This window comes from Lentzea xinjiangensis (assembly GCF_900110955.1).
In the GTDB taxonomy this organism is placed as follows: Bacteria; Actinomycetota; Actinomycetes; order Mycobacteriales; family Pseudonocardiaceae; genus Lentzea; species Lentzea xinjiangensis.
Genome location: NZ_FOFR01000013.1, coordinates 114,284 through 169,328, shown reverse-complemented (window position 1 = coordinate 169,328; position 55,045 = coordinate 114,284). Strand labels below are relative to the sequence as shown.

Here is a 55,045-nt window from a genome sequence, read left to right as displayed (position 1 = left end):
GGCGTTAAACAAGTTTCGGGATCACCTCGGCGCCGAACAGGCGGATCGTCTCGATGACCGACTCGTGGGGCATGCCGCCGATGTCCACCATCACCAGGTGCGTGTCGATGGACAGGTGCGCGGCCAGCTCGTTGAGCCGGTGCGCGACCTCGTCCGGCGTTCCGCACACCGCCGCGCCGTCCATGATCGCGTCGACGTCGATGTCGCCGTCACCGCGCCACGGGTCGGCGAACCGCGCGTACTCGGCGAGGTGCGGCCGCCACCGTTCGCGCGCGTTCTCCGGTGCCACGAACACGTGGCTCGGCACGCCGACGCGCCCGCCGGGGAACCGCTCGCGGTACCGCCGGACGACGTCCGCGTAGATCGACGGGTCCCGCAGCGTGGAGGGCAGCATCAGCGGCATCTCCAGCTCGGCGCCCAGGTCCGCCGACACCGCGGACCCGGAACCGATCCACACCGCCGGCCGTGGCGTCTGCACCGGCCGCGGTGTCGTCGTCACCCCGCTCAGCTGGCCGCGGAACCGGCCGTCCCAGCTCACCGACGGCTCCTCCAGCAGCTTCAGCAGCAACCGCAGGTGCTCCTCGAACCGCGCCCGCAGCTCGCCCGGCTGCACGCCGAACGCCGCGTCGGTCTGCTGGTCGACGCCGCGCGCCACGATCAGCTCGGCACGGCCGTTCGACAGCACGTCCAGCGTCGCGAGCGCCTCGGCCACGAGCACCGGGTCGCGGTGGGCGAGCAGGGTCACGCCGGTGGAGAGCTTCAACGTGGACGTGCGGGCCGCCACGGCCGCGAGCAGCAGCTCGGGGGCGGACACGATGTAGCGGGTGAAGTGGTGCTCGCCGATCGCGACCCCGGCGAACCCCGCCTCCTCGGCCACCACCGCCTGCTCGACCATCGCCCGCAGCCGGTCCGCCTGGGGCACCTCCTCGCCCGTGCACGGGTTGGGCAGGTGGTCGCCCAGGATCAGCAGGTAGACGTCCATGGCCGCCATTTTCCATCCGTCCGGTGCAAGATGGTTGACATGGTCACCAACAACGAGGCGCAGAGCCGCTACGAGGTCCACGTCGACGGCGCGCTCGCCGGGTTCCTGGAGTACCGGACCGTCGGTGACGTCGTCGCCCTCGTGCACACCGAGGTCGACGACGCCTACGCCGGCCAAGGCCTCGGTGGGCGGCTCGCGAAGTTCGCGCTCGACGACGCCCAGGCGCGTGGGGTGAAGGTGTCACCGACTTGCCCGTTCGTGGCGAAGTACGTCGACAAGCATCCGGAGTACCGGGTTACCATCCGGTAGCCAGTTGCGGACGCGAACAAACGAGGTGAGCGGGCGTTGTGGAGTGAACCGGGCGCGTTCGAGGTGGCACCGGGTGTGCACCGGATCCCGCTGCCGCTGCCGAACGACGGGCTGCGCGCGGTCAACGTCTACGCCATCTCCGACGGCGACGGCCTCGTCATGGTCGACTCGGGCTGGGCGCTCGACGAGGCCCGCGACCAGCTCGAAGCCGCCCTCGGCACGCTGGGCAAGGACTTCGGCGACATCCGCAGGTTCCTCGTCACGCACGTCCACCGCGACCACTTCACGATGGCCGTGTCGCTGCGCCGGACGTTCGGCAGCAAGATCGGGCTCGGGCTCGGCGAACAGCCCTCGCTGACGCACCTGCTGCACGGGAAGGACGACCAGCACGTCGCCGACCTGCGCAAGTGGGGCGCGGCGGAGCTGGCGGAGACGTGGATCAAGATCATGCACCACGTCAACCGCGACGACGCCCTGCGCGACTACGAGGAGCCGGACGAGTGGCTCACCGCGACCACGATCGACCTGGAGCACCGCAGGCTGGAGGTCGTCCCCACGCCCGGCCACACCCGCGGCCACGTGGTCTTCGTCGACCACACCGCGAAGGTGCTCTTCTCCGGTGACCACGTGCTCCCGCACATCACCCCGTCGATCGGCTTCGAGCCGTTGCGCCCGGAGCTGCCGCTGGGCGACTACATGACCTCGCTCAGGCTCACGCGCGAACTCCCGGACCTCAAGCTCCTGCCCGCGCACGGGCCCGTGACCGACAGCTCCCACGCCCGCGTCGACGAGCTGCTCGGGCACCACGAACAGCGCCTGGAGGAGATCCTCGAGGCCGTGGCCGGCAGCGCGTTCGAGACCGCCCGCAAGATCGGCTGGACCCGCCGCCAGCGCCGGTTCGACGACCTCGACATGTTCAACCAGGTGCTGGCCGTCGGTGAGACCGCCGCTCACCTCGACGTTCTCGTCGAACGTGGCGAACTGACCCGGACGGACAACGCCGGCGTGCTCGAATACCAGACGTGAACTCGCTGCAACTGGCCGCCTGGACCTGGAAGATGCCCCGCCGAGGCAGGGGGTTCTGGTTCTCGCTGGTGATCGACCTGCTGTGGCCGTTCGTCGTGCTGTTCGTCAGGCTGCGCGTGCGCGGCCGGCACCACGTTCCCGGCGACGGCGGCGTGATCCTCGCGTTCAACCACCTGTCGAACGCGGACTCCGTCGCGGCCGTCGTGTTCGCGCTCATGTCGAACCGCGTGCCGCGGGTGCTCGCGAAAGCCGCTCTGTGGCGCACGCCCGTCTTCGGCTGGGCCATGCGCTCCGGAGGGCACATCCCGGTGGAACGCGGCACGGTGAAGGCCTCGGAGGCGCTCCGGCCCGCCGTGGAGGCGCTGCGGGCGGGGGAGTGCGTGATGGTGTTCCCCGAGGGCACCTTCACCGACGACCCCGGCAACTGGCCGATGAAGGGCAAGTCCGGCGTGGCGCGGATGGCGCTGGAGAGCCGCGTTCCCGTGGTGCCCGTGGCCGAGTGGGGGACCCAGGACCTGCTGCCCAGGGGCGCGGTCCTGCCGAGGTTGCTGCCGCGCAAGAGGGTCGAGGTGGTCGCGGGCGCGCCCGTGGACCTGTCCGACCTCTACGACCTGGAGATGACGGCGGAGGTGCTGGAGGAGGCCACCTCGCGCGTCATGGACGCCATTACGACGATGCTGTCCGGTATACGTTCGGCGCGAACGGGTAGCCAGAGGGCATGACTGCGCCGAACGGAACCATCCGGCCGGGTGGGGATGGGCTCTGGGCGCCCGTTCTCCCGGACCCCAGAGAGTCCCAGGAATGGGTCGTGCAGGCCGACGACGACCCGTTGATCGTGCGAAGCCTGGACTGATGCCCGCACGCTGTCCCCACCGGAGTGTCTAGTCACCCTAGACGCGTCTAGTTAGCCTAGACGCCATGACCCTCGACGAGGAACTGCTGGCGGCGGCCCGCAAGGCGGGGACCGCCGCGGCCACCGCCCAGAGCCAGGCCGACATCGCCAAGGCCGTCTACCATCACACCGTGCTGCGGCTGCACCGCGCGGGCGGGTCGATGCGCGAGATCGCCGAGGCGCTGAAGATGAGCCATCAGCGCGTGCACCAGATCGTCGAGCAGTCCAAGCGGACCGAGCGCTGCTGGTTCTGCGGACGCGCGGCCGACGAGACCGGCAAGCTGATGGCCGGGCCCGCCGCGCTGATCTGCGACACCTGCGTGACCCAGGCCGGGGTCGGCGAGGTCGGCGACTGCTCGTTCTGCGGCGAGACGAAGCCGGTGCACCGGGGCGCCGAAGCGGAGATCTGCCGGTCGTGCCTGGACTTCAGCGCGGCCGTCATCGCCGCGGCCGGTCCTACCGGGGCAGCTTCACCACGGTGACGAAGAAGTCGTCGATCTGGCGAACCACCTCGATGAACCGGTCGAAGTCGACGGGCTTCGTGACGTACGCGTTGGCGTGCAGGCTGTAGCTGCGCAGGATGTCCTCCTCCGCCTCCGACGTCGTCAGCACCACCACGGGGATCGACCGCAGCTCGGGGTCGTTCTTGACCTCACTGAGCACCTCGCGGCCGTCCTTGCGGGGCAGGTTGAGGTCCAGCAGGATCAGCCCCGGCCTCGGCGCGTTCTCGTACTGACCCTCGCGGCGCAGGAACTCGATCGCTTCCACCCCGTCCTTCACCACGTGCAGGGTGTTACGGATCTTGTGGTGCTCGAACGCCTCCTGCGTCATCAGGGCATCGCCCGGATCGTCCTCGACGAGCAGGACGTCGATCACGCTCAGCGGTGACTCAGACATGTACTTCCTCAGCTTGTGCGACGCTCTCAGGTACCACGGGGAGGGTGAACTCGAAACTCGTGCCGGAGTCCACATCGGTCTTCAGCCAGATGGTGCCGCCGTGGTACTCGACGATCTTCCGGCACATCGCCAGTCCGATGCCCGTGCCCGGATAGGCGTCCTTCGGGTGCAGGCGCTGGAAGATGACGAAGATCCGGTCAGCGTACTCCGGCTCGATCCCGATGCCGTTGTCGTGCACCGCGAACTTCCACATGTCGCCGTCGCGGACCGCGTCGATGGTGACGACGGGGTCGTCCGGGCCCCTGAACTTGAGCGCGTTGCTGATCAGGTTCTGGAACACCGCGCTGAGCAGGGACGCCTCACCCAGCACGGAGGGCAGCTCGCCGACGACGACGCTCGCGCCGGTCTCCTCGATCCGCTCGGAGAAGCTGTCCAGCACCTGGCGCACGAGTTCGTCCAGGTCGACGACGGTCTGCTCGCGGGTGATGCGGCCGACCCTGGAGAACGCCAGGAGGTCGTTGATCAGGACCTGCATGCGCTTCGAGCCGTCCACGGCGAAGCTGATGTACTGGTCGGCGCGCTCGTCGAGCTGCCCGCCGTAGCGGCGTTGCAGGAGCTGGCAGAACGAGGCGACCTTGCGCAGCGGCTCCTGCAGGTCGTGCGAGGCGACGTAGGCGAACTGCTCCAGCTCGGAGTTGGACCGCTGCAGGTCCGTCTTCGCCGCGTCGAGCGTCGCGAGCTCGTGCACGATGCGGCGGCGCATCGCGTTCACGTCCTCGCCGAGCATGACCGTCTCGAGCGGCCCGTGGGCGTCGATCTCCCGCTCGAACTCGCCGTTCGCGACCTGCCTGACCTGCTCGGCGAGGTTCGACAGGGGGCCGATCAGCAGCCGGTGCAGCAGCAGCGAGAGTCCGCCGATCACCGTCACCAGCATCACGCCCATGCCGATGACCAGCCACAGCACGATGCTCGCCGCGTGGTCCAGCTCCGCGCGCGCGGTCGTGCTCAGCTGGCCGATGTCGGTCTGCAACGCCGCGACCTCGGCGCGGAGCTGGTCGAACAGCACCTTGCCGCGGTCGATGTCCCGGGTGGGGGAGATGACGGGCCCGGACAGGCGGATGCCCACGATCGTCGGCTCCGCGTACTGGGAGCGCCACTGCCGCGCCAGGTCCTCGATCCGGCTCACCCGGCCGTTGACGTCGCCGACGAGGTCCCGCACGCGCTCCGCGGACTCCACCTCGGCCGCCCGCCCGTCCAGGTACGGCTTGAGGAACTCGTCCTCGCCGGTCAGGACGAAGCCGCGCAGGCCGGTCTCCTCGTCCAGCAGGGCGCGGTTCAGGTCCTTCGCGAGGCGCCCTGCCGGTTCGACCTGCTCGATGGACCGCGCACGGGCGTTGCCCAGCCCGTCCAGCGCGACGACGGTCGACGCGATGGCCACCGCCGTCATGGCCAGCAGGATCACCACGATGGCGGCGAGCAGGCGGCTCGCCGGCAGCCTTTGCGGCAGCGTCACTTTCCGTCCTTCAGCAACAGGAGGGCCACGTCGTCGTCGAGCGCCCCGCCGTTGAGCTCGGTCACCTCCGCGATGACGGCGTCCATCCAGTCCGGGCCGTTCCTCAGGTGCTTGTGCAGGATCTCGGACAGGCGTTCCACCCCGAGCCGGTCGGTGTCGTCGGGCACCCTGCCCTCGATCAGCCCGTCCGTGTAGCAGGCGAGCGACCAGCCGGACGGAAGCTGCACGTCCACGCCGGTCCACCCGTAGTCGGGCAGCACGCCGAGCGGCACCCCGACCTTCGACGGGGGCAGGTCCACGAGCCTGCCGCCGGCGATCAGCAGCGGCTCGGGGTGCCCGGCCAGGAAGTAGCGCGCGGACCTGCGGTCCGGTGCCACAGTGACCATGCACGCCGTGGTGAAGATGCCGGCGCCGTGCCGTTCGGCGACCAGCACCTGGTCGAGCGTCCGCAGCACCTTGTCGGGCGGCTCGCCGGCGAGGACCAGCGCGCGCCACGCGATCCGCAGGCAGACGCCCAGCGCGGCCTCGTCCGGGCCGTGGCCGCAGACGTCGCCGATGATCGCGTGCACGGTGCCGTCCGGCATGCCGACCGCGTCGTAGAAGTCGCCGCCGAGCAGCATCCGCTGGCCGCCCGGCTGGTAGCGGACCTCGAGGTTCACGTCCGAGTTCTGCAGCAGCGGGGGAGGCAGCAGGCCGCGTTCGAGGCGGGCCCGTTCGGCGGCGATCAGCTCGGCCTCGCGCAACAGCCGCTGGGCGTCCTCGGCGCGGCGGCGTTCGACCGCGTACCGGACGCCGCGCAGCAGCAGCTCGCCGTCCACCTGGCCCTTGATCAGGTAGTCCTCCGCGCCGGTCGCGACGGCGTCTATGCCCTCGCGCTCGTCGTCGAGGCCGGTCAGCACCAGGATCGCGGGCGCGTTCGGCTTCTTCAGCAGCCGGTGCAGGCCGTCGAGGCCCTGGGAGTCGGGCAGGCCGAGGTCGAGCAGCACGCACTCGGCGTCGGCGAGCTTCTCCTCCGCCTCCGCGAGCGTGTGCGCGCGCGACAGGATGAAGGGCGCGTTCGCCTCTTCGAGCAGTGCCTCGACGAGCACTGCGTCTCCATCGTCGTCCTCGACCAGGAGGACGCGCACGGTCTTCGTTCGCATCAGCTCGGACTTTAACGTCATCAGGCTGCGCCGCTCGCTTTCGACCTACCAGGATGGTGGGCGTGTTGATCCGTCTCGCCCAACCAGCCGAACTGCCGTACCTCCAGGAGATCGAAGTCGCGTCCGGTGAACCGTTCCGCGACGCCGGCCTGCCGGAGATCGCCGACGACGCCCCGATGTCCCTGGAAGACCTCGCTGACCACGAGGTTTGGGTCGCCATAGGCGCCGAAGGCGTTCCTGTCGCCTTCATCGCCGTCGGTGATGTCGACGGCGCCACGCACATCCACCAGGTCAGCGTCCATCCGTCCAGTGCCCGCCGGGGGATCGGCGCGGCGTTGATCGAGCACGTCGCCCGGACCGGGCGAGCTGTGACGTTGACGACGTTCCGGGACGTGCCCTGGAACGCGCCGTACTACGAACGTCTCGGGTTCCGGGTCGTCACCGACGTCTCGCCGGGCCTCGCCGGGATCATCCGCGAGGAGGCCTCACGGGGACTCGATCCCGCGACCAGGGTCGCGATGGTCCTTCTCCCAGCGCAGGTAGGAGCCTGAAGCCAGGGAGAGGCTGCTGAGCAGCCACACCACGACACCGGCGTCGTCGGTCACCCCGATCACCGGCAGCAGCTCCGGCACGAGGTCGATCGGCGACACCAGGTACACCAGCGCGACCGCCCACAGTGCCACCCGGCTGCGCGGCAGCTCCGGGTACCGGCCGCCCCGCCAGGCCTTGAACAGCCGCGGCAGGGCCTTCGCCCGCTGGATCGGGTTGCCGACCGGGCCGGGGCCCTGCTGCGCGCGCTTGCGGCGGTTGCGCAGGACGCCCAGCACCGCGAACACCAGGCCGAGCGGGATCATCACCCACCCGACGACGGCCGGGCTGAGCCCGCCCAGCGACGCGGTGCGCAGCAACAGGATCAGCAGACCGGACAGGGAGATGAGCGATCCGAAGACGACCATCTAACTCGGCTCCTGGAAGAGCATCGTCGGGGCGGGCTTGTGCGCCTGCTTCGGCTGCGGTTCGGGCTGCCTGAGCTCGATGACGGGCTCTGGTTCCTCGGCCTCCTTCACCACGGGCCTGCGCGCGGTCTTCACCGGAGCCGGCGTGGCCTGGTCCAGCGCGGCGCGCGCGGTGGAGATCCAGACCTTCTGCATGGCCTCGTCCTTGCTCCCGGCCGCGGTCGCCGCGAGTCCGGAGAGGACACCGCGGATGCGCGGGACCAGCGCGGGATGACGCCGGATCGCCTGCCACACCGCGTGATCACCCGGTAGCCGGGCGGACACGAGCTGCTTGACCTGAGCACGCAGCTCCTCTGTGGACAGATCGAGCCAGCGCTCGACCGCGGACGGGCCTATCGCCACGTGGACAGCCTCCCCGGAAAACGACAACTGCCCCCACAGGATCTCACGGATCCGGCGGGGGCAGTGGTCAGGTGTCCGGGAGAGGTCAGGAAGCCACGACTTCGAGCAGGGTCTTGCCGTTCTCGTCGACGATCCGGAACGTCGCGATCTCGTGCCAGCGCATGGCCACGTTCGCCGCGAGGCGGATCGTCTTCGAGTCCCCCGCCACCGGTTCGGGCGCGTACCAGGAGGTGACCTGGGCGACGCGGCCCGCGCGCCCGACGGCGACGAGCGCGCCCCTGCTGGGGCCGGCCATGCCGCTGACCTCGATGTCCATCGAGGTCCCCCACGGCTCGTCGGAGGCGGTGATCTTCGTCGAGACACCGCTGTTCGGGTCCTGCCGCTGCACCTTCATCGACGCGTCGGGGGAGTTGTTCGCCACCCGCGTCTGCGACGTCGTCGTGGTGGTGCCACCGGCCTGGTTCGAGCTGTCGTCGCCGCCGCGCACGACCAGCGACGTGACGACGGCCGTCACCGCCACGATGCCGGCGGCGGCGGCCGCGACACCCTGGGCGACGAACCAGCGCCTGCGCTTCCTGCGGGCCGCGACGGCGTCGAGCATCACGCGCACCGACTTGCCGTCCGGGCGTTCCGGAGCCGTTCCGCGCAGCATCCCGCCCGCGTCGGCCTCGTCGATGAGGTCCGGCACCACCGCGAAGTCGCGCAGGTCAAGAGCGCACCGCCGACATTCGGTCAGGTGGTTCTCGAACGCCTCCACCTCATCGGCATCGAGGATGCCGAGCACGTAGGCGGCGACGTCGAGGTGATCTGGTGCCGTTGTCACCGCGTCTCTCCCCGATCGTGCAACGCACGCCGCAGCGCACGGAGCGCGTAGTACACCCTGGACTTGACCGTTCCCGGTGGCACACCGAGTGCCGCCGCGGCCTCACCGACGGTGCGATCCCGCAGGTACGTCTCGAGAATAGCCTCCCTGTGCTCCTCCGAGAGACCGTTCATCGCCTCCGCCACGACGATCGCCGCGAGGGTGCGGTCCTCTTCACTGCCGGAGGGCGACTCGTCCGAAGGGGTCAGTTCGAACTCCTGCGGACGGACGCTCTTCTTGCGCCTGTCGTCGATGACCAACCGCCTTGCCACCGTGAACAACCACGACCGCAGGAGCACGGGGTCACGCTCGAGCTTCTCGGCGTTGCGCCATGCCCTGACCAGGGTCTCCTGCACGATGTCCTCGGCCCACTGTCGATCGTGGCCCGTCAACCTCATGCAGTGTCCCAGCAGGGCACTCCCGAATTCCTCGTACAGCCGACGGATCAACTCTTCCTCGAGAGATCCCGGTCTTGGTGATTGCTCGTCTAACTCACGTTGACGTCTATGCCGCGCCACGGGGGACATCCTTGCCCTATCAACCGTCTCAAGTCGAGAGGCAAATATTCCTCATGAAGTTCGTGAACCGTTGCCGGATCGTGTCCGTACTCCTCGGTACCCAAGCCGAGAAAGGAACTGCCGATGCGACGTGGTCACGCCATCACCGCCCTGGCGGCACTGGCTGTCAGCCTCACCGCGTGTGGCAGCGCCCCGACCCCTCCCGGAGGGGCCGCGACGGGCGGCTTGCAGGCGGATCCCGCCGATCTGAGCGGCGCGAACATGATCTTCATCGCGAACACCGACCAGATGGGCTGGTTCGTCACCGACGCCGACGGGCTCCCGCTCTACCGCTACGACAAGGACGTGCAGAAGCCGTCGAAGTCCAATTGCGAGGGTGAGTGCGCGAAGGCCTGGAAGCCGGTGATCGCGGACAAGGCGCCGATGGCGACCGGGGTGGACCCGATCAGCATCGGAACCCTGACCAGGCCGGACGGCACCAAGCAGCTCACCATCGCCGGCTGGCCGCAGTACACCTACGCCGAGGACAAGACGGCAGGTGACATGAAGGGGCAGGGAAAGGGCGGCGTGTGGTTCGTCACCGCCCCCAACGGAGCCAAGATCACCGGCGGGAAAGCCCAGAACAACAGCAAGAGCAGCAGCGCGCCGAGCACGTCCCCCGGCTCGGGCGCGAGCCAGGCACCGCCGTCGGCGCCCGCTTCCGGCACCCCGGGCTACTGAGCCCGCCGCCGGAACCGACGGCCCTGCCCGACCGACCCCCGACCTCCACTGGACAACTGAGGACATCAAGACGATGACCAGAGCCCTCGCCACCGTCTTGGCGATGTTGTTCCTCTTCGCCGGATCCACCCCCGCTGCCCAGGCGCAGCCCGCGGACACCGGTGGAGTGCAGGACACCCCTTCCGGCCCGCTGACCGCGAACGACCGCGAGCTGCTGGTCAAGGTTCGCCAGGCGGGCCTGTGGGAGATGCCGATGGGCGAGCTGACGGCCACCAAGGCGTCGAACGCCAGGGTCAAGCAGATCGGCAAGATGATCATGCTTGACCACATGATGCTGGACGCGGCGACGAAGAAGGCCGCCGCCCAGCTGGGTGTGACCATCCCGGACGTGCCGAGCCCGGCGCAGCAGTCCTGGATGGAGGAGATCAACGCGCTCGAGGGAGACGCCTTCGACCAGGCCTTCGTCGCCCGGCTGCGCGCCGCGCACGGCCAGGTCTTCCTGTTCGTGTCGAAGGTCCGCTCGCAGACCCGCAACGACGTCATCCGGCCGTTCGCCCAGGCCGGCGTCGACGTGGTGATGAAGCACATGACGTTGCTGGAGAGCACCGGGCTGGCCGGGGACTCCGCCTTCGCCGAGCCCGTGCCCGCCGGCGGCATCGTCAACGCGACCCTGGCCTCCGGTGAGGGGCCGAACATGTGGGTGATCCTCACGGTCACCGCGGCGGGAGCCGTTCTCACGGTCCTCCTGCTCCGAGTGCTCCGCCCGCGACGAGCGGTGCGGTGATGTGCGCAAGACCCCTTCTGCGCAACGGGAAACGGAGGTGGTGTTCCAGGTCGGAGGCACTCCAACGCGGACCTGTTCCCACCCGCCCGGCCCTGATGTGTCCACTCCTGCACCGCAGGGCCGGGCGGGTTCCCGCGAGATAGTTCTTGACCGGAGGAAGAGTTGTTGTCGAGCCAGATTCCGCTCCTGGTGGCCCAGGCGTCCGAGTTCGACTCGGGTGTCAAGAAGATGGCCCAGATCTCCGCCAGGCTGGCTTACGTCCTGATGTGCGCCACCCTGTCCTGGGGTGTGCTGATCGCGACCGGGTGGGCCGAGAAGCTCACCGGCCGTGAGGGCCTGAAGAACGGGCACATGGTGCTCGCCTCGCTGGCGATCGCGTTCGGCTCCATCCACGCGTTCGCCTTCACGCTGATCCAGAACGGCACCTTCAGCTTCATCAAGCTCGTCCTGCCGTTCGTCGACGGCGGTCTGTTCCGGCACGCGCTGGGCATCCTCGGCCTGGAGGTCATGCTCGCGATCGCCGCATTGGCCTCCATGCGGCACAAAGTCTTCTACCGCAAGTGGCTGCGGTTCCACCAAACCGCCTACATCGCGGTGGCCATCACCGTGGTCCACTCCTGGTTCGGCGCCATCGCGAACGGCAACCTGTCCGTCCTCTGGCTGGCCGGCCTCACCGTCCTCGTCCCGACCGCGACCCTGGCCCTGGCCCGCTTCCTGCCGCCGGAGGTGCTGGTCCGCATCGGCATGCTCGACCCGGAACGCGGCCAGGAACCCGGCGTCGGCGAGGGCGACGCGATGGACGTGAGCGTCAACAACGAGAAATGCCACCGCTACGGCACCTGCCAGGCGGAGGCACCGGATGTCTTCAAGCTGATCGAGGACAACCGCCTGACCTACAACCGCCGGCCGCCGGAGGAGCACTTCGCCCAGGCTCGGCAGGCAGCCCGCGCGTGCCCCATGCGCGCGATCGAGATCAGGGAGCGAGTGAAGTGAGCGAACGGATCGTGGTCGTCGGCGGCGGACTCGGAGGAGTCCGTTCCGCGGAACGGCTGCGGGAGATGGGTTTCGACGGGCAGATCACGATCCTGTCGGCCGAACGCCACCTGCCGTACCACCGCCCGTGCCTGTCGAAGCAGATCATCACGGGTGAGTGGACCCCGGACGACTCGCTGCTGTCGTTCTCCGGCGACCTCGACGCCGAGTGGCGGCTGAACTCCCCGGCCCTGCACCTGGACCCGAAGACGCAGTCCGTCTGGGTGCCCGGCGGCGAGGAGATCAAGTACGACGGCATGATCATCGCCACCGGCGTCGACGCCAGGGCGATGGGGGGCGCCCCGCGCCACGACCCGCGGGTGCACGTGCTGCGGACGCTGGACGACGCGATCGCGATCCGCAAGAACATCCGGCAGTCGCAGGGCCTCGTCGCCGTCATCGGCGGTGGGTTCATCGGCTGCGAGCTGGCCTGCTCGGTCCGGCACATGGGCCGCGACGTGGCCCTGATCGTCCGCTCGCCCGCACTGCTGGGCGGCGTCGTCGGCGACGCCATCGGCAAGAAGATCACCGAGGCGCACATCGAGCACGGCGTGCGGCTCGCCACCGGCGTCGGCATCAAGCACTGGGTGCGCCAGCCCGGAGGCATCGGCATCCACCTGTCCGACGGCCAGGTCTTCTTCGCCTCCTGCGTGGTCCTGGCCGTCGGCGCCTCGCCGGCCGTCGACTGGCTGCGCGGCTCCGGCCTCGTCATCGAGGACGGCGTGCTGTGCGACGCCACCAACCACGTGGTCGGCGCCGAGAACATCGTGGCCTGCGGCGACGTGGCCCGCTGGCCCAACCTGCGCTTCAACGGCGTCGTGCGCCGGGTCGAGCACTGGCTCAACGCCGTCGAGGGAGGCCGGGCCGCCGCCGAGAACCTGCTGGTGGGCCGGTCGCACGCCAAGCCGTACACGCCGGTGCCGCGGTTCTGGACCGAGCAGTACGGCATGCGCGTCCAAGGCGCCGGCCTGCCCGTCCTGGGTACCGACACGACGGACGTGAACGGCCTGACCGGCTTCATCGCCGACGGCAAGCTCGTCGGCATCGTGGGCCTCGAATCACCCGGCAAGATCATCACCGAGACCCCGGAGCTCTTCCGCCAGAACGTGGTGGACCCGAACCGTCCGGTGTGGACGCAACCGGAGCCCGTCGCCGCCGAGGTGCCGGAGGTGCGGCCCACCACCCAGATCCCGACGCCGGAACCGGTCGCCGCCCGCGCATCATCCGTTCCCCCGTCCGTCTCGTCGTCGATGTCCCCGCCATTGCAGCGGCGGCGGCACTCGCGGTCGAGGCCGGAGATGGTGCGAGTGGGCGGAGGACGCGCGAGGCCCTAACCAGGTCGAGGAGGTTGTGCCTGCCGGCACAGGGCAAGCGGGGACGGCGAACTCCGACGTCGCTCGCGTGGCCAGGTGGCGGACCTATGACGTCACGCGGCGATGCGCTCGTTCCCGCGCCGGCAGGACGAACCTCCTTCTCGCGCGTCACCAGCGGTGTGGCGGCTCGGTGGGCTCCCGAGCCGCCACACCGGTCTGCCGGGAGGTGTGCCGAGGTGCGCAAGCGCGTGCGTCCGGCCGTCGGAGAGCTACGACCTTGTGGCGCAGCCGGGGACGGAGGCCGCGCGACCGTCAGGGGCAGGTGACGACCTGGCCCGCCCACGAGAGCCCGCCGCCGAAGGCGAACAGCAGCACGGGCCGCCCGGACGGCAGCTCCCCGCGCTCCGCCATCTTCGACAGCGCGAGCGGCACCGAAGCCGCGGAGGTGTTGCCGGACTCCACGACGTCGCGCGCGATCACGATGTCGTCGCGCAGGTCGAGCCGGCGGGTCAAGGCCTCGATGATGCGCAGGTTCGCCTGGTGCGTGACCACTCCGGCGAGGTCCGTGGTGGCGATGCCCGCGCGTTCGCAGGCCTGTGCCGCGATGGCGGGCAGTTCGCTGGTGGCCCACCGGAACACCGACTGGCCCTCCTGGCTGAACCGCGGCTGCCACTCGTCCACCAGCCGCACGGCGTTGCTCCGCGACGGGTCTGAGCCCCAGGCCACGGGGCCGACCAGGGCGTTGTCGTCGGCGCTGAGCACCGCGGCGCCGGCGCCGTCGCCGAGCAGGATGCAGGTCGAGCGGTCGGTCCAGTCGGTGAGGTCCGACATCTTCTCGGCGGCGATGACCAGCGCGTGCCGGGTGGCGCCGGCCCGGATGGCGTGGTCGGCGGTGGCGAGGGCGGTGCAGAAGCCGGCGCAGGCGTTGTTGAGGTCGAAGCACACCGCGGCCGGGATCGACAGGCGGGCCGCGACCTGGGCCGCGATCGACGGGCAGCGGTCCACGGCCGAGCAGGTGGCGACGATGACCTGGCCGATGTCGGCCGGGGCCAGGCCGGAGGAGGCGAGGGCCTTGGCGGCGGCCTCGGCGGCCATGTCGGTGACGGACTCGGTGGGGGAGGCGATGCGGCGGGTCGAGATGCCGGTGCGCTGGCGGATCCACTCGTCGTCGGTGTCGACCACCTTCTCCAGGTCGGCGTTGCTCAGCACGCGTTCGGGCTGGTGGTGGCCCAGCGCTGCGAGACGGGATCCGGACACGGTGTGCTCCTTCGGCCAGGCGACGACGCGGCGAATATAGCAACCGATCGGTCGGTAGTTAAAGGAGTCGTACACTGCGTCCGTGAGTCCCCGCCGATCTGCCGCCGATGCCCGTGAGACGCGGCAGCGCATCCTCGACCTCAGCCTCGGGATCGCTTCGGCGGAGGGGCTGGAGGGGCTGACGATCGGCCGGCTCGCGGCCGAGCTGGGGATGAGCAAGGCCGGGCTGCTCGGGCACTTCGGCACCAAGGAGGCGCTCCAGCTCGCGGTGGTCGACGAGGCGGCCGCGGTCTTCCAGCGCGAGGTGCCGGGGCGGGTCAGGCAGGCACCGTCCGGGCTGCGGCACCTGCGGGCGGTCTGCGAGGCGTGGGTGTCGTACCTCGAACGCAACGTGCTGCCCGGCGGGTGCTTCTTCACCGCGGCGACGGCCGAGTTCGACGGGCGGAGGGGGCCGGTGCGGGACGCGCTTGCCGGCATGAACGCGTTGTGGCGCCGGGATCTGCGCATCCACATCCGGCGCGCGGTCAGCTTCGGCGAGCTGCCGCCGGACACCGACGTCGACCAGCTGATCTACGACCTGCTCGGGGTCATGCTGGCGCTCAACCACTTCCTGCAGCTCGAACGGGACCCCGCCGCGCCGCACCGCGCCAGGAGGTCGCTGGACCGGCTGCTCGGCGGGCGCTGAACCCGGCTCCGGGGCGCGAGCGGGAACGGTACCCGTGCGGTGGTTACGATCCGCGGCTGTGGAGTTCCGGGTGCTCGGGCCGGTGGAGTGCCACGCCGACGACGGCGGGCGGCTGGGCCTCGGACCGCCCCAGCAACGGGCCGTGCTCGCGCTGCTGCTCACCCGGCCCGGCCGGGTGGTGCCGGTCGAGCGGCTGATCAGCGCGCTGTGGGACGACGCGCCGCCCAAGACGGCGCTCAAGAACCTCCAGGTCTACGTCTACCAGCTGCGCAAGGTCGTCGGGGCGCGGCTGGTGTCGCGCCCGCCCGGCTACCTCGTGGAGGCCGGTCCCGCCGAGCTGGACCTCGCCCGGTTCACCGAACTGCTCGCCCTCGCCCGCGAGGAACGCAGCCCGCGGCGCTACCGGGAGGCGCTCGCGCTGTGGCGCGGGCCCGCGCTGGCCGATCTCGCGGCGGCCGGGCTGCTGCGCGGGGTCGCCGCCCGGCTGGAGGAGCTGCGGCTGGCCGCGCGCGTCGAGTGCGCCGAGGCGGAGCTGGACCTCGGCCGGCACGCCGGGATCGTCGCGGACCTCGGCGAGTGGGTGCGCGAGCACCCGGTGGACGAACGCCTGCGGGAGCTGCAGATGCTCGCGCTGCGGCGCGCGGGACGGCCCGCCGAGGCGCTGGCGGCCTACCGGGAGTGCCACCGGGTGCTGCGCGACGAGCTGGGCGTCGAGCCGGGGGAGCCGCTGCGCAGGCTCCAGGCGGAGCTCCTGCGCGCCAAACCCGTTGGCGTGTCGGCGATCCGGCAGCTACCGCCGGACGTGGCCGCGTTCTCCGGCCGCGGCAGCGAACTGGAGGTCGTCAAGGCGCGGGTGGCGCGGGACGGTGTCGCGGTGTGCGTGATCACCGGGCAGGCGGGCGTCGGCAAGTCCGCGCTGGCGGTGCGCGCCGCCCACGAGATCGCGCCCCGGTTCCCGGACGGCCGGCTCCACGCCAGCCTCTCCGACGGCGCCGCCGACCGGGTCCTGGGTGAGTTCCTGCGCGCCCTGGGCGAACGTCCCGGCGACGAGGACGCCCTGCGCTACCGCTCGCTCACCGCCTCGCGCAGGTTGCTGGTGGTGCTGGACGACGTCGCGACCGCGGCACAGGTCACGCGGTTGCTGCCCACGGGGCCCGGCTCGGTCGTGCTGATCACGTCACGCCGCCCGCTCGCCGGGGTGCCCGGCGCCTCGCACGTGCGGCTCGGGGCCCTGCCGCCGCAGGAGGCCGGCGCGCTGCTCGAGGCGGTCGCCGGGCAGGTCGACGACGCGGCGGAGCTCGCGCGCCGGTGCGGTGGACTGCCCCTGGCGCTGCGGATCGCGGGCGCCCGGCTCACCACCAGTCCACAGTGGACCGGCTCGCTGCTCGCGTCCCGCCTGGCAGCCGAGGCCCGCCGCCTCGGTGAGCTGGGCCTCGGCGACGTGGCGGTGCGCTCGGCGTTCGAGGTCAGCTACGCCGAACTGAGTTCTCCGGCCGTGGCGGGGGTTTTCCGGTTCCTCGGGCTCCTCGACGGCCCCGACGTCGCGGTCGCGGCGGTACGGGCGCTGACCGGCCTGCCGGACGTCGAGGAGCCGCTCGCCGAGCTGGTCGCCGCCCACCTCGTCGAGGAACCGGTGCCCGGCCGGTTCGCCCTGCACGGCCTGTTGCGCCTCTTCGCGCGGGAACGCTGCCGTGCCGTGGAGTCGTCCGCCGAACGGTCGCTGGCGCTGGAACGCCTGCACGGGCACTACCTGGAGGCCCTGGCCGGCAGCCCGGCCGACGTCTGGCTCGCCGAGGAGCGCGAGAACCTGGTCGCGGCCGCGCACCAGGCCTCGCCGGCCGGCGCGATCGCGTTCGCCGCCGCCCTGTCCGGGTACTTCCGCCGTCGCGGCGAGGTGGCGGACTGGGTCGCGCTCACCACCCTCGCGCTGGAGGCCGCCCGCTCGCTGGGCGACGTGCGCGCGGAAGCGGTGGCGCTGAAGGAGCTCGGGGCGGCCTGCGAGCGCGGGTCGAGGTTCGCCGAGGCCGAGCGGCACTGGACGGCGGCGCTGGCGCTGGCCCGGCGGCTGCACGACCGCCGGCTGGAAGCCGCGACGCTCAACAACCTCGGCGTCGCGCACTGGCGCCGGCGCGACCTGCCGGCGGCGCTCACGTCGCTGGAGGCCTCGCTGTCGGTGCGCGAGGAGCTCGCCGACTCCCGGGGCGCCGCCCACGTGCGCACGAACCTCGGTCTCGTGCGCGCGGCGCTGGGTGACCTCCCCGCCGCCCTGGCCTGCTACCGGGAAGCGCTGACGACGTTGCGCGCGTGCGGCGACCGGTCCGGCGAGCTGCACGCGCTGGTGAACATGGTCGACGCCCACCGCCGGCTCGGATCAGCGGACCGGGCCCTCGGCCTCGCGGAGGAGGCGTTGGGGCTCGCGCGTTCGGTGGGGGACAGGCAGGTCGAGGCGGGCGTGCTGCTCGACCGCGGGATCGTGCACGAGCAGGCCGGACGGCCACACGACGCCAGGGCCTCCTACGGCGAGGCCGCCGCGCTGTCGCGGCGGATCGGGTTCCGGTGGGGCGAGTCGGAGGCGTCGCGCAGGCTGGCCGGCCTGGACGGGTAGCGGTGGGCCACCACCCGACCGGCTGAGGCGGAGATCACGGTTCCGGCGTGCGTGCCGGAGACGATCCTCGGACATGACGGATCGCCGCGGGTGCGGCACCCGCTCCCGCGCGATCCCGGACGGCTGATCAGGGCCGTGGAAGACGCCCGCGGCTCCTCCACGTACTCGGTGCTCGCCGTTTCCGACGGCATGGGAGGAGAAGTGACGTGGACCGTCCCGACGACCGGCTGACCGCCGACTTCTACGACTACGAGGCGCTGCTCGCCGACGACGAGCGCAAGATCCTGCTGGGCGCCCGCGAGTTCATGACCACCGAGATCAAGCCGCTCGTCAACGAGTACTGGGCCAAGGGCGAGTTCCCGCACGAGCTGATCGCGAAGTTCCGCGGCGCCGGCCTCACCGCGCTGCCCTACGAGGGCTACGGCGAGCACCCCGCCGCCGTCAGCAACCTGCTCACCGGCATGCTGGCGATGGAGATGACGCGCACGGACGCGTCGGTCGCGACCTTCTTCGGCGTCCACAACGGACTCGCGATGTACTCGATCCACTCGGGCGGCTCGCCCGAACAGCGCGACCGCTGGCTGCCGGCCATGGCCGCGATGGACAAGATCGGCGCGTTCGCGATGACCGAGCCGCTGGGCGGGTCCGACGTGGCGGGCGGCATGCGCACCACCGCCCGGCGCGAGGGCGACGCGTGGGTGCTGAACGGCGCGAAGAGGTGGATCGGCAACGCCACCTTCGCCGACTACGTGGTCGTGTGGGCCCGCGACCTCGACGACGACCAGGTCAAGGGTTTCGTCGTCGAGAAGGGCACGCCCGGCTTCGCCGCGGAGAAGATCGAGGGCAAGATCGCGTTCCGGATCGTGGAGAACGCCGAGATCACGCTCACCGACGTCCGGGTGCCGGAAGCCGACCGGTTGCAGCGGGTGAACTCGTTCCGCGACGTCGCCGAGATCCTGCGCGCCACCCGCGGCGGGGTCGCCTGGCAGGCGCTCGGCCTGATGATCGGCGCCTACGAGCTCGCCCTCGCCCACGCCGGGCAGCGCGAGCAGTTCGGCCGCCCGATCGCGGGCTTCCAGCTCGTGCAGGACCTGCTGGTGAAGTCGCTCGGCAACATCACCGCCTCCTGGGGCATGCTCGTGCAGCTCGCCCGGCTGCAGGACGCGGGCGTCTTCCGGGACGAGCACTCCTCGCTCGCGAAGGCGTTCGTGACCTCCAGGATGCGCGAGGTCGTCGCCTGGAGCCGGGAGATCTTCGGCGGCAACGGCATCGTGCTCGACCACGGCGTGGCCCGCTTCTTCGCCGACGCCGAGGCGATCTACTCGTTCGAGGGCACGCGGGAGATGAACACGCTGATCGTCGGCAAGGCGATCACCGGGCAGAGCGCGTTCGTGTGAGCCTCACCGCGCGTAGGTGTGGATCTCCGTCGCCTTCAGCGACACCCACAGCGGGTCGCCGGGTCGCAGCCGCAGCTCGGCGACCGTGGCGGTGGTGACGTCGGCGAACACGGCGGGGGAGCCGTCGAGGTCGACGCGGGTGGTGTGGGCGTGCTGCTCGACGCCGGCGACGACGGCCCGCCAGGTGTTGCGCGGGCTTCCGGCGGGCCTCTCGGTGAACAGGCTGACCGCGGACGGCGCGAACACCACGTGCACCGGCCCTCGCGCGGGCTCCGCGACGGTGAGCGTGCCACCGCCGTCGAGCCGCACCTCGGTCCCGTCCGCCACGCCCCGGTAGAAGTTCAGGCCGACGAGGTGGGCCACGTAGTCGGTGCGGGGTTGCCGGACGACCTCGCGCGGCGTGCCCTGCTGCACCACGCGGCCGTTCTCCACGATGACGAGGCGGTCGGCGAGGACCATGGCGTCCAACGGGTCGTGGGTGATCAGGAGCGTGTGACCGGGGTAGTCCCGCAGGTGCCTGCCCAGCTCCGACCTCAGGCGCAGCCGGGTGCTCGCGTCCAGTGCGGCCAGGGGTTCGTCGAGCAGCAGCAGCTCCGGTGAGGTGGCCAGGGCGCGGGCCAGGGCGACGCGCTGGGCCTGGCCGCCGGAGAGCGTGCGGGGCCTGGCCTTCGCGAACTCGGCGAGCCCGACGCGGGTGAGCCACCGCAGGGCGGCGGCATCGGCCTCGGCCTTGCGGGCGCCGCGGGCGCGCAGGCCGAACGCGACGTTGTCGAGCACGCTCATGGTCGCGAAGAGCAGGTAGTCCTGGAAGACCACGCCCACCGGCCGCTTCTCGGTGGGCAGACCGTCCCAGCTCGACCCGTCCGCGGTGACGCGGCTGCCCGGCAGCAGGCCGGCGAGGGCGCGCAACGCGGTGGTCTTGCCGGCGCCGTTGGGACCGAGCAGCGCCACGACCTCGCCCTGCTCGACGACGAGGTCCAGTTCGAGGGTGAAGCCGTCGCGGTGGACCCGGAGCTCCGCCTGCAGGGTCATGCGCGGATCCACCTGTCCCGCAACCCCGCCAGCACGCCGACGGAGACCAGCAGCAGCACGATGCTGAGCACGATCGCGGCATCCGGATCGGTCTCCAGCGCGAGGTAGACGGCCAGCGGCATGGTCGTCGTCTCGCCGGGGAAGTTGCCCGCGAACGTGATCGTCGCGCCGAACTCGCCGAGCGCGCGGGCCCAGCACAGCACGGTTCCCGCGACCACGCCCGGCATGACGCCCGGCAGCGTCACGCGCCGGAACGTGAGCCAGCGCGACGCGCCGAGCGTCGCGGCCGCCTCCTCGTACCGCGGATCGGCGGCCCTGAGCGCGCCCTCGACCGAGATGACCAGGAACGGCATCGCCACGAACGCCTCGGCGAGCACGACTCCCGTCGTGGTGAACGGCAGCGAGATCCCGAACCACTGGTCGAGGTACTGCCCGGCGAGCCCGCGCCGCCCGAGCACCAGCAGCAGCGCGACCCCGCCGACCACCGGCGGCAGGACCAGCGGCACGGTCACCAGGGCGCGGAGCACCCCCCGGCCCGGCAGGTCGCCGCGCGCCAGCAGCCACGCGAGGGGCACGCCGAGCACGAGGCACACGAGCGTCGCGAGCGACGCGCAGACCAGCGAGAGCCGCAGGGCCTGACCCACCTCGGCGCTGAGGAGCTGCGCCGGCAGCGTTCCCCACGGGGCCTCGACGAGCAGGCCGACCAACGGCACGAGCAGGAAGGCCAGTCCCACGACCGCGGGCAGGACGAGGACGACGGGCAGCCTCGACCTCACGGCGCCGCGAACCCGGCCGCGGTCAGGACCTCGCGCCCCTCCGGTGACAGCACGTGGTCGACGAAGGCCTGGGCGGTGGCGGCGTCGGACGCCTTGGCCAGCGGCGCGATGGGGTAGTCGTTGACCGCCTGGGCGGCCTCCGCGAAGTCCAGCCCCTCGACGTCCTTGCCGGACCGCACGTCCGTGCGGTAGACGAGCGCCGCGTCGACCTCGCCCAGCGACACCTTGGCGAGCACGGCTTTCACGTCCTGTTCCACCGTGTCCGGTGCCGCCGTGACCCCGGCGGCCTCGAAGACCTCGGCGGCCGCCGCCCCGCACGGCACCTGCTCCGCGCACAGCGCGATCTTCAGGCCGGCCCTGCCGAAGTCCCCGATCCCGGTGATCCCGGCGGGGTTTCCCTTGGGCACGGCGATCTGCAACGTGTTCCGCGCGAACGTCACCGGCGCCGCCGTGACCGCTCCGGTGCCGGTCACCTGTTCCATGTTCGCCGGAGCCGCGGACGCGAACACGTCGGCGGGCGCGCCCTGGTTGATCTGCCGCGCGAGCGCCGAGCTGCCGGCGAAGCTGAACACGACCTCGATCCTGGGGTTCGCCGCCTCGAACCGCTCACCGAGCGTCGTGAACGCCTCGGTGAGCGACGCCGCCGCGAACACCGTGATCTTCGTGGGGCCGGTGGCCGCCGGAGATCCGCAACCGGCCAGCAGCAGCGCGGCCACCGCGAGTGCGCGCCTCACCTCAGGCCTCCGGGATCTCGACGACGACGTGGGTGGACTTGATGGAGGCGACGGCGACGCTGCCCACCTCCAGCCCGAGCTCGTCCGCGGCCTCGCGGCTCATCAGCGACGTGACGCGGAACGGCCCGGCCTGCATGTCGACCTGCGCCATCACGCCGTCCTTGAGGACGCGGGTGACGATGCCCCTCATCCGGTTGCGCGCGGAAGCCGCCACCGTCGCACCGTGCTCGGCCGTCTCGGTCATCTTCTGGGCGAACGCGGCCAGCTCGGTCCCGCTGACGCCCTTGCGCCCGTTGTCGAGCACGACGGGCTCCAGGCGCCCCTGGTCGATCCACCGGCGCAGGGTGTCGTCGCTCACCCCGAGCAGCGCGGCGGCCTCGCTGATCCGCAAATTCGGCACGCGGAGGAGTCTATGTCCGCTTCTGCGGCACGCTCAACCATGTTCGTCCGACGTCTGCGGTCCAGCGAGTCTTCGTGTGCACCGCCACCCGAGTACCGTCGGCTTGAAGAGTTCTTCAAGTCGACAGGGCGTGATGCCGTGAACGAGTTCCGGGACAACCTCCTCGCCCGCATCGAGCAGGCGGAGGAAGCCGTGCGCCAGGCCGTCGAGCGGCAGGACACCTACACCGCCGAGGTGCACGGCGCCGACCTCGCCAACCTGCGGCGGCTCGCCGCGGAACACGGGGTGGGCTGACCGTTGCCCGTCGCGCTGCACCAGGCCAAGGCCGAGTTCTTCCGGATGCTCGGGCACCCGGTGCGCATCCGGGTGCTGGAGCTGCTGCAGGACGGGCCGATGGCCGTGCGCGAGCTGCTCGCCGAGATCGAGGTGGAGGCCTCGAACCTCTCGGCGCAGCTCGCCGTGCTGCGCAGGGCGGGGATCGTCACCGCGACCCGCGAGGGCTCGACCGTGGTGTACGCCCTCGCGGGTGCCGACGTGGCCGACCTGCTCAGAGCGGCCAGGTGCATCCTGACCGAGCTGCTGGCCGGGCAGAACGAGCTGTTGGCGCAGCTCCGCGAAGAAGCAGCCGTGCGCTAGGAATGCCCGGCGATGCGGTGCGGCTCGTAGGCCGACTCGAGGAGCCGCACCTCGTCGTCGGTCAGCTCCAGGTCGAAGACCCGCACCGCGTCGTCGAGCTGCGCGGGCTTGGTCACGCCGATGATCGGCGCCGTCACGACGGGGTTGCGCAGCAGCCACGCGAGCGCGACCTGGGCGCGTGACACGCCACGGGCGGAGGCCACCGCGGCTACCTGCTCGACGATCGCGCGGTCGGAGTCGACGTACAGGGACGCCCCGAACTCGTCGGTCTCCGTGCGGGCGGTCGTCGCGTCCCAGTCGCGGGTCAGGCGGCCGCGCGCCAGCGGGCTCCACGGGATCACGGCGATGCCCTGGTCCGCGCACAGTGGCAGCATCTCGCGCTCCTCCTCGCGGTAGAGGAGGTTGTAGTGGTTCTGCATGGACACGAACCGCGTCCAGCCGTTCTGGCGCTGGGTGAACAACGCCTTCGCGAACTGCCACGCGTACATCGACGAGGCGCCGAGGTAGCGCGCCTTGCCGGACTTGACGACGTCGTGCAGCGCTTCCAGGGTCTCCTCGAGCGGAACGGAGCCGTCGAAGCGGTGGATCTGGTAGAGGTCCACGTAGTCGGTGCCCAGCCGGCGCAACGAGTTGTCGATCTCGGCGAAGATGGCCTTGCGGGACAGCCCGGCGCCGTTGCGGCCGGGGCTCATGCGACCGTGGACCTTGGTGGCGAGCACGATCTCGTCGCGCCGGGCGAAGTCGCGCAGGGCGCGGCCGGTGATCTCCTCCGACGACCCCGCGGAGTAGACGTTCGCCGTGTCGAAGAAGTTGATGCCGGCCTCGATCGCGGCCTTGATGAACGGCCGCGACTCCTCCTCCGGCAACGACCACGGGTGGTTGCCCCGCGACGGGTCGCCGTAGCTCATCATGCCGAGACAGATCTCGGACACGTCCATGCCGGCGAGCTTGGTGTAGCGCATGGTCAGCCCCTCAGGAGAACGATGATCACGGTCGGGTGACGGTGACGACAACCCGTTCAACATCAACGTAGTCCGGCTCGCCGGATCGTGCCCCTCTTCGACACGACAGTGGCATCCGCGCTCGTGCACCTGATCAGCGGGTTTAGCGTCGTTCCCGAGGTCTGGGAGGACTGCATGACGAGCATCGACGTGACCGCGCCGCCGAGGGACGTGCCGGAGCGGACCCGTGCCGCGGTCGAGCCGCCGCTGCGCGCCGTGCTGGCCGGCCTGCCGGACAGCACCCGCGAGGTGGCCGAGTACGGCCTCGCGGGACACGACCTCACCACGGCCGCGCTCACGCTGCTCTGCGCCGAGGCGATCGGCGACGCCGCCGACGCGGTGCGGGTCGCCGTCGCGCTGGAGCTCGCGCACCTGCACGAACACCTCCACGCCGACCTCATGGCCCGCGCGGTCAGCAGGAACCACCGGCCGAGCGCGTGGGTCGAGTTCGGCGACGAGAGGGCGGTCGGCACGGCCGAGGAGCTCCTCTCCCTCGCCTTCACGCTGCTCACCAAGCCGGAGGTGGTGGCCCTCAACACCGCTTTGCTGTCCGTTGTGGACGGTTACGTCCAGGAGCTCGACATGGACGAGCGCGACGACGTCGACCTGGCGGAGCACCTGGGCGTCGCGGCGGCGAAGCACAGCGCGCTGACGGCGACGGCGTGCGAGCTCGGCGCGCTGGCCGCGGGCGCGACCCGTGCGCAGGCCGACGACTTCAGGGAGTTCGGCGACGACATCGGCCTGGCGCGCAAGCACGTGGACGACGTGCTGGCCATCTGGGGCGGTGCCGTCGTCAGCGGCAGGCCGCTCTACGACGACCTCGCGCACCGCCGCCGCACCCTCCCGGTCGCGGCGGCGATCAACGCCGGCACGGACGTCTACGCGGGCGACGCGTCACCCCGTGAACGGGCGGCGCTCGTCGAGCGGGCCGGCGGGCGGAGGTGGTGCGAGCAGCAGGCGGAGCTGCTGCTCGCCCGCGCCCTCGGCCACCTGCGGCGGGCGGCGCCGGGGGCGGCTGACGAGCTGGCCGGGTTCGCGAGGAGCGTCACGACCGCCCGGTGTGCGCCGCAGCCCGTGTTGCAGCCCGCCGTGCAGCCCGTGCCGCAGCTTGTGTCGCGGTCCGCCGCGCAGCCTGTCCCGCAGTCCGCCACCCAGCTTGCGACGCAGCAGCTTGTCCCGCAGCCCGCCACGCAGCCCGTGCCGCAGCCCGTTGTGCCCGCTCAGCCGAAGGCAGAGCCCCAGACCGAGCTGACCTTGTTCTGAGCGGCGAGCGCGAGTCCGCTCCTCGCGCACCGCGGCGCCCGCGGCATCGGCCCGCTGTCCACCGGAACTCCACCCGCCGGGCCGACCCTCGGCCCGAGCCCGCTTCCTGCTCGATACAGAGACCTGGGCCACCCTCGGTTGCACGTCCAATAGTAGGAAGTCAAACTATTCCCATGACGCTGTCCTCTTCTGGGTCGACGCCCGGCACGCTGCACCGACCGGTGAACCCGGTCCGCTTCGTGACCGCGTCCAGCCTGTTCGACGGCCACGACGCGGCGATCAACATCATGCGGCGCATCCTGCAGTCGCAGGGCGCGGAGGTCATCCACCTCGGTCACAACCGGTCGGTGGCGGAGGTCGTCGGCGCGGCGATCCAGGAGGACGTGCAGGGCATCGCCATCAGCGCCTACCAGGGCGGGCACGTCGAGTACTTCTCGTACCTGGTCGAGCTGCTGAACGAACGCGGAGCCGGGCACATCAGGGTCTACGGCGGCGGTGGCGGTGTCATCGTCCCCGAGGAGATCGAGCTGCTGCACTCGCGCGGGGTCGCGCGGATCTTCTCGCCGCAGGACGGCCAGCGGCTCGGCCTGGCCAGGATGATCAACCTGATGATCGAGGAGTGCGACCACGCGCTCACGGAGCCGTTCAGCCACGACGCCCTGCTGACGGGGGCGGACGAGGCTTTGGCGCGCGCGATCACGCACATCGAGGCCGGGACCGCGGAACCGCTGCACACCGCCCGCAAGGTGCCCGTCCTGGGCATCACCGGCACCGGTGGCTCGGGCAAGTCGTCGCTCACCGACGAGCTGGTGCGCCGCTTCCGGCTGGACCAGCAGGACAAGCTGCGCATCGCCGTGCTCGCCGTCGACCCGACGCGCCGCCGTGGTGGTGGCGCGCTGCTGGGTGACCGCATCCGGATGAACTGCCTCGACGGCGACCGCGTGTTCTTCCGGTCGCTGGCCACGCGCCGTGCGGGCAGTGAGATCCCGGACGGCCTGGAGCAGGCCATCGTGGCGTGCAAGGCGTCTGGCGCGGACCTGGTCATCGTCGAGACGCCCGGTATCGGTCAGGGCGACGCGGCGATCGTGCCGTTCGTCGACTTCTCGCTGTACGTGATGACGCCGGAGTTCGGCGCCGCGTCGCAGCTCGAGAAGATCGACATGCTCGACTACGCCGACGCGGTGGCGATCAACAAGTTCGAGCGGCGCGGTGCCGAGGACGCGCGCCGGGACGTGGCGCGGCAGTTGGTCCGCAACCGCGAGGCGTTCGGTGCCAAGTGGGAGGACATGCCGGTCTTCGGCACGTCCGCCGCGACGTTCAACGACGACGGTGTGACCGCGCTCTACCAGTTCCTGCGGGACGGCCTGAAGGAACACGGCCTGCACGTGGAAGAAGGTTCTCTCGCCACCGTCCACGGCAAGACGTCGACGAGTGCGTCCACGGTCGTGCCGGCCGCTCGGGCGCGCTACCTCAGCGACATCTCCGACACCATCAGGAACTACCACCGCAAGACCGAGGAGCAGGTCGCGGCGGTCCGCGCGCACACCCACCTCACCGCCGCGCAGAAGGCCCTCGAAGCGGCCGGCAAGGCCGTCGCGGACGTCGCCGAGCTCGCGGACGAGGCCGGGCGCGCGATCGACCGCGACACCGCCGGCCTGCTGGCCGGCTGGGAGTCCACCCGCGAGCAGTACTCCGGTGACGAGCTCGTGTTCAAGGTGCGGGACAAGGAGATCCGCACCAGGCTGACGCGGGAGACGTTGTCCGGCAACCAGGTCCGCCGGGTGAGCCTGCCGCGCCACGACGACGAGGGCTCGCTGCTGCGGTTCCTGCGCAAGGAGAACCTGCCGGGTTTCTTCCCGTACACCGCGGGTGTGTTCCCGTTCAAGCGCGAGGGTGAGGACCCGGCGCGCATGTTCGCGGGGGAGGGCGACGCCTTCCGCACCAACCGCCGGTTCAAGTACCTGTCGAGCGGCAACCCGGCCACGCGCCTGTCGACCGCGTTCGACTCGGTGACGCTCTACGGCCGTGACCCGGACACCCCGCCGGACGTCTACGGCAAGATCGGCACCTCCGGTGTCTCCATCGCGTCGCTCGACGACATGAAGGCGCTCTACGACGGCTTCGACCTCGTCGCGCCCACCACCTCGGTGTCGATGACGATCAACGGCCCGGCGCCGACGATCCTCGCCTACTTCCTGAACACCGTGATCGACCAGCAGGTCGAGAAGTTCAGGGCCGCCGAGGGCCGCGAGCCCGGTGCGGAGGAGTACGCGGAGCTCAGGGCGTTCGCGCTGGCCAACGTCCGCGGCACGGTCCAGGCCGACATCCTCAAGGAGGACCAGGGCCAGAACACCTGCATCTTCTCCACGGAGTTCTCGCTGCGCATGATGGCGGACATCCAGGAGTGGTTCATCCAGCAGCAGGTGCGCAACTTCTACTCGGTGTCGATCTCCGGCTACCACATCGCCGAGGCCGGTGCGAACCCGATCAGCCAGCTCGCCTTCACGCTCGCCAACGGCTTCACCTACGTCGAGTCGTACCTGGCGCGCGGCATGCACATCGACGACTTCGCGCCGAACCTGAGCTTCTTCTTCTCCAACGGCATGGACGCCGAGTACAGCGTGATCGGCCGCGTGGCGCGCCGGATCTGGGCGGTGGCCATGCGCGAGCGCTACGGCGCCTCCGAGCGTTCGCAGAAGTTCAAGTACCACGTGCAGACGTCGGGCCGTTCGCTGCACGCGCAGGAGATGGACTTCAACGACATCCGCACCACGCTGCAGGCTCTCTGCGCTCTGTACGACAACTGCAACTCCCTGCACACCAACGCTTACGATGAGGCGATCACCACTCCCACGGAGTCGTCCGTCCGCCGCGCGATGGCCATTCAGATGATCATCAACAAGGAGTGGGGCCTGTCCGCGAACGAGAACCCGCTGCAGGGCTCGTTCGTCATCGACGAGCTGACCGACCTCGTCGAAGAGGCCGTGCTGATGGAGTTCGACCGCATCTCCGAGCGCGGTGGCGTGCTCGGCGCGATGGAGACCGGCTACCAGCGCGGCCGCATCCAGGACGAGTCGATGCTCTACGAGCAGCGCAAGCACGACGGCTCGCTGCCGTTGATCGGCGTCAACACCTTCCTGCCGGAGAGCGGCGAGCGCGAGGTCGTGAAGATCGAACTCGCGCGCGCCACCGAGGAGGAGAAGGAGTCGCAGGTCGAGCGGACCCGCGCGTTCCAGGCCGCACACCGCGACGAGGCCCAGAAGGCGCTGGCCCGCCTGCGCGAGGTGGCGCAGACGAACGAGAACGTGTTCGCCGTGCTGATGGACGCCGCCCGCGTCTGCACGCTCGGTCAGATCACCGAGGCGTTCTTCGAGGTGGGCGGGCAGTACCGCCGCAACATCTAGACCGCGTAGGGCCGGCCGACGATCCACCCGCCCACGTGGCCGGGGAGCTCGTCGGTCGGCACCACCTCCACCGCGTCGCCCACGTGCACCACACCCGGCCGGAGCACCCAGCTGTCGAGGCACAGCACGCCACCGAACTCGCGCCGGATCCGGCGGTGCACGTCGAGGTCCTGCGCACCGGTGTCGGGGTCGATCGTCGTCACGACGCACCGCGCCCGCTTCCGGTACATGCCGATCACCACGTCGCCGGCCACCAGGGCGTGCCCCGGCCAGGTGTCCTCCTCGCCGGGCTCGACGCCGCCGATCAGGATGTTGGGCCGCAGCCGCCGCACGTCGACGCCGGCCGCCCGCACCTGGCCGTCGGTGGCGACGAGGACGTTGAGCACGTCGAAGCGCTCCGGCCCGGCGTAGCGGGTCAGCTTGCCGCCGTGCGGGAGCACGCGCTCGTGCGCCTGCCGGCTGTCCCACGGGTGACCGTCCACCAACGGCCCGTCGGGTCCCGTCGAGGCCGGAATGGTGAGCAGCCCGTACCGCGTGCGACCGGTCAGGACACCGTGCGGTCCCTGGACGTGCACCAGCCGGTCGCCCTCCACTCCGTCGTTCGTGAACGTGGCGGACTCCAGCGGCTCGCCGCCCAGCGACTTCACCGGGTAGCGCCACAGCGCTTCGACGTGCATGGTCACTCCGTCGGCAGGTCGTGGGTGGAAGCGGGATCGATGCGCCGGTCGGCCTCGGCGATCTTCACGTCGTTGATGCTCGCCTCGCGTCGAGACATCAGGCCGGACTCGGCGAACTCCCAGTTCTCGTTGCCGTAGCTGCGCCACCACTGGCCCTCGTCGTCGTGCCACTCGTACTGGAAGCGCACGGCGATGCGGTTGCCGCCGAAGGCCCACAACGACTTGCGCAGCACGTACTCGTGCTCGCGCGCCCACTTGCGGGTCAGGAAGGCGACGATCTCGTCAGTGCCGCGGACGAACTCCGACCTGTTGCGCCACACCGAGTCGGGTGTGTAGGCGGCGGCGACGCGCCGCGGGTCCCTGGTGTTCCAGGCGTCCTGGGCGGCTCGCACCTTCAGCTTGGCGCTGTCGGCGTCGAACGGGGGCAGGAGGGTCACAGCCGATCCTTCCAACGGTTGCATGACGCCACAAACGTTAGAACGGATGTCTAACGGATGCAAGCATGTGTTACCGTTAGACGTGCTGACGCCCGACGAGCCCCGTCCGGTCCTGCTGATGAACACCGTCTGGGCCAACCGGTCGCAGGTGCACGACGACCTGACCACGGTCGGTGGCCTCCGCGACTTCCTGGGTGTGCCGGTCGGCGAGGACGACCTCCTGGCGTTCCGCGCGTTGCGGCAGGCGCTGCGCGATCTCGCCGGCGTGCTCACCGAGGACACGCGTGCGGTCGCGCGTGATCGTGACCTGGACCGGGCCGTGGCCGAGGTGAACCGTGCGGCGAAGAGCGCCCGCACGTGGCCGCAGCTGACCGTGCGCGACGGGCAACTGGTGCGGCACAAGGAAAGCGAGGGATCGCCCGCCGACCGCGAACGCGCCTCGATCGCCGCGGAGGCCGTGGAGCTGTTCACCGGTGAGGCCCGCGTCCTGTTGCGCGCCTGTTATGCGCCGGGTTGCGTGCTGTACTTCGTGAAGGACCACCCGCGTCGGGAATGGTGTTCTCCGTCGTGCGGGAACAGGGTCCGCGCGGCCCGCCACTACCGGCGCAACCGGGGTGAATCGCCTGGTCCGAACGGGTTTTCCTGATCGCCGGGCCTACACGTGAACCGCCGGGGACCCGATAACCCGGGAACAAGGCGCATTTTTCGTGTGGTGGTGATCCGCGATGTCCCGAGAATCCGTGCCAGGTCACGACATCAGCTATCACCTCGTCTGCTTCGACGAGACCGGCGACGAGCGAGGGCGCGACAGCGCGGACGTCGTGAGCGACGCCCGCGCCGGCGTCACCGACGTGTTCTTCTTCATCCACGGGTGGAACGGCGACGTGCCCGCTGCCCGGCGGCAGTACGGGCAGTGGGTCAGGACGATGGCCGACTGCCGCGCCGAACGCGCGGTGGCGCACCGGCTTCCCGGCGGGTTCACGCCGTTGCTCGTCGGCCTGCACTGGCCGTCGAAGGCGTGGGGCGACGAGGACGTCCGCAGCGAGGAGTTCGTCAAGGCGCAGGCCCTGCGCCTCGGCGGCGGTGCGGGCCGCACCGCCGCGGTGCGCACGATCGTCCAAGCCGCGCAACGCCATCCGTGCCGGATGTCGGCCGCGGTCAAGGAGGCCTACGACTACCTGGAGAGCTCGGTTCCCGACCTGCCGGGCGAGGACCGGATGGCGTTCGACGCCGAGCAGCTCTACCGGGCGTGCCTGGAGGACCCGGCGCTGGGCGGGATCCTGTCGCCGCTGCGGATCCTCACGTTCTGGAAGATGAAGCGCCGCGCCAGGGTGTTCGGCGAGAGCGGCGCGGCCAGGATCGCCCGCGACGTCGCCCAGGCCGCCCCGGCGGCGCGCATCCACCTGGTGGGCCACAGCTTCGGCTGCATCACCGCCACCGCCGTGGCGAACGTGGTGCCCGCCGCGTCGCTGACGCTGGTGCAGGGCGCGATGTCGCTGTGGTCGTTCGCCGAACGGCTTCCCGGCGAACCGGGTTCCGGTCACTTCCGCGGTGTGCTCGGCCGCGTGCCGGGGCCGATCATCGTCACGACCTCGCGGCACGACCACGCGATCGGCCGGTTCTACCCGCTGGCCGCGCGCTCGGGCCGGCAGGTCGACCTGGACGAGTACCCGAAGTACGGCGCCATCGGCTCGCACGGTGTGCAGGGCACCTATGCGCACGGGCACCAGGTCGGCTCTCCCGGCGACCTGGTCAGGGGGCAGGTGCACAACGTCGACTGCTCGTCGGTGATCCGCCGGATCGACGGGATCGCGGGCGCGCACAACGACATCTGCCACCCGGAGCTGGCCAGGCTGCTGTGGAGGGTGGTGCTCTCGAGGTGACGGCGTCCATGTGGTGCCGTGCCCGTCCCGCGCCGCGAGTCCGCAGACCCCCGCGCGACGGGGACGGGCACGGGCTAACCCGCGCCCAGCCGCAGCACGACCTGCGGCACTAGCACGTTGCCCAGGCGCGGGCGGAGGTCCGCGCGCAGCGCGGACAGGCTCATCAGGTCCTGGGCGGGGGAGACCGCGACCCCGGCCGTGCCCGCCGTCAGCAAGACGCGCTGCATCGCCTGTCCCGCACGGATTTCCGCCGCCGCTCCACGGGCGAACGTGCACAGCACCAGCTCGTCGTCCTCGACGTGCAGCCAGGCCCGTTCCACCTCGGCCGCGCGGGACAGCAGCCCACGCCACGCGGCCGGCTCCGGTGGTGCCGCCCCGGCGCGCCGGGGCGCGCGCGACGCGTGCAGCAGCGCCAGCACGTCCGGGCCCGGCTCCTGGCAGCCGCCGAGCCGCACCGCCACGGCCGCCCCGGCGGCGCTCTGCCCCGGCAGCAGGGTCACGAGCGGCCGGATGCCGTGGCTCTGCAACGCCAGCCGGACGTTGAGCAGCGCGACACCGCACGCGATGCGCGCCTCCCTGCTGTGCGGAGTGGTGGTGTGCAGCTCGATCTGCTCGGGACGCACCTCGAACCGGACGCCGGGCGCGGCGGCCCTGGCGAGGGCCAGTACGCCGCACACGTCTCCTCCCGCGAGTCCGAGTGAGCCCGGTGCGGCGATGGTCATGCCCCACACTGTCCGGCCGCGGGGACGGTCCGGCCACGGCCGAAGGTCCTCTGTTGCCAGGGCCGTGCGGTGGCCGGAAAGTGTGCGAACCTAGTCGGCGTGTCAGAAGCGCGCGGCCGCCGCGACCTCGACGAGCTGCTCGATGAGGTCCGCGACCGCATGGACGAGATCGTGACGACGCGCGACCACATGCAGGAGCTGCTCGGCGCGGTGCTCGCGGTGGCGTCCGGGCTGGAGCTCGAACCCACGTTGCTGCGCATCGTCCAGGCCGCCGTGGACCTCGTCGGCGCCCGGTACGGTGCGCTCGGCGTGCTCGGCACGCGGGACGACCTGTCGGAGTTCCTGCACGTCGGGATCGACGCCGAGACCCGGCAGACGATGGGACACCTGCCCGAGGGCAAGGGCCTGCTCGGGCTGCTCATCAAGGACCCGAGCCCGCTGCGGCTGGGCGATTTGACCCGGCACGAGATGTCGGTCGGCTTCCCCGCGAACCACCCGCCGATGCACAGCTTCCTGGGCGTGCCCGTGCGGGTGCGCGACGAGGTGTTCGGCAACCTGTACATGACCGAGAAAATCGACGCCGCCGAGTTCACCGCGGACGACGAGGCCGTCCTGCAGGCGCTGGCCGCGGCCGCCGGCATCGCGATCGAGAACGCCCGGCTGTTCGAGCGGTCCCGGATGCGCGAGCGGTGGCTGGAAGCCATCGCCGAGGTCAACTCCGAGCTGCTCGGCGGAGCGTCGGGCGAGGACGCGCTGCGCCTGGTCACCCAGCGGACCGTCGAGCTGACGAAGGCCGACTCCGCCCTCGTCGCGCTCGGCGACGGCCGCCACGTGCCGCTGTCGGTGGCGGCGAGCGCGGGCGCGCGGATCGAGGACTTCACCGCGTCGAACGCCGCCGTCGACGAGGTGGTGCGTTCGGGCGTTCCGCTGCTCGTGGACGACCTGGGCACGGCGTTCGGGCCCGCGCTGGCGGTGCCGCTGCGGTCCGGTCCCGTGATCACGGGCGCGCTCGTCGTGCTGCGCCGCAGCGGCGGGTCGCGGTTCCTGCCCGACCAGGTGCCGGTGCTGGCGTCGTTCGCGGACCAGGCGGCGGTCGCGCTGGAGTTCGTGGAGCAGCAGCGCTCGCAGCGGCTCCTCGACGTGCTGGAGGATCGCGACCGCATCGCGCGCGACCTGCACGACCACGTGATCCAGCGGCTCTTCGTCACCGGTCTGACCCTGCAGGCGACCATGCGCCGGATCACCGACCCCGAGATCGCGGGCCGGCTGCGGACCGCGGTGGTGCAGCTCGACGAGACCGTGCGGGAGATCCGCACGTCCATCTTCGACCTGCACTCCGCGGACAACACGTCGTTGCGGCGCCGCCTGCTCGACCTCGTGGCGGGCCTGACGGAGTCGACGCACCTGAAGCCGTCCGTGCGGATGTCGGGCACCGTCGACAACTCGGTGCCGCCCGAGCTCGCCGAGCACGTCGAGGCGGTGGTGCGCGAGGCCGTCACCAACGCCGTGCGGCACGCCGGGGCGACCCAGCTGACCGTGCTGGTCGACGCGGGTGACGACGTGGTGGTCACCGTGCAGGACAACGGGGTCGGCATCCCGGACGACGTCTCGCGCAGCGGCCTGCGCAACCTCGCCCACCGCGCCGCGCAGTTCGGCGGCACGCTCGCGGTCCGCGCGGCTGACGGCGGTGGCGCGCGCCTGGTCTGGCGGGTGCCGCTCCAGGGCCCGTGAAACCGTGTTCGCGACAGCGCCGGTGAGGTCGGGTGCGCCTAGCGGTGCCTGTCGTTGTCCCTGCGGAACTGCGACGCGAACACGGCGGCCTGCGTGCGGCGCTGCATGCCGAGCTTCGCGAGCAGGTGCGAGACGTAGTTCTTGACGGTCTTCTCCGCGAGGAACATCCGCTCGGCGATCTGCCGGTTCGTCAGGCCCTCGCCGATGAGGTCGAGCACCGTGCGCTCCTGCTCGCTCAGGATGCGCAGCGGGTCGCCCTCCTCGCGCTCGCGGCGGATGCGGCTCAGCAGCGCGCTGGTCGTCCGGGCGTCCAGAAGGGACTGACCGGCCGCCACCGTGCGGACGGCGTTCACCAGGTCGGCGCCCAGGATCTGCTTGAGCACGAACCCGGACGCGCCCGCCATGATCGCGTCGAACAGGGCCTCGTCGTCCGCGAAGCTCGTCAGCATCAAGCACTGCAGGGCGGGCAGCCGGCTGCGCAGCTCGCGGCACAGCTCGATGCCGTTGCCGTCGGGCAGCCGGATGTCGAGCACCGCCACGTTGGCCTGGGCGCCCGGCAGCTTCGCCAGGGCCTCCGCGACCGACGCGGCGTCGCCGACCACTTCGAGATCGGACTCCTCGCCGAGCAGGTCCGCGATCCCGCGGCGGACGATCTCGTGGTCGTCGACGAGGAAGACGCGCGTCGCCATGCGCCTCACGGTAGCCCAAAGTCCCTGCTCGAAGGGGACCAACGGCACGCGGCCCACTGCGACGATCGGGCTTGTTTTCGAGCGGTGAGAGGTCTTCCGGTTGTCGTCGGAGTCGACGGTTCCCTGGCCGCGGTGGCGTGGGCCGCGCGGTCCTGCGCCCGGCATTCCGTGCCACTGCGACTGGTGCACGCGTACACGTTACCGACGCGCGGATATCCCGGAGTCATCTCATCGGCGCGTGAGCTGCGGTCGGCGATGTACGACCAAGGACGGATGTGGCTCGCTCAGGCCGTTGCGGTGGCGAAGGCCGAAGCGTCTGATGTGCCCGTGGAGCACGACTTGCGCATGGAACACCCCACACCCGTGTTGCTCGCGGAGTCTGCACGCGCACGGGAAGTAGTGGTGGGGTCACATGGACTGGGTAGCTTCACCGGCGCGTTGGTCGGCTCAACGGCAGTTTCGCTGTCGATGCACGGTGAATGCCCGGTAGTGGTGGTGCGTGGTCATCAGCATGACGGACGCGTGGTGGTGGGCGTCGACCTTTCGCCTGACTCGGACGCGGCCATCGGCTTCGGCTTCGAGGAGGCGGCGGTGGCCGGCGTGCCGCTGGTGGCGGCGATGGCCCACGTCGACGAGCGGTCGTCGTCGCTTAACGCGTGGATGTCCGGGTGGCTGGAGAAGTACCCGGACGTCGTGGTGGACCAGCTCGTGGTGGGAGAGCGGCCGATCCCCCTGCTGCTCGAGCTGGGGGATCGGGCCGGCCTCCTGGTGGGCTCACGGGGGCGTGGCGGTTTCGTCGGGATGCTGCTCGGGTCGACCTCGCAGGCCCTGATCCACCACGCCCCGTGCCCGGTGGCCGTCGTCAGGCCTGCTTGATCGCCGAGATCTCGAACTCGAGGACGACCTTCTCGCTCACCAGGACACCGCCGGTCTCGAGCGCGGCGTTCCAGGTGACGCCGTAGTCCTTGCGGTTGATGGTGTGCGAGCCCTCGAAGCCCACGCGGGTGTTGCCGAACGGGTCGATCGCCACGCCCTCGAAGGCGAACGGGATGGTGATGCTCTTGGTGACGTCCTTGATGGTGAGGTCACCGGTGATCTCGAAGTTGTCCTCGTCGACCTGCTTCGCGGAGGTCGAGACGAACTTGATCTCCGGGTAGGTCTCGACGTCGAGGAAGTCGTTGGTGGTCAGGTGACCGTCGCGCTGCGCGTTGCGGGTGTCGATGCTCGCGACCTTCACGGTCACCTCGGCGGTGGTGTTCTCCGGCTTGTCACCGTCGATCTTGATCTTGCCGTCGAACTCGTTGAACGCACCGCGGACCTTCGTGACCATCGCGTGGCGGGCGACGAAGCCGATGCGGGAGTGCGAAGCGTCGATGACGTAGTCGCCGGTCAGTTCGGAGAGGTTCGTGGCGGTGGTCATGGTGCTCAGTCCTTCGGGTTGCTCGACTGGTTGAAGTGTCATCTACTTTGCCGCAACCTGGATGATGTGTCAACTATTCCCGTATGCTGGACCGGTGACACGATGGTTGGAACCCGAGCAGCAACGTGCGTGGCGTGCCTATGTCCGCATGCAAGGGGAGCTGAACGCGCATCTGAGCAGGCGGATGTCGGCCGACTCCGAGATCTCGATGGCCGACTTCGCCGTGCTGGTGCAGCTCACCGACACGGCGGAGGAACGCGTCCGCGTGCTGGAGCTCGCCCGGTTGCTGAACTGGGAGAAGAGCCGCATCTCCCACCACGTTGCCCGGATGGAGAAACGCGGCCTGGTGCGCAGGGAGAACTGCGGCAGCGACGGGCGCGGATCGTTCGTCGTGCTGACGGACGCGGGCAGGGCGGCGATCGAGGCCGCCGCGCCCGCGCACGCCGAGACGGTGCACGAGCTGGTGTTCGACCTGCTCGGCGAGGCCGAGGTCGAGTCGCTGCGGGAGATCTCGGAGAAGATCTTCACGCGCCTAACGACAGGCGAATGTGCGGCGGTAGTCGCTCGGTGCGACGCCGACGACGCGGTGGAAGTGGTGCCGCAGGAGAGCGGCTGTCCCGAAGCCTGACCTGGTGGCGACCGCGTCGACGTCCAGGTCGGTCTCCTCCAGCAGCCTGCGCGCGTGGAGCACCCGTTGCAGCGAGAGCCACTTGTTCGGGGTGGTGCCCGTCTCCGCGACGAACCTGCGCGCGAACGTCCGCTCGGACATGACGGCGAGCTTCGCCATGGACGCGACCGTGTGGTTGTCCGCGATCGTGTCGAGCACCCGCTCCAGCACCGGTTCGAGGCTGTCGGAGGTGCACTCCGGGATCGGCAGCTCCACGAACTGCCGCTGACCGCCGTCGCGCTGCGGCGGCACCACCATCCGGCGCGCGATGGTGGTGGCGACCTTGGTGCCGAGCTCCCGGCGGACGAGGTGCAGGCAGGCGTCGATGCCCGCGGCCGTGCCGGCGCTGGTGACGATGTCGCCGTCGTCCACGAACAGCACGTCGGGGTCGAGCCGGGCCCTGGGGAAGCGCTCCCGGAAGCGCCGGGCCTCGCGCCAGTGCGTGGTGCAGTGCCGGTCGTCGAGCAGTCCGGCCGCGCCGAGGATGAACGCCCCGCTGCACACGCTCAGCAGCGTCGCGCTGGTCTCCCGGAGGGCCTTGACCAGCTTCTCCGGGTAGTGGTCGCGCACGTGCGCGGCGGGCAGCGCGACGAGGTCGACGCTCTGCAGCGCGTCGAACCCGTGCTCCGGCGTGATCGAGACACCCCGGATGTCCGTCGGCACCGGCTCGTTCGGGAGCTCACCGCACACGCGGAAGTCGATCAGCGGCACGCCCTCCTCGGTCCGGTCGACGCCGAACACCTCGCAGAGCAGGCCGAACTCGAACGGCGCGACACCGTCGATGAGGGGAACCGCCACCGATCGAAGCATGGCAGGATTTTAGCGCCGACCGTCAGACCTGCCACTGTTGGCTCGATATCGCTGTCCGCAAAATCAGTGACATGACTCTTGCGGCGATCCTTCTGGCAGTAGCAGGCCTCTCCGTCTGGCTCGACCGGCACCGCGACCGCACCGCGGGCCTGGCGGGCTCGACCGACGTCACCGACCGCGACCGCGTGCGCGTCCGCGACGACCTGCGGTACCTCACTTGATCGGAGCCGACCCGATCCTGGGTGCCGGACCCGTGTACCGGGCGACCGGGCGGATGATCTTCGTGTCCTCGGACTGCTCGAGCGCGTTGGCGCACCACCCGATCACCCGGCTGCACGCGAACGTCGGCGTGAACATCTCCCGCGGGATGCCGCACAGCTCCATCACCACGCCCGCGTAGAACTCCACGTTCGCGTAGAGCTGCCGGCCGGGCTTGAGCTCTTGGAGCAGCTCGGTCACCCTGCGCTCCACGGTGACCGCGAAGTCGGTCAGCTCCGCCGGCCGTTCGAGCGCGATCTCCCTGAGCAGGCGCGCCCGCGGGTCCTCCGTCCGGTAGACGGCGTGGCCGAAGCCCATGATCCGGTCGCCCCGCTCGACGCGCTCCCGGACCCAGGCGTCGATGTTGTCCGGCGTCCCGATGAGGTCCAGGGCCTCCAGCGCCCGGTCCGGCGCACCTCCGTGCAACGGCCCGGAGAACGTGCCGATCGCGGCCGCCACCGCCGACACCACGTCGGCTCCCGCGGACGCGACCACGCGCGCGGTGAACGTCGACGCGTTGAACCCGTGGTCGATCGTGGCGATCAAGTACTGCTCGACGGCACGGCTGGCCCAGGACGACGGCTCCTGTCCGGTCACCATGTGCAACCAGTTGGCCGACGTTGACAGATCAACCCTGGGGTTGACCGGATCAAGTCCCAGCTTGAGCCTGTGCAGTGCGGCCAGGATCGTCGGCGTCATCGCGCTGACCCGCAGCGCGTCCGCCTTCCTGGTGCTCATCGGCGCGTCCCACATCGGTTGCGACGGCAGCATCGACAGCGCGGTCCGCAGCCCCGCCAGCGCCGTGCACCCCGACCGGGCGATGGCGGGCAGCACCTCGCGGATCGACGCCGGGAGCTGTCTCTGCGCGGCGATCTGAGCGGTGAAGAGCGCGGACTCGTCGGGGCCGGGTAGCCGGCCCTCGGCGAAGAGGAACCACACGTCCTCGAACGACCGCGTCCTGGCCAGCTCGATCGCGTCGTGCTCGCGGTAGTGGTAGTAGCCCGCGGCGCCGTTCACGTCCCCGATCTGAGTGCTGGTGACGACGACATCTTTAAGCCCTTTGGGTGCATCAATCAACATGCACATCAGGCTCCGTCAACATGTCGAGTACAGTCAACGTTGATGGAATCAATGTTGACGACGAATCAAGCCGCCCGTCGCCTGGGCGTCAAACCGGCGACGGTATACGCGTATGTCAGCCGCGGCCTGTTGACCAGCACCAAGGTGAACCGCCAGAGCATGTTCACCGTCGCCGAGGTGGAGGCCCTGGCCCAGCGCACTGGTGCGCGCGGAGCAGTGGCCGCTGTGACCGATCGCATCCGCACCCGCATCTCCCTGCTGGAGAGCGATCGGCTGTTCTACCGCGGCCGTTCCGCCGTCCAGCTCAGCGCGACCAAGCGCTTCGAGGACGTCGCCCACTGGCTGTGGACCGGCATCGACTCGACCGGCCTCGAGTTCCCCGAGGGCCAGGAGATCTGGATGGCCCTGCCCGACAGCGCGACGCTGACCGACCGCGTCCGGGTCGCGGTAGCGCTGGCGGGCGCTGGCGATCCGCTCCGCTTCGACCTCTCCCGAGCCATCACGACGGCCAAGGCCCTCATCGCCGACGTCGTCGAGTCCCTGCCCCTGCAGCAACGCCCGCAGGGCATGGACGTCACCGACCGCCTGTGGGCCCGCCTTTCGCTCGCGCCCGCTCAGCCCGAGGTGCTGAACACGGCGCTGATCCTGCTGGCGGACCACGACCTGGCCATCTCGACCATGGCCGCCCGCGTGGCCGCTTCCGCCAGAGCCCACCCGTACGCCGTGGTGTCCGCCGGCCTGGGCGCCCTCGAAGGCCAGAAGCACGGCACCGCGAGCACCCTCGCCCACCGCTTCCTGCAGCAGGCGGAAGCCGACCCGATGGGCGCCATCGCCGAACACCTGCGCGCCGGTCGCCCGATCCCCGGCTTCGGCCACCACGTCTACCGCGAGCGGGACCCGCGCGCCGACCACCTGCTCACCGTGCTGCGCCAGCACGGCGAGCTGGTGGCGGACAAGGTGATCGCCACCCAGCAGCAGTCGTTCCCCAACATCGACCTGGCGCTGGCCCAGCTCGGCGTGATGTTCAAGATGGCGCCGGACGCCGGTGAGGCCATCTTCGCCATCGCGCGGATCGTGGGGTGGATCGCGCACGCGATCGAGGAGTACGCGGAGCCGGGCCTGCGGTTCCGGGCTTTGGGCGTGTACACCGGTGATCGGCCTTGAGCGGTCGGGTTCGGGGCGCTGCGGTTGGGGCTTGAGCCGTGCGGCTGCGTTTGCGTGCTGACGGTGGGTGCGGTCGGCAGAGGGCGGGGATCGCGGCTGCGGTTGGAGTGGGGCGCCTGGGGGCGCGGCTGACGGCGTCCCGGGGCACAGGTGTGGCTGGGGGCGTCCTGGGGGAGGTGTGGCTGAGGGCGCGCTGATCGGGTTGTGCGGCTGGGGCTCCGCGGTGCAGTGTGTGGGGCTCGCCGCTGTGGTCTGAGCGCCCCGCGGTGGCCTGGACCGGGTGACTCGGATGGGCCACGGTGGCCTGTGGCGCGGTGGCCCGCGGTCTGGCGGCTTGGGCCACGAGGGCTTGTGGCGCGGCGGCTTGGGCCACGGTGGCCTGCGGTGCGGTGGTCTGCGGTGTGGCGGCCTGCGGTGTGGCGGCCTGCGGCACAGCCGCCCGGCCATGGCGGTCCGGCTCCACTTTCTGCGTCGGATCGCGGTCTGTGCGGTATCAGCCGGGCTGGCTGTTCCTGCGTCGGTAGGTCCGTGTCGTGTCGGCTGGTTCGCTGCTCCTGCGGCGCGTCGGCCTGTGTGGTGTCGGCCGGGCTCGCTGTTCCTGCGTCGCGCTGGCCCGTGACGTGTCGGCCGGGCTCGCTGTTCCAGCGCCACGACAGCCCGCGTCATACCGGCCCAGCTCACCCGTCCCGAGCCACAGCAGCTTGCGCCGCGGCGCCCCGGCGCACTCTTCCCGCGCCACCGCGCCACCGGCCCCTCCCCCAGGGGAACGCGAGCCGCCCGCGAACGGACGCTGGCGTGAGCGCCGGGAGGAGCGGACCATGGGAACCGTGCGATTGTCCGCTGTGGACAACCTGAAGGTGATCCTGGTGGCGTGGGTCATCGGCGGCCACGCGCTGCTCGGCTACGCCACGATCGGTGGCTGGGCCTACGACGAGGTCAACGAGGTCACCTTCCACCCGAGTGCGGAAACGGTGCTGGCCGCGGTGATCGGGCCGTCGGGGTTGTTCTTCATGGGCACTTTCTACTTCATGGCCGGGATCTTCACGCCCTCCTCGATCGAACGCAAAGGTGCCGCGAGGTTCGTCATCGAACGGCTGGTCCGCCTCGGCACGCCATGGGTCGTCAGCGCGGTGGTGGTCTGGCCGACGTTCGTGTGGATCGCCTACAACGGGGCCGGGCGGCAGGTCTCGTGGTGGCACGCCTTCACGCACCGCCAGCCGTTGCTCGACAGCGGGTCGTTGTGGTTCGTCGGGGTGCTGCTGATCTTCAGCATCGCGGTCGCGCTGGCGCCGCCGGTCAGGGAGCGCGCCATCACCGGGCGCACCCTCGTGGGGATGGCGGTGGTCGTGGCCGGCACGACCTTCCTCACGCGGCTGGTGTTCCCGGCGCGCAGCGGGCAGGTCGGCGATCTGCACCTGTGGTGGTGGCCGCAGTGCCTCGGCATGTTCCTGCTCGGCGCGGTCGGCGGGCGCAAGCTCGCGGAGCGGGTGCCGGACGAGCTCTACCGGATGACCCGCACCGCCGTCGTCTCGACGATCGCCGTGCTTCCCCTCGCCGCGGTGTTCCTCGGAGTGCTCGACCTGGCCGCGAACGCGGAACCGTTCCTCGGCGGCTGGAGGTGGCAGGCGGCGGTGCTCGCCCTCGTCGAGGGGGTTCTGGTCGTGGCGGGCAGTGTGTGGCTCATCGGGCTCGCGCAACGCAGGCTCGCCGGCCGGGGGCCCTTCGCCGAGGGGCTGGCGCGGTCCGCCTACGTCGCGTTCATCGTGCAGGGACCGGTGTTGCTGAGCCTCGCGACCGCGCTGCGGCCGCTCGACCTGCCGGCCGAGGTCAAAGCGCCGGTGGTGGGGGTGGGGGCGATCGCGTTGTCGTTCGCGATCGGCTGGTGCGTCACTTCACGCCGAGGCGCTTCAGCACGCTCGTCGTGATGCCTGCCGCGTCCAGGCCGTGCGCGCGCAGGATGCGGGCGCGGGAGTCGTGCGGCAGGAAGCGCGGTGGCAGCGCGAACGTCGCGACGCACGTGGCCGACCCCGTCAAGGCCTGGCCCAGGCGCGCTCCCAGCGCTCCCGTCGCCGTGGTGTCCTCCACCGCGAGCACCAGGCGGTGCTGGCCGCTGTACTTGACGAGGTGCGGGTCCAGCGGCGCGATCCAGCGCGGATCGACCACGTCGACCTGCACGTCGTACGAGGCGAGCTCCTCGGCCGCGGCCAGGCACGGACCGGCGAGCGGACCGACCGCGACGAGCAGCACCTCGGCGCCGGGCACCTCGCGCAGCACGTCGAAGTGGCTCACGCGCCGCACCGCGGGCACGTCGGGACCGGCGGCCGCCTTCGGGTAACGCACCACCGTCGGCCCGTCGGACACCTTCACGGCCTCGCGCAGCAAAGCGGCCAACGACAACGGATCACGCGGGGCGGCCAGCCGCAGGCCCGGCACGACCGGCAGCACGGAGGCGTCCCACATGCCGTGGTGCGACGCGCCGTCCGGGCCCGTCACGCCGGCGCGGTCCAGCACGAACGTCACCGGCAACCGGTGCAGCGCCACGTCCATCAGCAGTTGGTCGAAGGCGCGGGAGAGGAACGTCGCGTAGACGGCGACGACCGGGTGCAGCCCGCCCATGGCCATGCCGGCGGCGGACGTCACGGCGTGCTGCTCGGCGATCCCGACGTCGAACACGCGCGTCGGGAACCGCGCCGCGAAGGGCCGCAGTCCCACCGGTTCCAGCATCGCCGCGGTCAGGCAGACGACGTCCGGGCGTTCCGCGCCGATCGCCACGATCTCGTCGGAGAACGCGTCGGTCCAGGTCCGCGCGGTGGACGCGCCGGAGACGCCGACCGCGTGCATGTGATCGGCCTCGTCGGCCTCGGCGGGCTCGTACCCCTTGCCCTTCACGGTCTTGCAGTGCACGACGACCGGGCGGCCCAGGGCCTTGGCCTCCCACAGGGCGTTCTCCACGGCGTGCACGTCGTGGCCGTCGACCTCACCGATGTAGGCGAGCCCCAGCGCCTCGAACAGCCCGCGGGCCGAGCCGTTGAGCAACGACGCCGCGAACCCGCCCGTGGTCGCGTCGTAGGAGCGGCCGTTGTCGTTCAACAGCACCACGACGGGCCGTGCGGACCCGCCGATGTTGTTCAACGCCTCCCAGCACATCCCGCCGGTCAGCGCGCCGTCACCGACGATGGCGACCACCCGCCGGTCCGCACCACCCAGCTCGAACGCCTTGGCCAGACCGTCCGCATAGGACAGTGCGGTCGAGGCGTGCGAGTTCTCGATCACGTCGTGCGCCGACTCGGCCGCGGACGGGTAGCCGGACAGGCCGCCGGCCTGTCGCAGCGAGTCGAAGTCGGAGCAACGGCCCGTCAGCATCTTGTGCACGTACGACTGGTGGCCGGTGTCGAACAGCACGACGTCGACGGGGGAGGCGAAGACCCGGTGCACCGCGATGGTCAGCTCGACCGCGCCCAGGTTCGGTCCGAGGTGCCCGCCGGTCCGGTGCACCTTGGCGATGAGGAACGCCCGGATCTCGGCGGCCAGCGCGCGCAGCTCGGACGAGGACAGCGCGCGGACGTCCGAGGGCGAGGCGATGTCAGCCAGCACTGCGCACCGCCGTCGGCAACGTGAAGGAGATGGTCTCGGTGGCGGTCGTGTGCGTCGAGACGGACACCGAGCCGAACGCCTCCAGCGCCCGCACCACCTCGTCCACCAGTTCCGGCGGAGCCGACGCGCCGGCCGACAGCCCGACCGTCGACACGCCGGCGAGCCACGCCGGGTCGATCTCGGAGGCGTCGTCGATCAGGTGGGCCGGGGTGCCGGTGCGGGCGGCCAGCTCGACCATGCGCACGGAGTTGGAGGAGTTCCTGGAACCCACGACCAGGACGAGGTCCGACTTCGCGGCGACCTCGCGGATCGCGATCTGCCGGTTCGTGGTCGCGTAGCAGATGTCGTCGGACCCCGGCCCACGCAGCTGCGGGAACTTGCGCCGCAACGCCTCGACCACCTCGGCCGTCTCGTCCACGGCCAGCGTCGTCTGCGTCAGGTACGACACCGGACCGGTGATCTCCAGGGTGAGGACGTCCTCCACGGTCTCGACGAGGACGATCCGGCCGGGAGCCTCACCCAGCGTGCCTTCGACCTCCTCGTGCCCGGCGTGACCGATCAGCACGATGGTGTCGCCCCGCTCGGCGAAGCGCCGTGCTTCGGAGTGCACCTTCGTCACCAGCGGACAGGTCGCGTCCAGGACGTCCAGCGACCGGGCGCGCGCCTCGGCGCGCACGGCGGGGGAGACGCCGTGTGCGGAGAAGACCGCCGTGGCACCGAAAGGCACCTCGGACAGCTCCTCCACGAACACGGCGCCGCGCGCCTCCAGCGACCTGACCACGTGGACGTTGTGCACGATCTGCTTGCGGACGTAGACGGGACCGCCGCGCTGGTCGAGCAGTCGTTCCACGATCTCGATGGCGCGCTCCACCCCGGCGCAGAACGACCGGGGTGAGGCGAGCAGCACCGAGCGCGGCGGATGTTCCGTCATCGGGCCCCTTTCAGTGGTCTCGGTGGGTGACCAGCTGGGCGAGCGTGCCGAGCTCCACCGCCGCACGAGCGGAGGGGGAGGCCTCGCCCAGATGAACCAGCGCGCGCGTGTGCAGTTCGTCGGCCTGTGCCTGGCTCCACGCCCGACCACCAGCCGCGGCGACCAGGGCCGCCGCGCGCGCAAGCGTTTCCGCGTCCATTTCCTGAGAACCGGAGTACAACTCCCCCAGCTCGCCGGACGCGGGCACACCGGCTGACAGCGCGTACACGACCGGCAGGGACTTCTTGCGGTTCACCAGGTCCGAGTGCGCGGCCTTGCCCGTCACCGCCAGGTCGCCCCAGATGCCGAGCAGGTCGTCCACGTGCTGGAACGCCAGCCCCAGCTCGGTGCCGTAGCTGCGCATGGCCTCGATCTGCTCGTCGGTGCCGTCGCCGTACAGCGCGCCCAGAGCCGTGGACGCGCCGAGCAGCGCACCGGTCTTGGCGCGCGCCATCCGCTCGACCTCGGACACCGCGACCTCCGATCGCGTCTCGAAGTCGAGGTCGAGCGCCTGTCCCTCGAGCAGCTCCACGGTGGCGTCACCGAGCGTCCGGATCGCCTCCAGCGCCCGCGGATGCCCGGACGCCGCGAGCACGTCCACGGCCAACGCCTGCAACGCATCACCCGCCAGGATCGCCGCGTTGACCCCGAACACGGTCCACGCGGTGGCCCGGTGGCGCCGGGTCGTGTCGCGGTCCATCACGTCGTCGTGCAGCAGCGAGAAGTTGTGGATCAGCTCGACCGCGACCGCCGCCGGCACGGCGGCGGAGGCGGTGCCGCCGACGGCTTCGGCCGCCAGCAGCGCCAACGCGGGACGGATCGCCTTGCCGCCGTTCTCGAGCACCGGGTTGCCGTACTCGTCGCGCCACCCGTGGTGGTACTCGGCGACCACGCGCACCGACGGCGGCAACTGGTCGACTGCCTTGCGCAGAGCCGGGAGCACGAGGCTCCGGCTCCACGCCAGCACCTCGCCGGCCGGCCTGCCGGCGGCGAGCGGTTCGGTCGTCCGTGAGGACATCTCCGCTGTCATCGCTAGAGCCCGATCTCCACGTTCTCCAGCACGCCCAGCGCGTCCGGCACCAGGACCGCGGCCGAGTAGTACGTCGACACCAGGTACTTGAGCATCGCGTGCTCGTCGATGCCCATGAACCGGACGTTGAGGCCGGGCTCGTACTCGTCGGGGATACCGGTCTGGCGCAGGCCGATCACGCCCTGCTTCTCCTCGCCCAGGCGCATCGCGAGGATCGACGTCGTGCCGTTCTTGCTGACCGGGATCTTGTCGCACGGCGCGATCGGGACACCGCGCCACGACTGGAGCTGCTGCCCCTCCAGGTCGACGGTCGGCGCGTACAGGCCCCGGGAGGACAGCTGCCGGCCGAACGCCGCGATCGCCTTGGGGTGGGCGAGGATCAGCCTGGTGTTGCGGCGCCGCGAGATCAGCTCGTCCATGTCGTCCGGTGTCACCGGGCCGGAGCGGGTGCTGACCCGCTGCTTGAGATCGGCGTTGTGCAGCAGGCCGAACTCCCGGTTGTTGACGAGCTCGTGCTCCTGGCGCTCGCGCAGGGCCTGGATCGTCAGCCGCAACTGGTGCTCGACCTGGTCCATCGGCTGGCTGTAGAGGTCCGCCACGCGCGTGTGGACGCGCACGATGGTCTGCGCCACCGACAGCTCGTACTCGCGGGGCCGCAGCTCGTAGTCGACGAACGTGCCGGGCAGCAGCGGCTCGCCGTCGTGACCGGAGGCGATGTCGATCTCCGCCTCGCCGTGCTTGTTCTGCGCGCTCGTCGGGTGCGCGAGCTGCTGGGCGATGTGGGTGCGCAGCGGTTCGATCTGGCTGTTGAGCTGCTGGAACGTCGCCCGGGACAGCACCACGACGGTGGTCGCCGTGAGCGCACGCGCGGTGAACTCCCACGACGACTCGGTGCCGGACAGCACCTCGTTGTCACCGAAGTGCTCGCCGTCGGCGACCGTGCCGAGCGACACGTCGGCGCCGTACTCACCGCGGCCGGTCTTCGCGACCTTGCCGTGCGCGATGACGACGATCTCGTCGGCGGGGCCGCCGCGTTCCGCGATCACGTCGCCCGGCTGGTACTCGCGCTGCTCGAACCGGCTGGCCAGCGCGGTGAGCGCGTCCTCGTCCTCGAAGCCGCGCAGCAACGGGAACTCCGCGAGCTCCTGCGGCACCGGGCGCACCTCGGAGCCGACGCTCGTGAAGGTGACGCGGCCGTCACCGATCGAGAAGGTGAGCCGCCGGTTGACGCGGAAGGCACCACCCTTGGCCTCGACCCACGGCAGCATGCGCAGCAACCAGCGGGGCGAGATCCCCTGCATCTGCGGTGCGGACTTGGTGGTCGACGAGAGGTTGCGCGCCGCGGCCCGGGAAAGGCTCAGCCGCTGGTCCTCGACCCCGAGTCCCGGATCGGTAACAGTCACTGCGAATCCTGCCAATCTGCATCATCGGGGAGAACTGACGAGGACCGCGGCCGTGCCGAGTCCTGCCGGCCGGTGGAACGGCCTTCTGACGGGGGTGGGGGAGGAGCTGAACCGGCCGGACCGCCGCGTCCACAGCAGCTCGCCGGCGAGCCACGACTTCAGCGCCTCGGCGTACCGGTGCAGCCCGGCTCTCGCCTCCGCGTCGAGGTCGTGCTCGGCCGCGACGGCCGGCAGCTCGCCGATGATCGAGACGATCTGCCGCAGCCGGGCGGAGATCAGGTCGGCGACGATCGACACCGCCTGCTCCAGCCCGCAGTCGAAGAACTGCCGCACGGCGAGCACCGCGCTGGTGGTGCTGGCCCCGGTCGCGTGGACGTGGTCGAACCCGACGATCTCCTGGCGCAACGCCGCGACGTCGCCGAACGAGTCGACGAGCGCGCGCATCGTGCTGTTGCGCAGCAGTTCCGGCGGCAGCTCGGCGCCGACGGACCCGCGCAGCAGCTTCGCGGACAGCTCCGCGCCGATCGAGCGGCGCCGCATCTCCACGAGGTCCACCGGGTCGGGCACCCGGCCCTGCGCCGTGTTGTGCAGCTCCCACAGCAATGCGTCCAGGTGCTCGCCGAGGTGGTGCCGGTCCTCGTCGTCCACGGTGGACCGGGAGAGCAGGTCGGCGAGTCCCCTGCCGGCCGGGCCCACCGGCGCGGCGGTGCCGGCCAGCACCGACCTCAGCTCGGCGACGAAGGCCTTGCCGCCCGCGACGTCGCGCGGCCGGAGGAAGCGGTCCCGGAACACGTCGCTCACGTGGAAACCCCACGTGTGCCAGTCGTTGACGTGCTTCAGGTCGGCGAGCGGGAGCGTCGGGTGGGTCAGCGGCCCGAACCCGCCGTAGTCCGCCGCGTCGTAGCGCGCTTCGGTCCAGGGCATGCCGTCGAACATGCCCATGTCCCGCGCCCACGTCCTGGTGTGCAGGCGGACGCGGTCGGCGTGCGGCGAGAGCCGGGCCGCGAACGGCATCTCGAACGGGGGAACCTCAACCACGCGACACCCCCGGCCACGCGCCGGACGTGCCCAGGCCGGTCGGCCCGCGCAGGATCGTGCGGAAGAACGCCGAGTTGCCAGCGCCAGCGCCACCGCCCTCGGCCTTCGTGTAGCGGCCGGCGTGCAGGTGCCACTCGTGCCCGCCGGACTGCCAGTCCTGCAGGCCCTTGACGTACTTGAGCACGCGGGCCCGCTCCAGCGGGTCGACGCCGTTCTCGGCGAACAGCACCGGCAGCTCGGTGAAGACGGTGTTCTCGAACTGGTGCAGCCGCGAGGTCAGCAGGGCGTTCACCGCCTCGACCGCGGTCTGCGTGTCGTGGCCGAAGAACTTCTCGAACACCAGCACCCCGTTGGAGTTCTCGCCCTCCCGCAGCACCTCCCGCTCGTACGAGAAGATGTCGTTGCGCAGGTGGATCGCGTCGGAGAACGTGTCGGAGAGGACCCGCAGCGGCCGGGTGCCCGCGATGGACGCGGGCAGCTCGGCCGCCTCGGAGACCTCCACCAGGTTCGCCGACCACGGGGCGCCGCCGACCTTGCGGCGCATCTCGATGTACTCGATCGGGTTGGCCACCGTGCCGCTCTCGATGTTCTTGATCTCCCACATGCACTCGAGCAGCAGGTTGTGGGTGCTCGTGGTGAACCGCCGCCGCCAGTCCGGCGACATCAGCGGAATCGTCCGCCGCCACAGGTCGACGAGACCCCGCTCGGTCGGGTTGCGCGGCTCCGGCGCCGGGTCCGTGCCGTTGACCGGCATGAACGCCGGCAACCGGTCCAGGTACGCCTTCGCCCCCGCCACGTCCTTGGACTGCTTGAACTCGGCGAAGAACTCGTCGTCGAAGTAGAAGACCCAGACGTACCAGTCCGTGATGAGGTCGAGGACCTCCGCGGGCGCGTCCGGGTGGGTCCACGCGCACATGAACCCGTAGTCGTCACCGGCGAGGACCTCCTCGGTCCACACCCCGGTGCCGAGCATGCCCATGTCCCGCGCCCACTGCGTCGAGTGGGCGCGGGCGCGTTCCAGGTGGGGGTTCATCCGCGCCGGGTGCGGCACGTAGAACTCCGGCATGGTGAAGGACGCCGGCCGTCCAGCAGCCATCTGGCTAGCCCTCGCGGCCGAGCTCGACGTGCTCCAGCACGCCGATCGCGTCCGGCACCATGATCGCGGCCGAGTAGTAGGCGCTGACCAGGTAGTTGATGATCGCCTGGTCGTTGATGCCCATGAACCGCACCGAGAGGCCCGGCTGGTACTCGTCCGGGATGCCGGTCTGGTGCAGGCCGATGACGCCCTGGTTCTGCTCGCCGGTGCGGATCAGCATCACCGACGACGTGCGGGTGTCCGAGATCGGGATCTTGTTGCACGGCAGCAGCGGGATGCCGCGCCACGCGGGCACCTGCTGCCCGCCGAAGTCGATGTGCTGCGGGTAGACGCCGCGCTTGTTGAGCTCGCGGCCGAACGCGGCGATCGTGCGCGGGTGGGCGAGGAAGTAGGCGGGGTCCTTCCACACGATCGACAGCAGCTCGTCGAAGTCGTCCGGGGTGGGCGGGCCGGTCCGGGTGTGGATGCGCTGCTTGAGGTCGGCGTTGTGCAGCAGGCCGAACGAGCGGTTGTTGACGATCTCGTGCTCCTGGCGCTCGCGCAGGGCCTCGATCGTGAGCCGCAACTGCTGCTCGACCTGGTCCATCGGGTGGTTGTAGAGGTCCGCGACGCGCGTGTGGACCCGCAGCACGGTCTGCGCGACGCTCAGCTCGTACTCGCGCGGCGAGAGCTCGTAGTCGACGAACGTGCCGGGCAGCACGGGCTCGCCGTCGTGGCCCGCGGCCACGTCGATCGCCGCCTCGCCGTACTCGTCCTGGGGCTTGTTGCGGCAGTTGAAGGCCTGCTGGATGTGGGCGCGCAGGCCGCCGGCCTCGCCGTTGAGCGCCTCGAAGTCCTGCCAGGACAACGTGAGGACGGTGACCGGGGTGACGGCCTTGGCGGTGTACTCCCACTCGCCCTGCGGCCCGGCCAGCACGGTCTCGCCGAAGTACTCGCCGTCGGCGAGGTTGCCGAGCACGGTGGTGCCGCCGTACTTGCCGGTGCCGATCTTGTCGACCTTGCCGTGCGCGATCAGCACGACGGTGTCCTTCGGACGGCCCTTCTCGACGATCACGTCGCCGATGCCGAACTCCTGCTGCCGGAAGCGGCCGGCGAGCGTGGCGAGGACGGCCTCGTCGTCGAAGCCCTTCAGCAGGGAGAGCTCGGTGAGCTCCATCGGGATGACGCGGATGTCCGCGCCGGTGTTGGTGAACGAGACGCGGCCGTCGCCCAGCGTGTAGGTGAGCCGGCGGTTGACCCGGTACGCGCCACCCGTCGCCTGGACCCAGGGGAGCACCTTCAGCAGCCAGCGGGAGGTGATTCCCTGCATCTGCGGGACGGACTTGGTGGTCGTGGCCAGATTACGAGCGGCGGCCGTGCCCAAACTCAGCTGCTGACGGCCCTCATCGAGGTCAGAATCCGTCACAGTCACAACCTGCACCCACCTATCTCAATGCTGATGGACCAATCCGATAACGCCGGAAATGACGTTAGTTCTCGCGATTGAGAGCTGGGAAGGGGCCAAGAAGGCGACATTCGGGTGGGTGGATTAAGCCGGTTGGTACTACGGAGCGTACAACTATCGACCTACTCGAAGACCTGTGCGGTAACAGGTGGGTGACTCGGCGGCATTCGTCGAAGTCCAGGTGGGACCACTCGTTCGGCTCAGTGGGATCACACCATTGTGCACATTTCCGAGGTGGATCGGATGCTATACGACACCACTGCGAGTGGAGTGAAACCCACTCGGAGTGGTGTGCCTCAATACATCGTCGAGGTCCTCGGTGCGTGATCGCCACGGAAAGCCGGTTTTGCGTCGCGCGCCATTGCTGCTATTGCCCTTCGCGGGCGTTGAGAAACTCTTCGAGCTGGGTCACCACGAACGCGTGGTCCTCCGCCTGGGGCAGGCCGGAGACGCCGACCGTGCCGACCGGGCCGGTGCCGCGCAGGATGACGGGGAAGACGCCGCCGTGCGCGGCGTAGAGGTCGGGGTCCAGGCGCGAGTCCGCCTCGAACGTCGTGCCCTTCTCGCGGAAGGTGGTGCCGACGTAGAACGAGCTGTGGCCGAACCGGTCGACCACGCGGGCCTTGCGCTCGAGCCACCGGTCGTTGTCCGGCGCGGTGCCGGGCAGCGAGGCGTGGAAGAGCCGGTGTCCGTTGCGCTGGACCGAGATCGCGATCGGCAGGCCCTGCTCGCGGGCGGCGGCGAGCAGGTGCAGCCCGAGCTCGATCGCGACGTCGTTGCCGAAGCGGGTGAACTGCAGGCGCCTCTCCTGGGCCAGGAGCTCCTCGGAGTTCACAGCTCCACCACCCGGTTCTCGCGCGCGGACGTGAAGGCGGCCTCGATGACCCGCAGCGCGGACACCGCGTCCGAGGGGTCGACGGGGACGCGGCCGGCCTGGAGCTCGGCGTAGAAGGTCTGGTACGCGCCGGGTTCGACGGGCACCTCGACCGCCTCGCCGAGGACGCCGAGCCTCCCGGTGCGCTTCTCGCGGCCCCAGCCGGCCTCGGTGGGGCGGTGGCCGGCGGCGAGCGCGTCCTCCTGCTCGTCCAGACCGTCGACCACGAACGCGCCCTCGCTGCCGAGCACGCGGAACCGCGGGCCGTGGTTCGCCGCGTGCGCGTTGGCCCACAGGTGGGAGCGGACACCGTTCTCGTGCGTCAGCGCCACGAACACGTCGTCGTCGACCCGCACGCCGGGACGGCGCAGGTCGAGCTGCGCGTAGACGCTCGTGACCGGCCCGAAGAGCAGCAGGGCCTGGTCGACGAGGTGGGCGCCGAGGTCGTACAGCAGGCCGCCCGCCTCCTCGGGTGCGCCGAGCTCGCGCCAGTTGTCCCGGACCTCCGGCGTCCAGCGCTCGTAGCGGGACTCGAACCGCCGGACCTCGCCCAGCTTGCCGACGACCTCGGCGACGGTGAGGAAGTCACTGTCCCAGCGGCGGTTCTGGAAGACGGTGAGCGGCACGCCCGCGTCCCGCGCCGCGGCCACCAGGTCAGCCGCCTCGGTCGACGTCGGCGCGAACGGCTTGTCGACGACGACCGCGACGCCCTTGCCGATCGCGCGCCGCGCGTACTCGGCGTGCGTGCGGTTCGGGGTGGCGACGACGACCAGGTCGAGGTCGATCTCGAACAGCTCGTCCGCGGTGACGATCGCCGCGGTGGGGTGCGCGGCACGGGCCTGCGCCTGCCGCTCCGGGTTCCCCGTGACGATCGCGACGAGGTCCATGCCCTCCGTCGAGGAGATGAGCGGGGCGTGGAACACCCGTCCCGCGATGCCGTAGCCCAGAAGTCCGACTCGAGTCATGCTTCCGATTAAAGCAACGCTGTTGAATAATTGCGAGCGTGGACCTCACCTCACTGCGTTCGCACAACGACCGGACGGTGCTCAGGCTGGTCCGCTCAGGGGCCCTGAGCAGGGCTTCCATCGCCGAGCAGGCAGGACTGACCCCGCAGGCGGTCTCGAAGATCGTGGCGCGGCTCATCGCGGCCGGCCTGCTGGAGGAGACCGGCGCGGTGCGCGACGGTGGCCGGGGCAAGCCGCGCATGGCCCTGCGGCTCGCCCCCGGCGGCGCCTTCGCGTACGGGGCCTACGTCGACCGGGACGAGCTGCGGGTCGTGCGGCTCGGCCTGACCGGTGAGGTGGTGTCGGCGTCGGTCGTGCCGCTGGCCCCGATGTTCACCCCCGAGGACGTCTTGACCGCGCTGGAGGCGTCGGTCGAACCGGGGGAGCGGGTCCTCGGGCTCGGCATCGGGATCGCCGGCCCGCTGGACTTCCGCGACGGGGTGGTGTCGCCCCACGGCCTGCCCGGCTGGTCCGCGGTGCCGTTGCGGGCACGGGCCGAGCAACGGCTCGGGCTGCCGGTCGTGGTCGACAAGGACACCAACGCGGCCGTGCTCGCCGAGGCGTGGCGCAGGCCGCTCGAGGACGCGGCCGTGGTGTTCGTCGGCACCGGTCTGGGCGTGGGGCTGCTGCTCGGCGGAGAGCTGCACCGCGGCGCGCGGTCGGGCGCGGGCGAGTTCGGGCACACCACCATCCAGCTCGACGGGCCGTTGTGCGTGTGCGGCCGCCGGGGGTGCGTCGAGGCGGTGCACGCGGCCGCCACGGGGGTCGAGGCCGCGCGCGTGCTCGCCACCGCGGTGGCGAACCTGGTGCAGTTGCTGGACCTCGACCAGATCGTCCTGAGTGGACGTGAGGTGCTCCGGTCGCCGGAGCTGTACCTGCGGGCCATGCCGGACGTGGCCGTGAGCGTCACGTCGTACGGCTCCGACCTGGTGCCCATCGGCGCGGGACTGCTCGTGCTGGGTGAGTTGTTCTAGCATCGCGACGTGGACGTCGAGCACGTCACCGGCCTGCCGCACCCGCGGCTGCGGCCGTTCGTGACGCGGTACTCCGGCTACCGGATCGTGTCCGGGCCGGGAGTGCACCGCGGGCTGCCGTCGAGCTCGCTCACCCTCGTCGTCACGGTGGACGGCACGGTCGACCTGCCGGGCGCCAGCTTCGCCGCGCTGTGCGGTGGCCTGCACGACGAGGCGGTGCTGATCAGCCACGACGGGTTCCAGCACGGTGTCCAGTGCGACCTCACGCCGTTGGGCATGCGCGCGTTCTTCGGCCGGCCCGCCGGTGAGCTCTCCGGGACGACGGTCGGGCTGACCGACCTGGACGCGCCCGCCGGCGAGCTGCGCGAACGGCTGCGGACCGCGCGGACGTGGGCGGACCGGTTCGCCCACCTCGACCTGGTGCTGAGCCGGCTGGTGCGGCCGGTGCGGCAGCGGCCCGAGGTGGCGTGGGCGTGGCAGCGGCTCGCGGCGGGCGCTGCGGTGGCCGGGATCGCCGCCGAGGTCGGGTGGAGCCGGCAGCACCTGAGCGCGCGGTTCGCCGCCGAGTACGGGCTGACGCCGAAGGTCGCGGGCAGGGTCATGCGGTTCGAGCGGGCGAACCGGATGCTGCGCGGACCGCGCAGGCCGACGCTCACCGAGGTGGCCGCCGCCTGCGGCTACGCCGACCAGGCGCACCTCAACCGGGACTGGCGGGCGCTGTGCGGGGCCACGCCGACCGAGTGGATCGCGACCGAGCTTCCATTCGTCCAAGGCGGCGGGGCGGGCCAGGGCGCACAGTCGCTGCCATGACCACACCCGCACCCACCTGCTGGCCCACGCTGTCCTACCGCGACGCCCCCGCCGCGATCCGCTTCCTCGTGGAGGCCTTCGGTTTCGCCGAGCACCTCGTCGTGCCCGGCGAGGCCGAGGGCGAGGTCGTGCACTGCGAGCTCGTCTGGCCGGAGGGCGGCGGCGTGATGCTGGGGTCCGCCGTGCGCTCGACCGGCGAGGCCGTGGCGACGACACCCGGCGCCGGATCCGTCTACGTGGTGACGGACCGGCCGGACGAGGTCCACGCGCGCAGCCTGGCGCGCGGGGCGACCGAGGTCCGCGGGCTGCGCGACGAGGACTACGGGTCGCGCGGCTTCGTCGTCGCCGACCCGGAGGGCAACCGCTGGAGCTTCGGCACCTACCGCGGCGCCTGAGGGCGGTGGCCCGGTCGACCGAACGGCCCTGCCGACTTACGCCTTAGGGCGTAACCGTGCGGCCGTTCGGTCGTTGTGCTTGTTTGCGGCACCTGCCCGGCTTTTCGCGAGACTGAAGGACGCGGAGTCTCGTGTGGGCAGGTGCCGCCGTTCGCGCGGCAGACCGGTAAACCGATGGCCCGGGCGGAACCGCTGTGGTGGCATCAGGCCATGAAGTCGTTCGAGGAACTGGTGGCCGAGGGCGCGGCCGTGCCTCTGGAGGGCTGGGACTTCTCCTGGTTCGAGGGCCGGGCCACCGAGGAACGCCCGCCGTGGGGCTACGCGTCGCTGATCGCCG

Annotated in this window: 59 protein-coding genes and 1 pseudogene (1 of these 60 only partly in view); 30 read left to right on the top strand and 30 right to left on the bottom strand. The window is 71.0% G+C overall.

The genetic code is table 11. The annotated features are described in order from the left end of the window. Nucleotides 1-4: 4 nt before the first annotated feature. Nucleotides 5-982 (bottom strand): LLM class flavin-dependent oxidoreductase, encoded by a 978-nt coding sequence (locus BMW88_RS26085; RefSeq protein WP_177221321.1) that lies wholly within the window; start codon nt 980-982, stop codon nt 5-7. Between the two features lie 39 nt (nt 983-1,021). Here BMW88_RS26085 and BMW88_RS26080 point away from each other — a divergent pair, with 39 nt between their 5' ends. The 4 genes from BMW88_RS26080 to BMW88_RS26065 all read left to right on the top strand — a co-directional run bounded on the left by BMW88_RS26080 (nt 1,022) and on the right by BMW88_RS26065 (nt 3,691). Next, nucleotides 1,022-1,291, top strand: coding sequence for a GNAT family N-acetyltransferase (locus BMW88_RS26080; RefSeq protein ID WP_089955072.1), 270 nt, complete (start codon nt 1,022-1,024; stop codon nt 1,289-1,291). A gap of 36 nt (nt 1,292-1,327) precedes the next feature. Then, nucleotides 1,328-2,317, top strand: a complete 990-nt coding sequence (locus tag BMW88_RS26075; RefSeq protein WP_089955070.1) for an MBL fold metallo-hydrolase — start codon at nt 1,328-1,330, stop codon at nt 2,315-2,317. Beyond that, nucleotides 2,314-3,039 (top strand): lysophospholipid acyltransferase family protein, encoded by a 726-nt coding sequence (locus tag BMW88_RS26070; protein WP_245778056.1) that lies wholly within the window; start codon nt 2,314-2,316, stop codon nt 3,037-3,039. The genes BMW88_RS26075 and BMW88_RS26070 overlap by 4 nt, the downstream gene beginning before the upstream one ends. A gap of 196 nt (nt 3,040-3,235) precedes the next feature. Next, nucleotides 3,236-3,691 carry a ClpX C4-type zinc finger protein gene (locus tag BMW88_RS26065; protein ID WP_089955068.1) on the top strand — a complete coding sequence of 152 codons (456 nt, stop codon included), beginning with the start codon at nt 3,236-3,238 and terminating at the stop codon, nt 3,689-3,691. On the opposite strand, the gene BMW88_RS26060 is transcribed toward BMW88_RS26065, so the two are convergent. The 3 genes from BMW88_RS26060 to BMW88_RS26050 are packed head-to-tail and all read right to left on the bottom strand — an operon-like array spanning nt 3,666 to nt 6,761. Beyond that, the gene (locus tag BMW88_RS26060; RefSeq protein WP_089955066.1) at nt 3,666-4,106 is read right to left on the bottom strand and encodes a response regulator; all 441 of its coding nucleotides are present in this window, start codon (nt 4,104-4,106) and stop codon (nt 3,666-3,668) included. The two genes, BMW88_RS26065 and BMW88_RS26060, sit on opposite strands and share 26 nt — an antisense overlap. Further along, complete coding sequence (locus tag BMW88_RS26055; protein ID WP_245778055.1) at nt 4,099-5,619, bottom strand: sensor histidine kinase; 1,521 nt, start codon at nt 5,617-5,619, stop codon at nt 4,099-4,101. Before BMW88_RS26055 ends, BMW88_RS26060 begins: the two co-directional genes overlap by 8 nt. Then, complete coding sequence (locus BMW88_RS26050; protein WP_245778054.1) at nt 5,616-6,761, bottom strand: PP2C family protein-serine/threonine phosphatase; 1,146 nt, start codon at nt 6,759-6,761, stop codon at nt 5,616-5,618. The genes BMW88_RS26055 and BMW88_RS26050 overlap by 4 nt, the downstream gene beginning before the upstream one ends. Before the next feature lie 65 nt (nt 6,762-6,826). Between BMW88_RS26050 and BMW88_RS26045 the strand changes: the two genes are divergently transcribed. After that, nucleotides 6,827-7,312: a GNAT family N-acetyltransferase gene (locus tag BMW88_RS26045; RefSeq protein ID WP_218148224.1), complete on the top strand. Its 486-nt coding sequence runs from the start codon at nt 6,827-6,829 to the stop codon at nt 7,310-7,312. On the opposite strand, the gene BMW88_RS26040 is transcribed toward BMW88_RS26045, so the two are convergent. From BMW88_RS26040 to BMW88_RS26025, 4 genes are all read right to left on the bottom strand, one after another. Next, nucleotides 7,247-7,717, bottom strand: coding sequence for a YkvA family protein (locus BMW88_RS26040; protein WP_089955059.1), 471 nt, complete (start codon nt 7,715-7,717; stop codon nt 7,247-7,249). The two genes, BMW88_RS26045 and BMW88_RS26040, sit on opposite strands and share 66 nt — an antisense overlap. After that, on the bottom strand, nt 7,718-8,119 hold the full coding sequence (locus tag BMW88_RS26035) for a hypothetical protein (RefSeq protein WP_089955056.1): 402 nt from the start codon (nt 8,117-8,119) through the stop codon (nt 7,718-7,720). Between the two features lie 85 nt (nt 8,120-8,204). Continuing rightward, nucleotides 8,205-8,942 carry a zf-HC2 domain-containing protein gene (locus BMW88_RS26030; RefSeq protein ID WP_089955053.1) on the bottom strand — a complete coding sequence of 246 codons (738 nt, stop codon included), beginning with the start codon at nt 8,940-8,942 and terminating at the stop codon, nt 8,205-8,207. Next, nucleotides 8,939-9,508, bottom strand: coding sequence for a sigma-70 family RNA polymerase sigma factor (locus BMW88_RS26025; RefSeq protein ID WP_089955051.1), 570 nt, complete (start codon nt 9,506-9,508; stop codon nt 8,939-8,941). The genes BMW88_RS26030 and BMW88_RS26025 overlap by 4 nt, the downstream gene beginning before the upstream one ends. 114 nt (nt 9,509-9,622) lie before the next feature. On the opposite strand from BMW88_RS26025, the gene BMW88_RS26020 reads away from it, so the two are divergent. The 4 genes from BMW88_RS26020 (at nt 9,623) to BMW88_RS26005 (ending at nt 13,369) form a co-directional block, all read left to right on the top strand. Further along, the gene (locus tag BMW88_RS26020) at nt 9,623-10,219 is read left to right on the top strand and encodes a hypothetical protein (protein ID WP_089955048.1); all 597 of its coding nucleotides are present in this window, start codon (nt 9,623-9,625) and stop codon (nt 10,217-10,219) included. A 73-nt stretch (nt 10,220-10,292) separates the two neighbouring features. Next, nucleotides 10,293-11,003 (top strand): DUF4142 domain-containing protein, encoded by a 711-nt coding sequence (locus BMW88_RS26015; protein ID WP_089955045.1) that lies wholly within the window; start codon nt 10,293-10,295, stop codon nt 11,001-11,003. A 165-nt stretch (nt 11,004-11,168) separates the two neighbouring features. Beyond that, entirely contained in the window at nt 11,169-11,996 is an 828-nt protein-coding gene (locus tag BMW88_RS26010; protein ID WP_089955043.1) for a 4Fe-4S domain-containing protein, read from the top strand. Further along, nucleotides 11,993-13,369 (top strand): NAD(P)/FAD-dependent oxidoreductase, encoded by a 1,377-nt coding sequence (locus BMW88_RS26005; RefSeq protein ID WP_177221319.1) that lies wholly within the window; start codon nt 11,993-11,995, stop codon nt 13,367-13,369. The genes BMW88_RS26010 and BMW88_RS26005 overlap by 4 nt, the downstream gene beginning before the upstream one ends. A 291-nt stretch (nt 13,370-13,660) precedes the next feature. Here BMW88_RS26005 and BMW88_RS26000 read toward each other — a convergent pair whose 3' ends face one another. After that, nucleotides 13,661-14,605, bottom strand: a complete 945-nt coding sequence (locus tag BMW88_RS26000) for a beta-ketoacyl-ACP synthase III (RefSeq protein WP_089955037.1) — start codon at nt 14,603-14,605, stop codon at nt 13,661-13,663. A gap of 82 nt (nt 14,606-14,687) precedes the next feature. Between BMW88_RS26000 and BMW88_RS25995 the strand changes: the two genes are divergently transcribed. Genes BMW88_RS25995 through BMW88_RS25980 form a run of 4 tightly spaced genes read left to right on the top strand, consistent with a single transcriptional unit; the run spans nt 14,688 to nt 19,292 of the window. Continuing rightward, complete coding sequence (locus BMW88_RS25995; RefSeq protein WP_089955034.1) at nt 14,688-15,290, top strand: TetR/AcrR family transcriptional regulator; 603 nt, start codon at nt 14,688-14,690, stop codon at nt 15,288-15,290. 58 nt (nt 15,291-15,348) lie between these two features. Further along, nucleotides 15,349-17,895, top strand: a complete 2,547-nt coding sequence (locus BMW88_RS25990; protein ID WP_177221318.1) for an AfsR/SARP family transcriptional regulator — start codon at nt 15,349-15,351, stop codon at nt 17,893-17,895. A 51-nt stretch (nt 17,896-17,946) separates the two neighbouring features. Then, nucleotides 17,947-18,126, top strand: a complete 180-nt coding sequence (locus BMW88_RS25985) for a hypothetical protein (RefSeq protein ID WP_089955029.1) — start codon at nt 17,947-17,949, stop codon at nt 18,124-18,126. Beyond that, entirely contained in the window at nt 18,123-19,292 is a 1,170-nt protein-coding gene (locus BMW88_RS25980; protein ID WP_089955317.1) for an acyl-CoA dehydrogenase family protein, read from the top strand. Before BMW88_RS25985 ends, BMW88_RS25980 begins: the two co-directional genes overlap by 4 nt. Before the next feature lie 3 nt (nt 19,293-19,295). Here the strand turns inward: BMW88_RS25980 and BMW88_RS25975 are convergent, their stop codons facing one another. From BMW88_RS25975 to BMW88_RS25960, 4 genes are read right to left on the bottom strand one after another with little or no spacing between them, the layout of a single operon-like run. Beyond that, nucleotides 19,296-20,324, bottom strand: a complete 1,029-nt coding sequence (locus BMW88_RS25975; protein WP_089955027.1) for a sulfate/molybdate ABC transporter ATP-binding protein — start codon at nt 20,322-20,324, stop codon at nt 19,296-19,298. Further along, nucleotides 20,321-21,100: a molybdate ABC transporter permease subunit gene (gene modB / locus BMW88_RS25970; protein WP_089955024.1), complete on the bottom strand. Its 780-nt coding sequence runs from the start codon at nt 21,098-21,100 to the stop codon at nt 20,321-20,323. Before modB ends, BMW88_RS25975 begins: the two co-directional genes overlap by 4 nt. After that, the gene (gene modA, locus BMW88_RS25965) at nt 21,097-21,834 is read right to left on the bottom strand and encodes a molybdate ABC transporter substrate-binding protein (protein ID WP_089955022.1); all 738 of its coding nucleotides are present in this window, start codon (nt 21,832-21,834) and stop codon (nt 21,097-21,099) included. Before modA ends, modB begins: the two co-directional genes overlap by 4 nt. 1 nt (nt 21,835) lies before the next feature. Next, entirely contained in the window at nt 21,836-22,234 is a 399-nt protein-coding gene (locus tag BMW88_RS25960; RefSeq protein WP_089955019.1) for a TOBE domain-containing protein, read from the bottom strand. 138 nt (nt 22,235-22,372) lie between these two features. Between BMW88_RS25960 and BMW88_RS42120 the strand changes: the two genes are divergently transcribed. Both BMW88_RS42120 and BMW88_RS25955 read left to right on the top strand, forming a co-directional pair. Further along, nucleotides 22,373-22,528 (top strand): hypothetical protein, encoded by a 156-nt coding sequence (locus BMW88_RS42120; RefSeq protein WP_177221314.1) that lies wholly within the window; start codon nt 22,373-22,375, stop codon nt 22,526-22,528. 3 nt (nt 22,529-22,531) lie between these two features. Beyond that, nucleotides 22,532-22,870: an ArsR/SmtB family transcription factor gene (locus BMW88_RS25955; protein WP_089955016.1), complete on the top strand. Its 339-nt coding sequence runs from the start codon at nt 22,532-22,534 to the stop codon at nt 22,868-22,870. Here BMW88_RS25955 and BMW88_RS25950 read toward each other — a convergent pair. Beyond that, complete coding sequence (locus BMW88_RS25950) at nt 22,867-23,832, bottom strand: aldo/keto reductase (protein ID WP_089955014.1); 966 nt, start codon at nt 23,830-23,832, stop codon at nt 22,867-22,869. The two genes, BMW88_RS25955 and BMW88_RS25950, sit on opposite strands and share 4 nt — an antisense overlap. Nucleotides 23,833-24,006: 174 nt before the next feature. Between BMW88_RS25950 and BMW88_RS25945 the strand changes: the two genes are divergently transcribed. Both BMW88_RS25945 and icmF read left to right on the top strand, forming a co-directional pair. Further along, nucleotides 24,007-25,134, top strand: a complete 1,128-nt coding sequence (locus BMW88_RS25945; protein ID WP_143116244.1) for a polyprenyl synthetase family protein — start codon at nt 24,007-24,009, stop codon at nt 25,132-25,134. A gap of 173 nt (nt 25,135-25,307) precedes the next feature. Beyond that, entirely contained in the window at nt 25,308-28,538 is a 3,231-nt protein-coding gene (gene icmF / locus BMW88_RS25940) for a fused isobutyryl-CoA mutase/GTPase IcmF (protein WP_089955010.1), read from the top strand. On the opposite strand, the gene BMW88_RS25935 is transcribed toward icmF, so the two are convergent. Together BMW88_RS25935 and BMW88_RS25930 are read right to left on the bottom strand one after the other, a co-directional pair. Continuing rightward, the gene (locus tag BMW88_RS25935; protein ID WP_089955008.1) at nt 28,535-29,215 is read right to left on the bottom strand and encodes an MOSC domain-containing protein; all 681 of its coding nucleotides are present in this window, start codon (nt 29,213-29,215) and stop codon (nt 28,535-28,537) included. The genes icmF and BMW88_RS25935 overlap by 4 nt on opposite strands. Nucleotides 29,216-29,217: 2 nt before the next feature. Then, on the bottom strand, nt 29,218-29,652 hold the full coding sequence (locus BMW88_RS25930) for a nuclear transport factor 2 family protein (protein WP_425434687.1): 435 nt from the start codon (nt 29,650-29,652) through the stop codon (nt 29,218-29,220). Nucleotides 29,653-29,734: 82 nt separating this feature from the next. On the opposite strand from BMW88_RS25930, the gene BMW88_RS43470 reads away from it, so the two are divergent. Then, nucleotides 29,735-30,298 carry a CGNR zinc finger domain-containing protein gene (locus BMW88_RS43470; RefSeq protein WP_245778053.1) on the top strand — a complete coding sequence of 188 codons (564 nt, stop codon included), beginning with the start codon at nt 29,735-29,737 and terminating at the stop codon, nt 30,296-30,298. Nucleotides 30,299-30,377: 79 nt separating this feature from the next. Further along, a complete protein-coding gene (locus BMW88_RS25920) occupies nt 30,378-31,535 on the top strand; it encodes an alpha/beta fold hydrolase (protein ID WP_089955002.1) in 1,158 nt (385 codons plus the stop codon). 74 nt (nt 31,536-31,609) lie between these two features. Here the strand turns inward: BMW88_RS25920 and BMW88_RS25915 are convergent, their stop codons facing one another. Further along, the gene (locus BMW88_RS25915) at nt 31,610-32,257 is read right to left on the bottom strand and encodes a hypothetical protein (protein ID WP_143116243.1); all 648 of its coding nucleotides are present in this window, start codon (nt 32,255-32,257) and stop codon (nt 31,610-31,612) included. 159 nt (nt 32,258-32,416) lie between these two features. On the opposite strand from BMW88_RS25915, the gene BMW88_RS25910 reads away from it, so the two are divergent. Continuing rightward, the gene (locus tag BMW88_RS25910) at nt 32,417-33,988 is read left to right on the top strand and encodes a sensor histidine kinase (RefSeq protein WP_089955314.1); all 1,572 of its coding nucleotides are present in this window, start codon (nt 32,417-32,419) and stop codon (nt 33,986-33,988) included. 38 nt (nt 33,989-34,026) lie between these two features. Here BMW88_RS25910 and BMW88_RS25905 read toward each other — a convergent pair whose 3' ends face one another. Next, entirely contained in the window at nt 34,027-34,677 is a 651-nt protein-coding gene (locus tag BMW88_RS25905) for a response regulator (RefSeq protein WP_089954997.1), read from the bottom strand. On the opposite strand from BMW88_RS25905, the pseudogene BMW88_RS43465 reads away from it, so the two are divergent. Further along, nucleotides 34,645-35,166: pseudogene (locus BMW88_RS43465) on the top strand (universal stress protein); the annotation flags it as partial. The gene BMW88_RS25905 and the pseudogene BMW88_RS43465 overlap by 33 nt on opposite strands. 39 nt (nt 35,167-35,205) lie before the next feature. Further along, nucleotides 35,206-35,553 (top strand): universal stress protein, encoded by a 348-nt coding sequence (locus BMW88_RS43460; protein ID WP_245778069.1) that lies wholly within the window; start codon nt 35,206-35,208, stop codon nt 35,551-35,553. Here BMW88_RS43460 and BMW88_RS25895 read toward each other — a convergent pair. After that, nucleotides 35,540-36,097 (bottom strand): YceI family protein, encoded by a 558-nt coding sequence (locus BMW88_RS25895; protein WP_089954994.1) that lies wholly within the window; start codon nt 36,095-36,097, stop codon nt 35,540-35,542. The two genes, BMW88_RS43460 and BMW88_RS25895, sit on opposite strands and share 14 nt — an antisense overlap. A gap of 94 nt (nt 36,098-36,191) precedes the next feature. On the opposite strand from BMW88_RS25895, the gene BMW88_RS25890 reads away from it, so the two are divergent. Continuing rightward, nucleotides 36,192-36,725, top strand: a complete 534-nt coding sequence (locus BMW88_RS25890; RefSeq protein ID WP_089954992.1) for a MarR family winged helix-turn-helix transcriptional regulator — start codon at nt 36,192-36,194, stop codon at nt 36,723-36,725. Here BMW88_RS25890 and BMW88_RS25885 read toward each other — a convergent pair. Further along, nucleotides 36,630-37,574: a GlxA family transcriptional regulator gene (locus tag BMW88_RS25885; RefSeq protein WP_089954990.1), complete on the bottom strand. Its 945-nt coding sequence runs from the start codon at nt 37,572-37,574 to the stop codon at nt 36,630-36,632. The two genes, BMW88_RS25890 and BMW88_RS25885, sit on opposite strands and share 96 nt — an antisense overlap. 71 nt (nt 37,575-37,645) lie before the next feature. Between BMW88_RS25885 and BMW88_RS42115 the strand changes: the two genes are divergently transcribed. Continuing rightward, nucleotides 37,646-37,795 (top strand): hypothetical protein, encoded by a 150-nt coding sequence (locus BMW88_RS42115; RefSeq protein WP_177221312.1) that lies wholly within the window; start codon nt 37,646-37,648, stop codon nt 37,793-37,795. Here the strand turns inward: BMW88_RS42115 and BMW88_RS25880 are convergent. Next, complete coding sequence (locus tag BMW88_RS25880) at nt 37,788-38,912, bottom strand: citrate/2-methylcitrate synthase (RefSeq protein ID WP_245778052.1); 1,125 nt, start codon at nt 38,910-38,912, stop codon at nt 37,788-37,790. The genes BMW88_RS42115 and BMW88_RS25880 overlap by 8 nt on opposite strands. A gap of 42 nt (nt 38,913-38,954) precedes the next feature. On the opposite strand from BMW88_RS25880, the gene BMW88_RS25875 reads away from it, so the two are divergent. Beyond that, nucleotides 38,955-40,076, top strand: a complete 1,122-nt coding sequence (locus tag BMW88_RS25875; protein WP_089954986.1) for a citrate synthase — start codon at nt 38,955-38,957, stop codon at nt 40,074-40,076. A gap of 818 nt (nt 40,077-40,894) precedes the next feature. Further along, the gene (locus tag BMW88_RS25870; RefSeq protein ID WP_089954984.1) at nt 40,895-42,001 is read left to right on the top strand and encodes an acyltransferase family protein; all 1,107 of its coding nucleotides are present in this window, start codon (nt 40,895-40,897) and stop codon (nt 41,999-42,001) included. Here the strand turns inward: BMW88_RS25870 and BMW88_RS25865 are convergent. The 9 genes from BMW88_RS25865 to BMW88_RS25830 form a co-directional block, all read right to left on the bottom strand. Next, nucleotides 41,964-43,670 carry a 1-deoxy-D-xylulose-5-phosphate synthase gene (locus BMW88_RS25865; RefSeq protein ID WP_089954981.1) on the bottom strand — a complete coding sequence of 569 codons (1,707 nt, stop codon included), beginning with the start codon at nt 43,668-43,670 and terminating at the stop codon, nt 41,964-41,966. The two genes, BMW88_RS25870 and BMW88_RS25865, sit on opposite strands and share 38 nt — an antisense overlap. After that, on the bottom strand, nt 43,660-44,601 hold the full coding sequence (locus tag BMW88_RS25860; protein ID WP_089954979.1) for a 4-hydroxy-3-methylbut-2-enyl diphosphate reductase: 942 nt from the start codon (nt 44,599-44,601) through the stop codon (nt 43,660-43,662). Before BMW88_RS25860 ends, BMW88_RS25865 begins: the two co-directional genes overlap by 11 nt. Nucleotides 44,602-44,611: 10 nt before the next feature. After that, on the bottom strand, nt 44,612-45,658 hold the full coding sequence (locus tag BMW88_RS25855; RefSeq protein ID WP_245778051.1) for a family 2 encapsulin nanocompartment cargo protein polyprenyl transferase: 1,047 nt from the start codon (nt 45,656-45,658) through the stop codon (nt 44,612-44,614). Between the two features lie 14 nt (nt 45,659-45,672). Continuing rightward, nucleotides 45,673-47,073 (bottom strand): family 2B encapsulin nanocompartment shell protein, encoded by a 1,401-nt coding sequence (locus BMW88_RS25850; RefSeq protein WP_218148214.1) that lies wholly within the window; start codon nt 47,071-47,073, stop codon nt 45,673-45,675. A gap of 21 nt (nt 47,074-47,094) precedes the next feature. Next, nucleotides 47,095-48,111, bottom strand: a complete 1,017-nt coding sequence (locus tag BMW88_RS42895; RefSeq protein WP_218148213.1) for a terpene synthase family protein — start codon at nt 48,109-48,111, stop codon at nt 47,095-47,097. Then, nucleotides 48,104-49,207 carry a terpene synthase family protein gene (locus BMW88_RS42890; protein WP_218148212.1) on the bottom strand — a complete coding sequence of 368 codons (1,104 nt, stop codon included), beginning with the start codon at nt 49,205-49,207 and terminating at the stop codon, nt 48,104-48,106. The genes BMW88_RS42895 and BMW88_RS42890 overlap by 8 nt, the downstream gene beginning before the upstream one ends. Before the next feature lie 4 nt (nt 49,208-49,211). Beyond that, complete coding sequence (locus BMW88_RS25840) at nt 49,212-50,618, bottom strand: family 2B encapsulin nanocompartment shell protein (RefSeq protein WP_218148211.1); 1,407 nt, start codon at nt 50,616-50,618, stop codon at nt 49,212-49,214. A gap of 400 nt (nt 50,619-51,018) precedes the next feature. After that, entirely contained in the window at nt 51,019-51,486 is a 468-nt protein-coding gene (locus tag BMW88_RS25835) for a heme-degrading domain-containing protein (RefSeq protein ID WP_089954971.1), read from the bottom strand. Further along, complete coding sequence (locus BMW88_RS25830) at nt 51,483-52,490, bottom strand: Gfo/Idh/MocA family oxidoreductase (protein WP_089954968.1); 1,008 nt, start codon at nt 52,488-52,490, stop codon at nt 51,483-51,485. Before BMW88_RS25830 ends, BMW88_RS25835 begins: the two co-directional genes overlap by 4 nt. Before the next feature lie 38 nt (nt 52,491-52,528). On the opposite strand from BMW88_RS25830, the gene BMW88_RS25825 reads away from it, so the two are divergent. The 4 genes from BMW88_RS25825 to BMW88_RS25810 all read left to right on the top strand — a co-directional run. After that, a complete protein-coding gene (locus BMW88_RS25825; RefSeq protein WP_089954966.1) occupies nt 52,529-53,503 on the top strand; it encodes an ROK family transcriptional regulator in 975 nt (324 codons plus the stop codon). 9 nt (nt 53,504-53,512) lie between these two features. Beyond that, nucleotides 53,513-54,313: an AraC family transcriptional regulator gene (locus BMW88_RS25820; protein WP_089954963.1), complete on the top strand. Its 801-nt coding sequence runs from the start codon at nt 53,513-53,515 to the stop codon at nt 54,311-54,313. Continuing rightward, nucleotides 54,310-54,708: a VOC family protein gene (locus tag BMW88_RS25815; RefSeq protein ID WP_089954962.1), complete on the top strand. Its 399-nt coding sequence runs from the start codon at nt 54,310-54,312 to the stop codon at nt 54,706-54,708. The genes BMW88_RS25820 and BMW88_RS25815 overlap by 4 nt, the downstream gene beginning before the upstream one ends. Nucleotides 54,709-54,918: 210 nt before the next feature. Continuing rightward, nucleotides 54,919-55,045 carry the 5' end (the start) of a methyltransferase domain-containing protein gene (locus tag BMW88_RS25810; protein WP_089955310.1) on the top strand. It continues 626 nt past the right edge of the window, so the window shows 127 of its 753 coding nt (coding positions 1-127); it begins with the start codon at nt 54,919-54,921; the stop codon falls past the right edge of the window.

What these genes read in the sequence shown, in the direction of transcription:
- BMW88_RS25975 (WP_089955027.1), bottom strand. Translation starts at nt 20,324, where the DNA reads ATGACCCTGCAGGCGGAGCTCCGGGTCCACCGCGACGGCTTCACCCTC.
- BMW88_RS25935 (WP_089955008.1), bottom strand. Translation starts at nt 29,215, where the DNA reads ATGCACGTCGAAGCGCTGTGGCGCTACCCGGTGAAGTCGCTGGGCGGC.
- BMW88_RS25870 (WP_089954984.1), top strand. Translation starts at nt 40,895, where the DNA reads ATGGGAACCGTGCGATTGTCCGCTGTGGACAACCTGAAGGTGATCCTG.
- BMW88_RS26080 (WP_089955072.1), top strand. Translation starts at nt 1,022, where the DNA reads ATGGTCACCAACAACGAGGCGCAGAGCCGCTACGAGGTCCACGTCGAC.
- BMW88_RS26065 (WP_089955068.1), top strand. Translation starts at nt 3,236, where the DNA reads ATGACCCTCGACGAGGAACTGCTGGCGGCGGCCCGCAAGGCGGGGACC.
- BMW88_RS25860 (WP_089954979.1), bottom strand. Translation starts at nt 44,601, where the DNA reads ATGACGGAACATCCGCCGCGCTCGGTGCTGCTCGCCTCACCCCGGTCG.
- BMW88_RS25875 (WP_089954986.1), top strand. Translation starts at nt 38,955, where the DNA reads ATGGAATCAATGTTGACGACGAATCAAGCCGCCCGTCGCCTGGGCGTC.
- icmF (WP_089955010.1), top strand. Translation starts at nt 25,308, where the DNA reads ATGACGCTGTCCTCTTCTGGGTCGACGCCCGGCACGCTGCACCGACCG.
- BMW88_RS26085 (WP_177221321.1), bottom strand. Translation starts at nt 982, where the DNA reads ATGGACGTCTACCTGCTGATCCTGGGCGACCACCTGCCCAACCCGTGC.
- BMW88_RS42115 (WP_177221312.1), top strand. Translation starts at nt 37,646, where the DNA reads ATGACTCTTGCGGCGATCCTTCTGGCAGTAGCAGGCCTCTCCGTCTGG.
- BMW88_RS25880 (WP_245778052.1), bottom strand. Translation starts at nt 38,912, where the DNA reads ATGTTGATTGATGCACCCAAAGGGCTTAAAGATGTCGTCGTCACCAGC.
- BMW88_RS25855 (WP_245778051.1), bottom strand. Translation starts at nt 45,658, where the DNA reads ATGTCCTCACGGACGACCGAACCGCTCGCCGCCGGCAGGCCGGCCGGC.
- BMW88_RS25815 (WP_089954962.1), top strand. Translation starts at nt 54,310, where the DNA reads ATGACCACACCCGCACCCACCTGCTGGCCCACGCTGTCCTACCGCGAC.
- BMW88_RS25950 (WP_089955014.1), bottom strand. Translation starts at nt 23,832, where the DNA reads ATGCGCTACACCAAGCTCGCCGGCATGGACGTGTCCGAGATCTGTCTC.
- BMW88_RS25885 (WP_089954990.1), bottom strand. Translation starts at nt 37,574, where the DNA reads ATGCTTCGATCGGTGGCGGTTCCCCTCATCGACGGTGTCGCGCCGTTC.
- BMW88_RS25945 (WP_143116244.1), top strand. Translation starts at nt 24,007, where the DNA reads ATGACGAGCATCGACGTGACCGCGCCGCCGAGGGACGTGCCGGAGCGG.
- BMW88_RS25830 (WP_089954968.1), bottom strand. Translation starts at nt 52,490, where the DNA reads ATGACTCGAGTCGGACTTCTGGGCTACGGCATCGCGGGACGGGTGTTC.
- BMW88_RS25910 (WP_089955314.1), top strand. Translation starts at nt 32,417, where the DNA reads ATGGACGAGATCGTGACGACGCGCGACCACATGCAGGAGCTGCTCGGC.
- BMW88_RS42890 (WP_218148212.1), bottom strand. Translation starts at nt 49,207, where the DNA reads ATGGCTGCTGGACGGCCGGCGTCCTTCACCATGCCGGAGTTCTACGTG.
- BMW88_RS26025 (WP_089955051.1), bottom strand. Translation starts at nt 9,508, where the DNA reads ATGTCCCCCGTGGCGCGGCATAGACGTCAACGTGAGTTAGACGAGCAA.
- BMW88_RS25920 (WP_089955002.1), top strand. Translation starts at nt 30,378, where the DNA reads ATGTCCCGAGAATCCGTGCCAGGTCACGACATCAGCTATCACCTCGTC.
- BMW88_RS25915 (WP_143116243.1), bottom strand. Translation starts at nt 32,257, where the DNA reads ATGACCATCGCCGCACCGGGCTCACTCGGACTCGCGGGAGGAGACGTG.
- BMW88_RS26020 (WP_089955048.1), top strand. Translation starts at nt 9,623, where the DNA reads ATGCGACGTGGTCACGCCATCACCGCCCTGGCGGCACTGGCTGTCAGC.
- BMW88_RS25905 (WP_089954997.1), bottom strand. Translation starts at nt 34,677, where the DNA reads ATGGCGACGCGCGTCTTCCTCGTCGACGACCACGAGATCGTCCGCCGC.
- BMW88_RS26050 (WP_245778054.1), bottom strand. Translation starts at nt 6,761, where the DNA reads ATGCGAACGAAGACCGTGCGCGTCCTCCTGGTCGAGGACGACGATGGA.
- BMW88_RS26040 (WP_089955059.1), bottom strand. Translation starts at nt 7,717, where the DNA reads ATGGTCGTCTTCGGATCGCTCATCTCCCTGTCCGGTCTGCTGATCCTG.
- BMW88_RS25895 (WP_089954994.1), bottom strand. Translation starts at nt 36,097, where the DNA reads ATGACCACCGCCACGAACCTCTCCGAACTGACCGGCGACTACGTCATC.
- BMW88_RS26060 (WP_089955066.1), bottom strand. Translation starts at nt 4,106, where the DNA reads ATGTCTGAGTCACCGCTGAGCGTGATCGACGTCCTGCTCGTCGAGGAC.
- BMW88_RS26015 (WP_089955045.1), top strand. Translation starts at nt 10,293, where the DNA reads ATGACCAGAGCCCTCGCCACCGTCTTGGCGATGTTGTTCCTCTTCGCC.